The following is a 57,671-nucleotide window of genomic DNA, read 5'->3' as shown; positions in this document are numbered from 1 at the left end:
TGAATCAAATAATAAAAGTCAATGTGAAAATGATCCGCCAGTTCTTTTAACTTAATGGGTTGCCTGTAGTTGGTATCCAGATAGTCTTTAACCCTCTGCGCAAGGTTATTGCTTAGAACGATTTCGCTCGCTGTGCGTTGATGATGTGACATCCGATGAATAATGACCAATATGGCTTTTAGCACATGATGAGAGATATATTCGTACCCGTCTTCACAGATTGAAAACTCATTAAACATCGTCTGTATTAACGAACAGAGTTCCTCCGAATAGCGGTTCGAGCGAATGACAGGTTCGCTGCCGGGAGAAACCACCCAATCTCTATCAGGATGTATCCCATCATGGAAACGGAAGCCGCAATAATAGGTGGATAACGGGAACTCAGGATCGGATTTCTCTTCATGTAATGTTCCTTTGTTATAGACAAGCAGATCGCCTTGTTGAACTGAATGCTTCGTGCCGTTAATTGTGAACGAGCCTTTACCGTCTATTACATAGATGATCTCATGGAGATCGTCATGCTTGTGTGTAGGGAAGCTCCAATGGGGATGATCCGCTAGCTTACCTACGTAAATAATAATACATTCTTGATCATCATATTGTTGGGCAGATTCTAAGTGTGTATTCATGTAGCGTGTCTTCCCTTCAGTACATCTATCTGTAAAATGACAATATATATCATGTTTATAAATAAGACCACAACAACCTTAATTGTCGTCTAGCCTCATCTGACAGTACAATTTGACTATTCATATGTACTATATATCGAACTGAGGGGAAGGGAAAGTATATTGTATGACATAAAATAAATATAAGAGACATCAAAAGGTCGGCAACAATCGCAACAATAGAGAGGAATAGTGAGGGATAGTGAGGGCTTATTCATGACTAGAAATAGAGAAACTTTACTAATTTTAACGCTTACGCTAGTGAGCTTCGTATTAGGCACGACCGAATATGTCATCGTAGGTGTATTAAAGGAAATAGAGCATGCGATGAAAGTATCGCTGGCAGCGGCTGGTGCTCTCGTGTCTGGCTTCGCGATTGCCTACGCTATAGGGACACCGTTTGCGGTCGCATCTTTGTCCAAACTGTCACGCAGAAACTCCATTCTGATCGGTTTTGGCATCGTACTCGCGTTGAACCTACTGACGGTGTTCGCCACTACATTCTATTCATTAATGGCTATTCGTATTGTATCAGCGGTCGCTTGTGGGCTTACCGTTTCGCTATCGATCTCCATCGCTAGCGATGCAGTTCAGCAGGAGAGAAGGGGCGAAGCAATCGCTTGGATCTTAGGTGGGTTTTCTATCGCTAATGTATTTGGCGTACCACTAGGAACATTCATTGGACAGCATCTGAACTGGTGGATGACCTTTGTAGTTACCGCAGGGATCGGTGTAATACCGTTCATATTGATGTTCCGAATTCTTCCGCGGCAAACAACGACGATTACCAGTTCATTCAGTGATCAGATGGTTTTATTTATGAAACCTCGTATTCTGCTAGCCTGCTTAATTCCAGTGCTCGGCAATAGCTGTATCTTCGTGACATTTACGTACATTACTCCTTTATTGAGCCAGTCCATGGGGGTGCCTACAAGCTGGATCAGCGGTGTACTCCTAATCTATGGAGCCTGCAGTATTTTGAGCAACTGGATCGGAGCTAAAATAGCCAAAGGGGATTTCCTACCCAAGCTCAACTGGCTTTTTATTATTCAAGCCGTTATCTTCGTAGGGCTGAGTTTGACTGTATCGAATCTATGGCTGGGGCTAACGTTTCTATTCTTGATCGGTTGTCTGTCATCCTCGATGAGTGCCGCATCCCAACTGTATCTGTTTGATGTATCTGGCGTAGTCGTGCCAAAATCCAAAGCGTTTGCATCCACATTGCTGCCCGTATCGGCCAATGTTGGCATTGCGCTTGGCTCTGGGATCGGCGGGATTGCCGTTAATCTGGGTGGCGTGAATTGGGTGCCGCCGGTTGCCGTTGTGCTGGCTTTGTCAGCTTTTGTAATTACGAGAGTATGCCAGCGTTCGATTCACTTGAAGCCAGATGGAGAAATGGCAACGAATGCAGCCTAAGCTGACTGACCTAGATTGATCGAATGTGTTGCTGTAATGAATAATAGAATAAGGTTCGCGAGAACCCATACAAATTTGCTGTTATGCAGAGTTGTATGGGTTTTCAATATCAGCCTGTGCATCCAAGATAGAATGAAATGTAGTAGAAAAATGCAATCTTTTGGCGAGCTTGTATGGGGGTAGATTTGATAGAATGATAACAAGCTTTCTTGGTTACAGCAGTAAGTTCCATGACATAAGGAGGTAAAAAGAATGAAAAAGCCAATCATCGGTGTTCTGCCGTTGTATGATTCTGATAAAAAAAGTTATTGGATGCTCCCGGATTATATGTACGCTATAGAGAGCTCTGGCGGAATTCCAATGATGTTACCTCTGACAACTAACCTCGATATTATTGTAAGGCTGGCGCATGAGTTTGACGGATTTTTATTCACCGGCGGACATGATCTCAATCCAGAGCTTTATCATGAAAAGGTGGAGGAAGCGTGCGGGGAGCTATGTCATGAACGGGATCGAATGGAGGCACTTCTTTTTCAAAAGGTCGCCCAGCTAGATAAACCAGCCTTCGGGATTTGCCGTGGACTGCAACTATTTAATGTCATGTTGGGCGGGTCTTTGATTCAGGATATTCCGACAGGGCTTCAGGTACCGACACCTGTTCAGCACAAGCAAAGTCCGCCGTACACGAATCTTGTCCATGAGGTACATATTGCTAATCATAATTTACTACACGACATCCTTCAGACCCATACAATTAAAGTGAATAGTTATCACCATCAGGGGATCAAAGTTTTAGCTGATCAATTAACGGCAGTAGCTGTCGCTGAGGATGGATTAGTTGAAGCTGTGGTGATGCCAGATCGTACATTTATATTGGCTGTTCAGTGGCATCCAGAATATAGTTTCGCTGTAGATGAGTATAGTCAAAAGTTATTCTCAAGCTTTGTGTCCTCATGCCAGTCTCTTAGCTATGATCAGAATATCGAAGACATCATTGCCTAGATCAGTTGATTGGCGATTATGTAAAATAAAAAAAGACCTCCAATGATTGCATCAGAGGAGGTCTTCCAATTAGACAAATGATGGGCATAGCCCTTCATTCATTTATTTTTTTGATTCAGATGAGAAGGTGCTTGATCACTCGCATTCAGTGTTGCAATCAGCTTCTCACCCTCCACATCCAGATTCGGCAGGATACGATCCAACCACTTAGGAAGCGTCCAGGCTTTGTCACCGAAGATCGCCATAGTGGCAGGAACAAGTCCCATACGAATAATAAAGGCATCAATCAGGATACCTACGGCCAACGTAAAACCGATCTGTTTGATCATGACATCATCGGTGAAGATGAATCCTGCGAATACTGAAACCATGATCACCGCCGCCGCTACAACAACACGACTGACCTGATTGTATCCATGTACAACCGATTCGCGTCCTCTGTGACCATGTACATACGACTCACGCATCGAGCTGACGAGGAATACCTGATAATCCATAGCTAGACCATACAAAATACCTGTTACGATAATCGGCATGAAGCTCAGCAGCGGACCGCCCGTATCGAAGCCAAAGAGCGAATGCAGCCATCCCCATTGAAACACCGCAGTTGTAATACCGAATGTAGCTAGAATACTAAGCAGGAAGCCAATCGTTGCTTTGATCGGAACGATAATGGAACGGAATACAAGCAATAGTATGATAAGTGAGAGTAGAATAATAATACCTACATAAATAGGGAATACCTGTGCCAATTTGGCTGACATATCAATGTTGACCGCGGTCAGACCTGTAACTCCAATTTTTACGTCATTCTGCTGTGCAAAGCTTGCATCGGCAGAGCGTAGATCATTGACTAGGTCTTTGGTGGTCACATCGTTCGGACCTGTCTTCGGAATGAGACTAAATATCGCCAGATCTGCTGTCATGCCAAGCGGCGTGACCTGTGCAACATTGTCCTGACTTTGCAGACCCATCATCAGGCCGCCTACCAGTTCAGGTGTGACCTGAGCTGAAGAGCTGTTAGGTTCTGCGACCAAAATAAGCGGGCCGTTGAATCCTTCTCCGAACCCTTCAGAGATGGCATCATAACTCTGTCTTGCTGTTGTGTCCAGGTTCGCCGAGGATGCCCCGGGGATGCCCATTTCCATTTTGGTGATTGGTGTGGCCGCAAAGCCGAGAATAACGACGATAGCAATAATAGTAACCCAACGATTTTTGATAACAAATTTAACCCATCTGTCAGCAATTCCATGATTAGCCGCTTTTGATGGCTGCGCACCTTTCTCGCGCGCTTTAGTTGAACAGATGCGTTCCCCGACAAGCCCGAGCAGAGCCGGCAACAAGGTCAACGCAACAAATACGTTAATTAGCACAGTCGCAGCCGCAACAAGAGCCATTGTAGATAAGAAGGCAAGTCCGATCACGAGCATACCGCATAGTGCAATGATAACCGTTAATCCAGCAAAGAATACGGCGCTGCCTGATGTACCAATTGCTCTTGCTGTTGCTTCTTGTGCGCTCAAGCGCTGATCAATAATCATCCGGCGCTGGCGATTGACGATGAATAGAGCATAATCGATGCCGACTGCCAGACCAACCATAAGCGCCAGAACGGATGTTACACTAGGCATTTCGATAAATTTGGAGATTGAGAATGCTCCACCAACCCCAATCGCAACCCCAAGAAGAGCTGTAATCAGAGGTAACCCGGCTGCAACAACGGAACCGAGCGTGATTAATAGAACAATTATAGCGATAACCAATCCGACGATCTCAGCCGAACCAACACCAATGGATACGGCTTTAAGTGTTTCGCCCGGGAGTACGGTGATATTGGTTCCTTGCTCTACCGTCATAACGGATTGAATAACGGCATCGAATAAATCCTGTGTAATAGCAGATTGTTCAATTGTGAATTGGAACTGGAATAGAGCGGTGCTGCCGTCCGAAGAGATTAATACACCAGGGACGGGAACTCCTTCTACCATTAATGGTCCGTACGGAGGTGGTGTTGTATTCCCGGATTGTGCTGCTGCACCGGCAGTCTGAGACATTTGAGACATGTCTGCAGATGCACCGGCACTGCTAGCTTCTGCTGCATAATCTGCAGGATTAATGACCTGTTCTAACCCGTATACTTCACTGACACCCTTCATCATCGCACTAAGGCGTTCAGGTGTATCCAAACGTTCGTTATCGGGTGCTTTGAAAACGACACTTCCTTGGCCGCCTGAAGCGGCTGGCAGTTCTTTTGCTAACTGATCCAATACTTTCTGCGATTCTGTACCTTCAATCTTCATCTCAGAGCTGATATGTACACCATTGATGCTGATCATCGAAATGACAATGCCCAGAATCAGTACCCAGCCAATAATGAAGTATAACGGTTTGCGAAAAGCGGTCTTCCCCAATTTGTATAATAACGTAGACATTTCTCTCTTTTACACTCCTTTGAATAGATGCATATGAATGATGGGAGGCTAGAAGCCTTTTCGCAAATGATCAAATACGGTTTCTAAAAACTGGTCAAACGTGACTGCACCCTCTTTTGTATTATCTGTAACAACCTCACCTGGCAGTAACACATTGAGTCTTCCGTCAATTAATGGATTAATTGTTCCATAGATCGAGTTAAGTAGAAGATAAGTATAGATTTCATCGTATTTTCCATCAGACAGATCCAGCAGTGTTTCTTGAGCTTGTGTCTGCATTTGATGCATTGCCCCGAGGTAATGTGGCTCCAGCACAGGATAGGTCTTAGACAACAATAAGAGTTGATGCAATCTTCCGATTAGTTCTGTAGTGAGCTGCATTTTAATTAATTGGTAGAGAACATCGAGCAGGGAGGCGTGCTCGGGCAGTTCGGTGAGTAAATGCTCTAGTTCAGCCGTATTCTGAACAGATGTAGCTCCTCTTGCGACAGCTTCTTCCTTACAAGTGAAGTAATTGGCAAACGTTCGGCGAGAATAACCTGCTTTTTGCACAATATCTTCCACCGTAAAACCGTCGAGCCCATGTTTCAGGGTAAGTTCAAATGCAATGCTGGCAAGCGCCTTTTCGGTCGCTTCTTTTTTTAGATGTCGTAAATTTCGTTTAATCATGAGCGGTCGCTTATGCGTTCATCTCCATCTCCAGCGAAGCTGGCGGAATTGGTCAGTCGTTAGATTGTGAATAGAATTCCCCCCTTAGGTCTAATAACATTTAAGATCATGAGAATATAGGTGAGCAAATAATGCTGTGAAATTATCATAACAACAACTTGCACAATGTGCAAATTTACTCAATGGGCAAGTTTTTATGGTGTGAAATATGATATTAATATCCGCTATTTTGTAATATTTTCGTAATTCACATATGCATTTCATTTATGTCAGAGAAAATTGAAGTAACGATGATCACTCGATAGAGATGAATGAATATCCATCATTGCCTTATTAATATTCGCTTCATTTAATTACGGTTTTGATTTCAGTTGCTGTGTAGGTGGGAGATAAGGTTGGCTTAATATGAGAGTGAGAAGAGCGAACAATATGTTGTTGTTGACATTTAGACAATGAATCGAAATGTAGGGAGTTTCAATTTAACCCTTCGGATGTACTGATCTGGTTTGAATTTGCGGGGATTTTGTCATACCTGTATTAGTAATCATGATAGAATAGAGGTATTCGGCAGATGTTATCGAGTTAGATGCTACATAAGCTTAGGTGTTATAGGATTATTAATGTTCATGGAGGTTAGACAGATGAGAACAGATGAATATTATATGCATAAAGCCATTGAAATTGCACGGCAAGCGCGCCAAGAGGCTAACGAACCTTTTGGTGCAATTCTGGTTAAGAATGAAGAGGTCATGATGATTGGTGAAAATAAAATTAATACGTTTTGTGATCCGACTCATCACGCCGAAATTGGACTTATAAGAAAATTTTGTTCAGAGCATCACGTATTTGACTTGAGCGAATACACTTTGTATACGAGTTGTGAGCCATGCGTAATGTGCTCCGGAGCGATGGTGTGGTCCAATCTCGGCAGACTTGTGTATAGTGTATCCCATGATCAATTGGCGGGAATTGCTGGCAGTAACATCATGATCTCTTGTGAGGAAGTGTTTGCGAAAAGTCCGCAACAGCCTGAGGTTGTAAAGGAAATGCTCAATCAAGAAGGGCTGAAGGTATTCGAGGGTTACCAATTCCATGTATAGTTTAATGGGCTCTCAAAATTAATTTTAAAATATGGCTTGATTTTTTCGGAAACGTCTGATAGTGTAATACCTGTGATTTTGGAAAGTTGATTTATCAATATGAATTAGAGCTTTCCAGCAGATAAATTTGACCACTTCTACCAGGAAGTTAAGGCCATACGGACAGCCGGGTCAAACGCCGATTGGCAACTTATGTTGCCTTATTGATTGAGTTCAAAGCTCAAATTTTATAAGTTGGTTACTTTACAACCAGTGCATTTGCACATCAACTTGTGAAACGGTCAATAAGAGTGGTAAAGGCGAATTATTTGCTATATAGACTCTGATCCAATATTGATATACATGAAGGAGCTTTCCGCCAAAGGAGTTCTTGTGAATTTTTTTTGGTCAAGGAGTCTTCACGTCTTATTTATGATGTATATCAACAAGCAAGTGTGATGATGCGCAAATATGCGGCATTTTTCACCTTGCTTTTTTTATTGTATCAGTAGCGGGTGAACGTTGCATAATGAAACAATACAATCTGTGATGGCATGGAATCGTACAAAAAAAAACGAACCTACATATGGGGATAGGAGAATGAAAAATGGGAAAAGCACTAATCATCGGCGCCGGCGGCGTTGCTTCTGTGGCAGTACACAAATGCGTTCAAAATAGCGAAGTTTTTGAGGAGATCTGCATCGCGAGTCGTACAAAATCAAAATGTGACGAACTTAAAGCGAAGTTGGACGGCGGCAAAACAAAAATTACGACAGCACAAGTGGATGCTGACAATGTTGACGAGTTGATCGCGTTGATCAACGAAGTTAAACCGGATATCGTGATGAATCTGGCTTTGCCATATCAGGATCTGACGATCATGGATGCTTGTCTTGCAACGAAAACAAACTACATGGATACAGCGAACTATGAGCCAGAAGATACAGCAAAATTCGAATACAGCTGGCAGTGGGATTACAAAGAGCGCTTTGAAAAAGCAGGCATTACTGCATTGCTCGGAAGCGGATTTGATCCTGGCGTAACTGGCGTATTCTCTGCATATGCCCTGAAACACTATTTCGATGAAATCGAATATATCGATATCCTTGACTGCAATGGCGGTGACCACGGTTACCCGTTCGCAACAAACTTTAACCCTGAGATCAACATCCGTGAAGTTTCAGCTAACGGAAGATACTGGGAAAATGGTGAATGGATCGAAACGAAGCCAATGGAAATCAAACGTGTCTACGACTTCAAAGAAGTTGGCGAAAAAGATATGTACCTGTTGTACCATGAAGAATTGGAGTCCTTGGCGAAAAACATTCCTGGTCTGAAACGTATCCGTTTCTTCATGACATTTGGCCAAAGCTACCTGACTCACTTGAAAGCATTGGAAAACGTAGGCATGACTTCAATCGAACCGATTGAATATGAAGGCAAACAAATCATTCCATTGCAATTCTTGAAAGCAGTATTGCCAGATCCAGCATCCCTTGGACCACGTACAGTGGGTAAAACGAACATCGGTTGCATTTTCAAAGGTAAAAAAGATGGTCAAGACAAAACGTACTATGTATACAACATCTGTGATCACCAAGAGTGCTTCAAAGAAGTTGGTTCCCAAGCGATCTCTTACACAACAGGCGTTCCAGCAATGATCGGTGCAGCAATGGTTATGACAGGTAAATGGAATAAACCAGGTGTATTCAACGTCGAAGAGTTCAACCCAGATCCGTTCATGGAAGAACTGAACAAATGGGGTCTCCCATGGGTAGAAGACTTCAACCCGGTATTGGTTGATGAGCTGCCAGAAGAAGCAAAACAATCGGAGCTTGTTCGTTAAAATGCGGTTTGAGCAATTACCGACGCCTTGCTTTGTTGTTGACGAGAGCCTAATTGAGAAAAACCTGAAAATCCTGAACGGGGTTATGCAGCGTACAGGTGCCAAAATTGTGCTTGCACAAAAGGCATTTTCCATGACTGCGATGTATCCTCTCATTGGAGAATACCTGAGTGGTGCGACAGCAAGTGGACTGTATGAAGCACGTTTGGGTCACGAGGAAATGGGCAAGGAAAACCATGTTTTTGCGCCAGCTTACCGTGCAGAAGAGATCGACGAGATTATTTCGATCTGTGACCATATCATTTTCAACTCATTTTCGCAGCTTGCGAAATTTAAGGATAAGGCGCTTCAGGCTGGCCGCAAGGTTGGTTTGCGCATTAACCCGGAATGTTCAACCCAAGAAGGACACGAGATCTATGATCCGTGTTCTCCGGGTTCACGTTTTGGAGCTAAACAAGAGGATTTCCGAGCAGATCTGCTGGAAGGGGTCTCTGGACTGCATTTCCACACATTGTGTCAGCAAAACTCCGATGATCTGGAGACAACGCTGAACGCTGTAGTAGAGAAATTCGGTCAATGGCTGCCACAGATGGAATGGATTAACTTCGGTGGTGGACATCACATCACACGTGAAGACTATGACATTCCAAGATTGGAAGCTTGCATTAAGCGTATGCAGAACGACTATGGTCTAGAAGTATATCTGGAGCCGGGAGAAGCTGTTGCTCTAAATGCAGGATATCTGGTAACTTCCGTGCTGGACTTCCACAAAAACGGCATGGATATCGCTATTCTGGATACTTCAGCTACATGTCATATGCCAGATGTACTGGAAATGCCATATCGCCCGCCGCTAATCGGTTCGGGAGAAGTGGGCGAGAAAGCGCATCTGTATCGTCTGGGTGGACAAACTTGCCTATCTGGTGATGTCATTGGAGATTACTCATTCGATCAACCTTTGCAAGAAGGTGACCGTCTCGTATTCGAGGACATGGCGATCTACTCCATGGTGAAAACTAATACCTTCAACGGCATGCCGTTGCCAGCCATTGCAGTCAAACGAAAAGATGGCGATTGTGAAATCGTACGTGAATTCGGATACCAAGATTTCAAAACAAGATTGGCTTAATACGTTATTATATATCCTAAGTTATCACCGGTATTACTCTAGCGATGTATATTGTTATTATATAAGTAAAAAGAGCAGTTCCAAGTCACACACGAGTGTGATTTAGAAACTGCTCTTTTTTTGTGTTACTTGTTTGAGTCCACGGGTTTACTTGCTGCTCTGGTGGCATAAGGGAAGATTGGGTCTTTCAGTTCAAATTCATACGTTAGTCCATTCACGATCCCTACGACATATTCGCTGTCATACAGATCTAGTAAAAATCCGGCCATCTGCTCGGCTGTATGGAACTTAGGCACACGCCCTTCATACTGGAACTGATCTAGATCAAAGGCACGTTCAGCAAACTCGGTTTCTGTCGCAGCAGGTGCGAGCACTTTGGCTTGCATAGGAACATGTTTGCTTTTAAGCTCCTGGGCCAGACCTTCGGTAAAGGCACTGACATAAAACTTGGTCGCACAGTACGTTACCGCATCCGGTACAATCGTATAGCCGCCTCCTGAAGAGATGTTGATAATTTGTGTGCCCGGAGTTTCGGCATAATCCCGAACATAGAGAGTGGAGAGAATTGTAAGTGCTTCAATATTGAGATGAAGCATTTGTTCAATTTTAGGCAAGTGTTGCTCACCAACTGAGGCAAAATTGCCAAAGCCAGCATTGTTGATCCATGTTTCGATGGAATAACCGTTCAAGCTTTCATAGAAAGCATGTACATCCGCGGCAATGGATAGATCTACGGTGCGAATCACAACGTCTAACGTGTTATCTATTTCAGCAATTTTGGATTTTAACTGTTCCAACTCAGCGGTTCTGCGTGCAGCTAAAATCAGATGTTTACCGCGTGCGGCAAATGCCAAAGCTGCTTCATATCCAATGCCTGAACTTGCTCCAGTAATTACGGTGTATTTCATGAGAATTCCTCCGAATCTAATTTCAGTATTTAATATTGTGATGTGACTACGAGTTGATTATACTGATTAGAGCTTACTCTAAGTCAAGCAAGAAAATGGAAAGGAGTACAACCATGCATACGATTGGTGAAGTCGCTGAGTTGCTCGGGATTAGTGCGTATACGTTACGGTATTACGAGAAGGAGCAGATCATCATTCCGCTTCGTGATGCCGGTGGAGACAGGCGATACAATGAGTCTCATCTCAAATGGCTGCAGTTTGTCATCAAGTTAAAAGAAACACAAATGCCGATCGCTGTCATCAAAAAGTATGCTTCGTTATTTCAAGAAGGCGAGCATACAGCTCCAGAACGTTTGGAACTGCTGGAGAACCATAAGAGAGCCGTTGAAGATCAGATGAACAACCTTCATGCCGCGAACGAAATGCTGGAACTTAAAATTGTGGCATATCGATCATTTATCGGGAAATAATGTAATGAGCTTGGATTTCATAGATAGCGTAACATGCGTTTTTAAATGACCTTCTATTGCCAAAAGTGTGATTTTTGTTATAGACTATTTTTTATGTTTGCTAAAATTTACGTTGTGCATTGTTCATCAAGGGGGAAATGGAATGAATCAAAACAGAATACAAAAATCGAACAAGCTGAAGATCCTCTCCAAAGTATTGTTAATTATTATCGGGGGATTTATCACGGCATATGGTCTGGAAGCCATATTGATTCCGAACAATGTCTCGGACGGCGGCGTAACCGGTCTTAGTATCGTAGGATCACAATTGTTCGGACTACCACTCGGGATGTTGATCGGGCTTATTAACATTCCTTTTGTATGGCTTGGTTATAAGCAGATCGGTAAGAGTTTTGCTTTATATTCGGTCATTGGTATTGCTTCACTTGCGGTTAGCACCAGTCTGATGCACCATGTGCCAACGATTATTCAAGGCGATACTTTGCTGGTTACCGTTGTTGGCGGTATCATTATCGGTTTTGGTATGGGACTTGCATTGCGTAATGGCGGAGCATTAGATGGAATAGACATGTTGGCTGTGTTGTTATCCCGTAAAGTCCCATTTGGAACGAGTGACCTGATTCTGTTCCTCAACATGTTTGTGTTTATCGTTGTGTCTACGGTATTTGGTCTACAAGGTGCGATTCTGTCTGGGCTTGCGTACTTTATTGCTTCTAAAGTTATACATATCGTTGAAGAAGGCTTGAGCGGTTCCAAGACATTCAAAATTATTACGAATCAACCAGAGATTATGGTCGAAACCATTCGTGATCGTCTAGGACGTGGAGCAACATATACGGATGCGTATGGTGGATACTCTAACGAGCAATTCAAAGAAATTACGTGTGTCATCAACCGGATGGAAGAAAGTAAAATTAAAGATATCATTCATGAAATTGATCCTACGGCTTTTGTAGTCGTATACGATGTAGCCGAGGTTAAAGGCGGGAATTTCAAGAAGAAGGATATTCACTAGGATGAATCAAAAACGCGCTAGAGAGAAGAGTTCTCTCGGCGCGTTTTTTGATACAATTAGGTTTCGGTAAACACGGTTGCAAAACTGCTGTCCACACCTTCAATGTACAATGGGATCGCGTAAACCTGGCTAATATTAGACAGATCATGATTAAGATTCATGTCTTCAATGACTAGAATATACTTGCCGTCTACGCGGTCTTTCCCTAATATCGTTTGGTGAAAAGCAACGGCTTCATCTGGATGATTAGCCGCACCAGCTGAGATCGAGTCCAATCCAACCGCCCGCAATGAGTCAAAAACCATCAGATAACGGGCGGCAGATGCTGCAAGACCCGGGTTATGATTACTGTACCGTTCAGGGTCTGTTGAACGAATGTTCCCAAAACCAGTGCGAATCAAAACCAGATCCGAGCCAGCAATCTGATGTTCATAAGGTTCAAGATCTTCTTTGGTGATTAGCTCATCATCTTGTTTGGGAACATCGATAACGGTTGGATGGTTGAAGATAAAGTTGTCTAACGGGATCTCTGTTAACTTTTTCCCTTGAGGGTTAAAATGCCATGGTCCATCAATGTGGGTGCCGTTATGGTTAAGGGAAGTAATAATGAACTGATTATACAGATCACCTTGGTCGGTACTCGACTGCTGTAGAATCTGTACCGGGGGATTACCCTTATATATGGGCGTATGTGTGCTAAGAGGATAGGACAAGAGTATTCGTGTCATCTTCCAATCGCTCCTTTATTCATTACCTATTATGACCTAGAATGTAAAGACTGAAGAGAGGCAAGCAACCGAACCGTCTGAATAGTACACCATTTATCGTTTTATGCGATGAGGTTTTATTTCATGAATGATATTACACAATAAAGTTGCTTCGTTACATGTTTCATCGGTGTCATTTGTGCTTATTCTCATATTTGAACTCCTATAAAAAATAGTGATGATGAAACGAATTCATAAACCGTATCTTTTTTTTCTGCTCTGGAATGTGTTGATGGTCGGAGGTGTACATATTTCAACCATTCAGCATGAACCGGGTAGAGGAGTTTCTGGTAACGGGAATCTGGGTCTTCTAGTTCTGTTTCCATCTATACTGACATTTTTTATCCTGTGTATATGGACGATGACGTTAACCAGAAGGTGGCTTAATGATCATCGTGATCGCTCGGTTCGGATGTATGCTCTGATACCTATTGTAGCTATTTTGTTATGTGGTCTCTTTATCTTCATGGAAGTTCAATTCATTCACCAGTTGGGCGAGCAGCTGAACGGGTACACGAATGATCCCGATTCGGCAGTCTACCGCTTTGGCTTGCTGAACCAGTATACCAATACACTGTATTATAACTTTCCAATCCTAATGTTTGGACTTTCGTTCTCTATATTCATCGGCTGGCTACTGGAGCGTGTACTTCGAAACAGAACTTAAGCATGTTCTAAAATGAAATGGGGAAGAGAATAATGAAAACGGATACATTCATGATGCCTTACCGATGATAGAATAGAAGAACTGCGTGAAGAATATCCCCTTTTAGCAGGTAGTCCTGCATATGTACAAACGATAGATGTCTCCTTTGATCAAATTCTAGAGATATCCGATGCAGTAATTATAGCTGAAGTGTTGAAACAAAATGAGAATTCCCAAGCTACGTTTAGGTATGCTACGTATTGAGCGAAATTTATGACTCATTCATGTTTGGAAACTTCTCGAGCCATCCATTCCAATAGAAAGAGTACGGGGAATTGGGTGGTTATATTTGCTGATTCATAGTATTCCTCATTTACATAATAAGGAATATTGATATCAGAGATTTTGGCTATAGTGGATTGGCGATTATTCGTAATACTCACAATTTTATTTTTCTCCTGCTTAATTTGTGTTAGATGGGGTAAGATGAATGGATTTTCACCTGAGGTAGATAATGCAATCGTAACACTGTACTTATAAGCAAGCGATTGGGGCTGGCAGATCGACCCTCAAGGATTGCGATACATTATGCAAACGTTAAATGCAATCTTCATGCATAAGCTTTGTGTCCTTATGGAAAACTTATGTAGTGCGTTGAAATAAACATGATTTTATTTAGGGGAGGTAACCTCATGACTAATCAGGATCCACAACAGCTTCTGCAGCAAAAGCATGAACAGGATGAACATAAACGACAGTTCACCCAATTCTCCCGTAACATTTCAGGACATGGCGAGATGGAAGCAGGTCAAGAATTCAGTCATGACCGAGTGTCTGACGACCAGAACCGCATGAAATCTGTTGAGAACAGACGCACATAAGCCCAAAAAGCTAAAAAGCTAACAAATAAGCTGATCCTTCGGGATTGGCTTATTGGTTGTGTGATGGTTTGTGTTCAATTCAAGGGTAACCGTTCTTGATATAATACCAACAATGGTTGTTTTGCTTTTGCTGGAGTCGTATATTACATAGCCACATCGGCAATTGATCATCCATAATGATCATAGATTCTACATATAAGGACGGGGAGAATATGGACTTTAAACCGCTTGCTTCATTTATTGATCGTATCACAGCTTGGAGAGTACCGTGGGCAGAGGTGCTTGTCATGCATCAAAATGATACCGTTTTCCATTATCGGAACGGGTATGCCAATCTAGAGGAGCAAACGCCAATCGGGGATGGAGCGATCTTCAATCTGTATTCCATGACCAAAATCATGACCTGTGTTGCGGGTCTGCAGCTGGTGGAGAGAGGCGATATGCTGTTAAGTGATCCGCTATCAGAGTACTTGCCAGAGTATGCGGACATGAAAGTGAAGAAAACGATGGGGAACGGAGAAGTTCGGCTGGAACAAGCGACCAGAGCGATAACGGTACGCGACTTGTTTACGATGACGGCTGGATTCTCATATGATGTGGGTTGTCCAAGTATACAGGAGATCGTACAGAGTAGTAATGGAACGGTAAGCACTCGGGATTTTGCGAAAGCGCTTGCCAAAGAACCGTTGTTATTTGAGCCTGGCACACATTGGAATTACAGTATGTGCCACGACGTGCTGGGAGCTCTGGTGGAGGTTGTTAGTGGTAAGAAGTTTGGTACGTATTTGCGAGATGCGATTACCGAACCACTCGGCATGAAAGACACGGCATTTGACCTGAATGAAGAACAACAGCGTCGTCTGATTCCGCAATATGCTTACAATGATGAGCTTGGGCAAGCAGTAAGGATGGATGGCAATGGATTCCGTGTAGGTACAGAGCTAGAGAGCGGTGGAGCAGGGCTGATGTCCACAGTTAGCGACTATGCTCTGTTCTTGAATGCATTGACAGGTCGAGGCACGAGTCCAGAAGGTGTGCGAATTCTCTCCCAGGCTTCGGTAGAGCTTATGCGGACAGATCACCTGAATGAAATGACCCGAGGGGACTACTCCTGGGATCATATGGATGGGTATGGTTATGGACTAGGTGTACGTACGCACATCTCCAAAGCAGGCAGTGGATCACTCAGTGCCATTGGTGAATTCGGATGGAGTGGTGCTGCTGGCTGTATGGCGATTATTGATCCGGATTCCGAGTTGACAGTAATGTATGCACAGCATCTATTGAACAGTCAGGAGCCTTACGTTCAGCGGCGGTTACGGAATGTTGTATATTCTTGTTTATCATAAATGATGTAAGAGCCGCGAAATTAATATCGCGGCTCTTTGTAGTACTTATTCAGTTCACATATTAAGGTTTATAGTTGGTGACCAACCCTTTATCGCCCTTGGCAGAGACTACCCGATTGACCATGTATATTCCGAGTGATACAAACAGTAATGCAACCAGATTTTTCAGTTCCAGAACCGATTCTCCCAAGAACAGTGCGGATAGTAATGCACCAAATACAGGAATGAGGAAGTTGTACACAGATACTTTTCCAACTTTGTTGTATTTAAGAAGCAGATTCCATAGACAGAATGCCACGGAAGATAATAAGGCCAGATAAATTAGATTCGCTGTAGATGCTAGAGTAAAATGGGTGACACTGCCGCCAAGTGATAGACCAAGCAAAGTCAACACAACGCCTCCAACGAACAGACTAATTCCTGTAATGATCATAACATCAATAGTAGCTGTCAATCGTTTGGCGTAGATCGCGGTCACCGAGAAGACTAGAGCAGCTATAATCACGAAACCTTCGCCTGTAAGGGAGAAGGAGAATGTGAGCAGATCTGCATGGGAATTTACAATGATTACGCCGACGAAACCAAGCACACAGCCGACAATTTTATTTTGACTTAACTTATCATTTTTATAGATAAAGTGAGCCAGAACAACACTGAAGAATGTTGTTGTTGCATTCATAATGGAGCCTTTTACACCTGTTGTATTGGCTACCCCAACGTAGAAAAACATATATTGCAGACCGGTTTGCAATACGCCGAGTGCGCCAAGGCTAGCCCACTCACGCCGAGTCAGCTTCAATCTCTGTTTTCTCACCGTCCGAAAAAGGAGCAGAAGCAATAAACCGGCTAATGTAAATCGATATCCAGCGAATACATATTTGGAGGCGATGTCCTCCGGCAAGATGTTAAAAGCGACATATCCAAGTTTAATGGATGGGTAAGCACTTCCCCATAACAAGCAACATAGACTTGCTATGAGCATGACAAACAATGGGTCTTGAAATTTACTTCGTTTCTCTGTTATCTCTCTCTCGATCACGTTCCATCTTCTCCTCGCAATTTCATGCACATATGGTTGTACTAATCTCATATCCATCACTGACCATATCATAATTCGCACGACTTGTATCGCTAAATGTAAGTTAAGAACTATTTTCGAATCAGGAGATCAAGGTTTAATGGAGCCTGAAATGATCAATAACAGGTTAATATGTTAAGATAAGATGAATTCTATGAATTCTATGGAGTCTATGGTTATAGGGGGACGTATAGTGTCAGCAAGTATAATACAGGAATACTGGAAAAAGTTTGCCAAACAAAACGAGTTAAACATGGATGTTCCAAGTGCTTGGATGTTTGGAGACGGATCAAAAGCAATGGGAGATGAGTTAGGCGGATTAGTTGTTAGTGGCATGAAAACGGGAACGTGTTCTGCTCATTGTGCATATGAGCTAGAAAACGAGGAAATTCCAAAGGTAGGTCAGTACGATATTGTATTAGACGGAGATAACAATCCGTTAGCCATTATCCAAATGACTCAGATTGAAGTCGTGAAAATGAATGAAGTTACCCATGAATTTGCTCGATCTGAAGGAGAGGGTGATCTGAGCTATGCGTATTGGTATCAGGAGCATGTTGAATTTTTCACCTGGCAATTGAGCCAGTATGGTCTTACGTTTACCCCCGAATTGTTGCTGGTCTGTCAGACATTTAAGGTTGTGGACGTGTACAGGGCAGCGGTTTAGGTACGATGGGAGCACTGCGAATGATAATGTTGCTAGATGAATAGATTTGTACTTGTATACATATCAAGTGGCGAGGCGTGTAATAGTGTAATACTAGAGTTCTAGCATGTGTTTGCAATAATAGGGCTAGTCTATAATAAACGATAAAAAAGAACCTGATGGACTACATCAGGTTCTTTTTGGTTATTGTATGTAAATAAATCCGGTGATATAATCGGAATACAAATTTCTGAAATTTGTTAATCTTCATAATGAACCTATCTTCTATTATTAATTTACCATGCTGATTAACTCTTGTCAAATGTTTTTTTTCAAAATAGGCGGATTGGAGTGAAGCTGAATGAATTCATTCGTTCTCGATTTTCACGAAATGCATGCTACACAGCTTACGCTTGTTGGTGGCAAAGGGTTAAATTTAGGGAAGCTATCCACAGTAGAGGGGGTTCATGTTCCTGATGGATTTTGTGTGACTACTCGCGCATTCCAACTAGCGCTTGAACAAAACGATACGTATTCTACTCTGCTTAAGCAACTAACAATGTTAACTCTTCAGGATCGCACAGAGATCGGTGAAGTGAGTCTAAAGCTTCGTCAAACGATTATGGATACAGCAATACCTTCCGATGTAACCAAGGAAGTTATATGCCACTTGTCTAAGCAGGGCATGGAACATGCTTATGCGGTACGTTCGAGTGCTACTGCTGAGGATTTACCTCATGCTTCATTTGCTGGGCAACAAGATACGTACTTAAACATCATTGGACAAGACGCAATCCTTCATCACATTCGGAAATGCTGGGCGTCACTGTTTACTGAACGTGCAGTCTTTTATCGTATACAAAATGGATATGATCACAGGCATGTGTATTGCTCTGTTGTCGTACAGAGAATGATATTTCCCCAGGCTTCTGGAATCATGTTCACGGCTGATCCGGTCACATCCAATCGCAATCTAATATCCATCGACGCTAGTTTTGGGCTAGGAGAAGCGCTGGTCTCAGGTATAGTCTCCGCTGACAATTACAAAGTCCAAGGAGACCATATTGTCGATAAAATGATCAGCATGAAAAAGCTGGCGATCTATGGCTTAGAAGGTGGTGGAACGGAAACACGGCAGATCGAGCCTGATCAGCAGGGATACCAAACTCTTACGGACCAACAAATGATACAACTAGCACACATCGGCAGACAAATCGAGACTTATTTTGGTTGCCCACAAGATATTGAATGGTGTCTGGCTGAGGATACCTTCTATATTGTACAGAGTCGCCCCATCACGACGTTGTTCCCAATCCCCAAGGTGGAGGATGCGGACAATCACGTCTATCTATCTGTGGGTCATCAGCAGATGATGACCGATGCCATCAAACCATTAGGCCTATCTTTTTACCTGTTGATTACACCTGCGCTGATGCGGATAGCCGGAGGCCGATTATTTGTGGATATTGCACCGATGCTGTCTTCAACAGCTGGCAGGCAAGCTTTACTGAATAATTTAAGCTCCGATCCACTTATTGTAGGTGCACTTAAGACAATCATCGAGCGAGATTTTATAACCGTGCTACCCAAGGATCAGGCAGCAGCACCGCCTACTAGACGTAACACAGATACACTGCCGCCATTCGAGCCAGATTCCAATATCGTGTCTGAATTGATAGGGCGAAGTCAGACTTCAATCGATAATCTACAGCATAATATTCAAAATAAATCGGGAGCGGAGTTGTTTGATTTTATTTTGGAAGATGTGCAGGATCTGAAGAAGCATTTATTTGATCCGCAAAGTACGGCTGTCTTTATGGCTGCTATAAATGCGACAACATGGATTAATGAGAACATCAATGAATGGCTAGGTGAGAAGAACGTAGCGGATACGCTCACGCAATCGGTAGAGGGCAATATTACTTCTGAGATGGGTCTGGCGTTGTTGGATGTCGCGGATGTGATTCGTCCTTATCCAGATGTGATTCATTATTTGCAGCAAACGGAAGATAATAGCTTTCTAGAAGAACTCGTTAAGCTGGATGGAGGACAGGAAAGTCGGGACGCAATCGAGGAGTTTCTGAGCAAGTACGGCATGCGATGTGCTGGGGAAATTGATATAACAAGAACTCGTTGGAGTGAAAAGCCATTAACACTGATTCCCATGATCTTGGGTAACATCAAGAACTTTGAGCCGCAGGCGGGTAAGCATAAATTTGAGCAAGGGCTGAAGGAAGCTTTGGAGAAGGAACAAGAGTTAATAGATCGCTTAAAGCAATTACCTGACGGGGAGCAAAAAGCTCATGAAACGAAGCAAAAGATCAACCTCGTACGCAAGTTCATTGGTTACCGCGAATATCCCAAGTACGGCATCGTCAGTCGTTATTATATTTATAAGCAGGCTCTATTTAGAGATGCTGAACGACTCGTTCAAGCTGGGATTATTCAGAACGTAGAGGATATATATTATCTTGCTTATGAAGAGCTTCACGAAGTGGTTCGCACAAACCTATTGGATCAGCAGACGATTGATCAACGGAAAGAGGACTATCGATCATATGAAAAGCTTACGCCTCCGCGTGTGATGACATCTGATGGTGAGATCATTACAGGGGAATACAATCGTGAACATCTACCTGTGGGTTCGATTGCAGGTTTACCCGTTTCTTCAGGTGTAATTGAAGGAAGAGCACGAGTCATTTTGGACATGAATGATATCGATCTGGAGGCCGGGGATATCTTAGTGACATCGTTTACTGATCCTGGCTGGACGCCTTTATTTGTTTCTATACAAGGTCTAGTGACAGAAGTAGGCGGACTGATGACGCATGGTGCAGTCATTGCACGTGAATATGGGTTACCCGCAGTTGTTGGTGTAGAGAATGCAACTCAATTGATCAAAGACGGGCAACGAATTCGTGTGAATGGAACAGAAGGCTACATCGAAATACTTTCTTAACCACGAGCAGGAGCAGGTAATGAAGTGAGGCTAGTTGCTACGTAAGCTTTGAATTATTGTTAAGATACAAAGGGCGGATACGTATGTTCATACGTTGTTCGTCCTTTTATCTATTACGTTTCTATATGATTAGGCTAATTCATCTTTCTTGCATCGAATAAGCAGAAATGGGATCGAAGGTTTGTTTTTCATGATTTTATTAGGCTCTTCAATTTCAGAAACTTCAAGCTGTCCGTAAGATCCGAATTCTTCTTGAATGGATTTATTATCATAGAAAAACATCTGAAGCCCTTCCATGATCTCATAATAATTGTGGTCGAGTTGTTGTCCTTGACCATACATGGGGGCTTTTGGGGAAACGGTTGTAAAGACCATATATCCATTAGGCTTTAATTGCTTGTAACAATTTGCAATAAACTGTTCTCGTTCCTGTCTGTTCAATAGATGAATCAGCGCATAGCAAAATATACCTTCGTACAGATGCTCATCGAACGGCATGTCGGTTACAGAGCCATGAGCAATCGGAAAATCAAGCCCTTGTTGCCTTGCTAAGTGGATGGCGGTTTCGGAAATTTCAATTCCGGTGACCTTAATTCCAGCATCTATGAAGGTTTTGGCATTTCGGCCATAGCCGACGCCCGGGATAAGGATGTCCTTAATGTTCTTTTCAAGGAAAAACGCCTTAGTTAGAAGACTCGAATCTGTCGGTTCGAATCCCCACATTGTTTGTTTAGCTATAAAACTGGATTCCCAGAATTCCACGGTACAGCCAGCTCCTTTTCTATTATAAGTATATAAAAGACATTTGAAATCCTTAATAACTCTAATATATGTATCGTTTTTTGTAAATAGTAAATTCCTTTTTTATTCTGTGGTATTGTAGCACCGTAATGAGATGGCAAAATAACGAAGGGGTTAATCTTAGTTAATGCCTTAGTTTTGAGTAAACAGATATAATCTGATCGTTCGTTGTTGACATAAGTTTAAGAAACTTGTTCGACCCACTGGGATAAATTTCAAGTGATGAAATGCTTGTCAAATGAAATAGAATGTGATAATTTATGTATGTAACCGGTTACACATAAGGAGAACAAATGATGAAAACGATCAAAGACGTAGCGAATCTGGCTGGCGTATCAGTAGCCACCGTATCAAGAGTCATCAATGACAGGGGATATGTTCATGCGGATACCCGCAAGAAAGTAGAAGATGCCGTGAAGGCGCTTAACTTCTCCCCGAATGAAGTAGCTCGCTCATTATATAAACGCAAGTCCAAACTGATTGGCTTGTTGCTGCCCGATATTGCAAACCCTTACTTTCCACAGCTTGCTCGTGGTGTAGAGGATCGGATGCAGGAGCAGGATTACAGACTGATATTCGGAAATAGTGATGAGGATGAACGGAAGGAGCAAGATTACATCCAAACGTTCATTCAGAATAACGTAGTTGGTGTGATCTCTTCAACAAACTACCCTCATTCTTCAATATATGAAAACCTGAAGATTCCTGTGGTGTTTCTTGATAGAACCTCATTAGATCGACCTTCTGTGTATGCAGACGGTAGAGAAGGGGGAAGGCTAGCAGCCAAGGAGATCATCAGACGGGGTAGCAGCCGGATAACGGTTATGCAGGGACCAACACATATTCGCCCAGCCCAGGATCGCTTTGAAGGAGCAATTGAAACCATTCGGGCGGCAGGGCTTGATTACCGGGTTATCCAGACAACCTCATTTTCGTTTAACGAGGCAGGGGTGTGGGCAGAAGAATTATTTAAGAAATATGCCGACACGGATGGAGTAATCGCCAGTAATGACATTGCTGCGATGGCCGTGCTGCATGAGGCGGCGCGAATTGGAAGGAAAGTCCCTGAGGATGTACAAGTCATTGGGTTTGACGATATTCCGATGAGTGGTCTATTGTCGCCAGCGTTGTCCACCATTCGGCAACCGGCATATGAGATGGGTAGAGAAGCGGCGGGATTACTTATCAAGCTTGTGGAACAAAATGCGATTGAGGATAAAAACATACAGTTGCCCGTCGGATTTATTGAGCGGGGAACAACGAGAAAGGTGAGAACAGATGGCTAAAATTTGCGTGATTGGTAGCAGTTCTATGGATTTAGTCGTTACTTCTTCAAGAAGACCAGGAGCGGGTGAAACCGTTCTTGGCGAAAGCTTCAAAACAGTCCCTGGCGGCAAAGGCGCGAATCAAGCTGTTGCTGCTGCCCGATTGGGAGCAGAGGTGTATATGATCGGACGGGTAGGTGAAGATACCTTCGGTACAGACATTTTGAACAACTTCGAAGCAAATGGTGTAAATACGCAAAATGTGAAACCGGTTACACATTTAGAGAGCGGAACGGCTCATATCATTCTTGCGGAAGGTGATAATAGTATTGTAGTTGTTGAGGCGGCCAACCGTGAAGTCACTCCCGCATATGTTGATGAGGCGGTAGATGTTATCCGTAATGCTGATATCGTATTGATCCAACAAGAAATACCTGAGGAAACAGTGGTTCACGTTAGTGCACTGTGCGCGAAGTTTGGAACTCCGCTGTTATTGAATCCAGCACCCGCAAGAATGATATCGCAAGAGGTCATTGACAATGCCTCCTACATTACGCCGAACGAACATGAGGCAGAAATATTGTTCCAAGGTGTAAGCCCGGCAGAGTCGCTGCGGCAGTATCCCAATAAATTGTTTATAACAGAAGGCAGCAAGGGTGTACGTTATTTTGATGGTGAACAGGAAGTCCTTGTGCCAACGTACCAAGTGAAAGCCGTTGATACAACAGGCGCTGGAGATACATTCAATGCCGCGTTTGCAGTCGCTTTGGCTGAAGGCAAGCCGCTACAAGATAGCATCCGCTTCGCTAATCGAGCTGCCTCATTGTCTGTGACCAAGTTCGGAGCCCAAGGCGGAATGCCAACGCGAGCGGAAGTGGAGGAGAGCCTGTAATGAAAAGACATGGCATACTCAATAGTCACATTTCCAAAATACTCTCGGATCTCGGTCACACGGATCTGATTGCGATTGCGGATGCCGGGCTTCCCGTACCGGAAGGAGTACGTAAGATTGATCTGGCTCTGAAGCTAGGAACACCGAGTTTTCGTGAAGTCGTAGAAACCATTGCAGATGATATGGTCATTGAAAAGGTCATAGTGGCAGAAGAAATCCGAGAGGCAAACCCCGCGGCGCTGCAATTTATGATAGACAGATTCGGAGAGGACAACGTGGCTGTTTCCGTCAGTCATGAGCAATTTAAAGTATTAACAAGGCAGGTAAAGGCGGTTATCCGCACAGGTGAGGCGACGCCTTATGCTAATTGCATTTTACAAGCAGGAGTCCATTTTGGTTAAAAAGGAGGTTGCGTGATGCATATTCAGATGCACAACATTCACAAAGCGTTTGGCACCAATCAGGTGCTAAGCGGAGTGGATTTTGAACTGCAAGAAGGTGAGGTTCACGCCCTAATGGGGGAGAACGGAGCAGGTAAATCTACACTCATGAATATTCTGATTGGTCTTCATCAGCGGGATCAAGGCACAATTAAGATCGACGGAAAGGAAACGTATTTCACCAGTCCGAAGGAGGCAGAGAAACTAGGCATCACCTTTATTCATCAGGAGTTAAACGTCTGGCCTGAAATGACGGTGCTCGATAACCTTTTTATCGGTAAGGAGGTGACTTCCTCGTTTGGGTTGCTAAATACGAGACAAATGAAAGCGCTTGCCAAGGAGCAGTTTAGCAAGTTATCTGTGGACATTCCACTCGAACGTCCTGCGGGTGAATGCTCTGTAGGACAACAACAGATGATCGAAATTGCGAAGGCGCTCATGACAGATGCAAAGGTCATCATTATGGACGAACCAACAGCGGCGCTCACAGAGCGGGAGATCCAAAAGCTGTTCGGAGTCATAACGTCACTGAAGAAAAATGGCGTATCCATCGTCTATATCTCGCACCGCATGGAGGAAATATTCACCATCTGCGACCGAATTACGATTATGCGTGATGGTAGAACCGTAGATACCCAATCGATTCCGCAGACTAGTTTTGACGAAGTCGTTCGAAAAATGGTCGGCCGAGAATTAACGGAACGTTATCCATCTCGGAATCCCTCGTATGGCGACGTTGTGCTAGAGGTCAGAAACGCGAGCAGCAAAGGATTATTTCACGATGTGAGCTTTCATGTTAGAGCAGGTGAAATTCTAGGCTTCTCAGGACTTATGGGCTCTGGGCGAACGGAGATTATGAGAACGATCTTTGGTCTCGACACGATGGATCGCGGTGAAGTAATCATTCGCGGCAAAAAAGTGAACATTCGTAAACCTGTAGATGCGGTCAGACATGGTATTGGTTTTATTACGGAAGATCGCAAGGACGAGGGTCTCGTGCTCGACTTCTCTATTCGTGAGAATATGGCACTGCCGAACCTGTTCAGCTTCTCCAGTAAAGGCTTCATCTCGACTGCAAAAGAACAGGAATTCGTGGATACACTGATCAAACGATTGCAGATCAAAACACAATCTTCGGAAACTGCCGCTCGCAACCTATCTGGTGGTAATCAGCAAAAAGTGGTTATTGCTAAATGGGTCGGCATCGGTCCAAGTGTGCTCATTCTGGATGAACCTACACGAGGTGTCGATGTTGGAGCGAAGCGCGAGATCTATCAGCTCATGAATGAACTGACTGACCGAGGCGTCGCCATCATCATGGTGTCGTCAGAGCTACCCGAAGTGCTCGGGATGAGTGATCGAATTGCAGTTGTGCATGAAGGGCACATTAGTGGCGTGCTGTCTAAAGAAGAAGCCACGCAGGAAAATATTATGACATTGGCTACAGGGGGACAGTGATATGACAACAATGGACAACAACACTGCCAAAAGCGGCTTCCGTTTCTCGAACGTAACACAAAAATTAGGACCGTTACTCGGCTTAATCATTCTCATTCTTATCGTTTCAATCTTAAATCCTAGCTTCTTGGAACCGCTTAATATCTTGAATCTTCTGCGCCAGGTTTCGATTAATGCGCTGATTGCTTTTGGGATGACATTTGTTATTCTCACCGGCGGAATTGATCTATCGGTTGGCTCAATCCTCGCATTATCCAGTGCATTTGTTGCTAATATGATGTTATCTGGTTTAGATCCGATCTTGTCCATCATTATTGGGATAGCACTAGGCGGTGTCATGGGGATGGTCAATGGTCTCATGATAACCAAAGGCAAGATGGCACCGTTTATCGCGACATTGGCAACGATGACGATATTCAGAGGATTAACACTGGTCTACACGAATGGTAACCCAATTACCGGTCTTGGTGACAGCTTGCTGTTCCAATTGTTTGGACGTGGTTACTTGTTGGGGATTCCAGTACCAGCCATCACCATGATGATTACGTTTATGATTCTATGGATTATTTTGCATAAAACAGCTTTTGGTCGCAAAACGTATGCGATTGGCGGTAATGAGAAAGCTTCCATTATCTCGGGTATTAAAGTTACACGTGTTAAAGTGATGATCTATTCCTTGGCCGGTATGCTTGCAGCACTGGCAGGGGCAATTCTGACATCACGCTTGAATTCAGCACAACCAACAGCAGGTACATCCTATGAGTTGGATGCGATTGCAGCCGTTGTACTCGGAGGTACGAGTCTTTCTGGTGGTAGAGGGCGCATTGTTGGCACGTTAATCGGTGTTCTGATTATCGGTGTACTGAATAATGGATTGAACTTGCTCGGGGTGAACTCCTTCTACCAAATGGTCGTGAAGGGCGTTGTCATTGCCATTGCAGTCCTGCTGGACCGCAAGAAAACAGCATAAGGAGAGAAGCGACTATGAAAAAAATAACGATGACACTCATAAGCATGCTATTGATTATTGTTCTGGCAGGTTGCTCCTTGGAGCCTCCGGGTTGGGCGAAGCCTGACGCAGCCGGAAATAAAGAACAGAAGAAAATTGGGTTATCCATTTCCACATTAAATAATCCATTCTTTGTATCCCTGAAGGATGGGGTCGTAGCCGAAGCTCAAAAACAGGGGATCCAAGTGATCGTCGTTGATGCACAGAACGATTCGGCGAAACAAACGAACGATGTGGACGATCTGCTTCAACAAGGCGTAGACGCCTTGCTCATTAACCCTGCGGATTCTGCGGCAATCTCTACAGCGGTTCAGTCCGCGAACAATGTAGGTATTCCGGTGATTACACTTGACCGTTCCGCAGATAAAGGTGAAGTGGCAGCCTTGGTGGCATCGGATAATGTCAAGGGTGGACGCATGGCAGCGGAATACTTCGTTGAACAGCTTGGTGAGGGCGCGAAAGTCATTGAGCTTGAGGGTGTACCAGGTGCTTCCGCAACACGAGAGCGGGGCAAAGGTTTCCATGAACTGGCTGACGAGAAACTCGATGTGGTGGCGAAGCAATCAGCGGACTTTGACCGTTCCAAAGGGTTGAATGTTATGGAGAATCTGCTGCAAGGTAATCCAGATGTACAAGCGGTGTTTGCCCATAACGATGAGATGGCACTTGGAGCGATTGAAGCTATTCAAAGTTCAGGTAAAGACATCCCGGTTATTGGATTTGACGGTAATGATGATGCGATCAAATCCATTCAGGACGGTAAATTGACAGCAACAGTTGCTCAGCAGCCTGTGTTGATTGGTAGTCTGGCGGTGCAAGCGGCGCTAGATGTATTGGACGGCAAGCAGGTAGAGCAATCCATCCCTGCTGAACTGAAGCTGGTAACGAAAGAAAATGTAAATGAATAAACAGTTCTATTCTCTATATTGAAATTGAAATAATAATTGGTATGGAGATGTAGATAGATTCACCCATCTATTAAAAGTCGCATAATTGCGACTTTTTTTCTTTATTTAGATTACTTCGTCGTACTTCAAGTTGAACAAACCAACAGACTCTCCATCAAGTCATATCTTAAAATACTCTAAGCGAACAACATGAAGTCGTTGCAACAGTGCCTATGTACAGAATTTATTCATGTTCAGTTCATATCGCCGTCACGACTAGTACATCTTCTCCCATTACACTTTATTCAGTAGCAACACAATGATCCTTAGACACAGAAAAACAGGAGATGATGAGATTGTCACGAAAGAAACGAACCTCGATAATGGCAATTACTTTAGTACTTGCCATGTTGTCTCCCACGTATGCCTTGGCTAGTTCGGATACGGGGAATAGCGCTAATCTTACTAACAAATCGACGGAAAGAGCTGTTATTGAGAAAGCTAACCTTCTAACCCAATCATATGGCACAACAAGTGTGCAGTATGCGCTTATGGATGAGGGAAAGATCGTACTCTCTGGACAAGTAGGGATAAACGACCCCAAGGGAGAGATTCCTCTTACGGCAGATACGATGTATGGAATTGGGTCAACGAGTAAAATGATGCTTACGACTGCTGTAATGAAGCTCGTCGATGAAGGCAAGGTGAATCTGGATACACCTGTCGTTAACTATATCCCGGATTTCAAAATGAAGGACAAGCGTTATCAGCAAATTACACCACGGATGTTATTGAATCATTCTTCCGGGCTTCTTGGAACGTCGAGCAATAGTGCAATCCTATTTGGAGATAACGATACGTATGCACATGACACTTTACTGGAACAACTGGCTAACCAAAACCTGAAGGCAGATCCTGATGCCTATTCCGTGTATAGTAACGATGGTTTTACATTAGCTGAAATTCTGGTGGAGAGGGTTAGCGGTATGAGTTTTACTACTTTCATGCATCGTTATATCACCGAGCCGCTGGATATGAATAATACTCAGACGCCTCAAGATCAGGTGAATCTGAAGCAAATGGCAGCAACCTATTCTGCCACGAATTCGAAACAACAACTTCCATTAGAGACCACGAATATGATCGCTTCAGGAGGCATCTACTCGACTGCGGAGGATCTAGTGAAATTTTCGAGAATTTTCACAGGACAAGGAGAAGGTATTCTCTCTCGTGAATCTGTACAAGCGATGGAACAAGAAGAATACAAGAAGGGCATATGGCCAGCAGACAACGATTCGTCCATTGCCTATGGACTAGGTTGGGATAGTGTTAATCTGTTCCCGTTCAACGATTATGGTATCAAAGCAGTTACCAAAGGAGGTAATACAATAACATACCATTCATCGTTAATTGTGCTCCCCGAATTCAATATGGCTGCAGCTGTAACGTCCTCGGGGGGCACGAGCACAACAGATCAACTACTTGCGACTGAACTGTTACTGGGCGCGCTGGAAGAGAAGAATATTATTCCTGAGCAAAAGCCGGAGAAATCGTTCTCCACACCTGTAACAGCAGGGATGCCGAAGGAGTTGTTGAGTTATACAGGTATATATGGCGGCGGAGCCAATTTGTTAATGAAGTTGGATGTGAAGGATAACGGACAATTAACCGTGTCCACACTATCTGCTCCAACCAATCCAGATCAGAAATATACGTACACTGCGGATGGTTCATTTGTTAGTGACGAGGGAACGGAGAAGCTGCAATTCGTTAATGAGGACAATGGAAAAATCTATCTATGGTCACGCTCATATAAGTCCGTACCTGGTCTTGGTCAGATTGCTTCTTCCGAATACAAGGCTGAAAAGTTAGAAACAAATGAATTAGCTAATGATGTGGCAGCAGCTTGGCAGAAGCGAGAAGGAAACACATATTACTTGGTAAATGAGAAGTATACATCAACACTGTATAACATTGCTCTTCCGATGATCCCCATTCAAACCTTTAACGAATGGCCAGGATATATCTATACAAACAAAATTATTGGAGCAAACGAAGCAATGAACCAACTCCAAATTCCAGGCTTAGCCGGTCGTGACACGATGAATTTTGAATTCTATCAGGAAGATGGGGTTGAATACGTTACGGCAGGAGGAAACGTCTATGCCAGTCAAGAGGTTGTGACACCGATCTATTCGGGACATCAATCGAAGACAACCATTCAAGCCAATGGACATGCCACTTGGTTTACGGTTCCAGCCTCAGCAGCTGGTAAAACGATGACGGTTCAAATGCCTTCAAGTGGTGCATTTGCTGTATACAATCAGGCAGGTATAGGTGTGAATCACACGGTGGTTAGCGGCCAGAATGAAGTTGTGTTGCCTGACAACGGTAGCATTGTGTTTGCTGGTGAGCCGGGTTCGACGTTTGAAATCTCATTAAAAAAATAACACCTGGTTTCAGATAGGATGATGAATCAATACTGAACCTACAAAAAGTCGCGGAAACGCGGCTTTTATTTGTTCTTCTTTTGCTTAACGCATCTCATTTTATAAAATAGGGCTTGAAAGATTATGAAATATTATTGAATGTTTAAAATTTGAATTGTATTTGCTCCATTCAGTGCACTACAATGTGTAGTATGAATGTATTTAAAATGTTATATATCAGGAGGTTCATATATGTTACTTTCCATACTAAGCATCATTATCATTGTTTGTCTTACCGGATATATTATACTGAACACGTATAAGCGAAAAGAGAACCTGACAGGTATGCCTGGCATGATGATTGCCATGAGTATAGGTATGATGGCTAGCCTATCTCTCGGGTTTCAGCTAGGTGTATTGTTTAATCACGATCTGGCAGTACCTTCAATGATCGCTATTTTATTGGGGCTCGGGACGGGTTATTTTGCAGGAAAGCCCATCAGTGTACTCGCTTCGTTGGATGGTATGTTAGCAGGTATTATGGGTGGAATGATGGGAGCGATGTTGGGCTCTATGCTTGGTTTTAGTTATATCATGGTATTGTTCGTTGATATCTTGTTTATTCTTATCTTCTGCGTTGTTCTGCAAATTATAGGGTCAGGTGTAGCTGAAACGAAAGCGCCCAAAAAGGACGGAATAAGTGTATCGTTTATTGCAGGTGTAGTCACTGTTGCCTTCGGCATCGTCTCGATTGGCGTCCTCCTGTTAAACCAATATCAAGATAGCCGGAACCCTACTGTTCATGCAGCGACGAAAGAACAAACCTCTGTTCAAGAAAATGTAAGCTATGACATTATTCCAATTGATATTCAATCCAATGGTTTTAGTCAAAACAACATCGTAGTACAAGCAGGCGTGCCAACAAAAATTAATTTTATTAAACAATCCGGCTACACTTGTATAAAGAGTATTGAGTCCGCGGATCTAGGGTTCGATGTATATCTTGAGAAGGGTTACAATTATATTACGTTAAAGGATTTGAAACCTGGCACCTATCATTTTAATTGTGGCATGTATATGTACTATGGAACAATAACCGTTGTATAAAACGACCTAACATAAAACCTACAAAAAGTTGCGGAAACGCGGCTTTTTTTGTTGCATACATTTCTAATTCGGTACCTAATCACATCCATATTTCATTTTCTCAAGTGAGGTTAGCGTCATCTCAGGTATTGCTTGCGAAATTGCAGAAGAGAGATTCCCATTTTACGTTTGAAACACGCGGAGAAGTAAGGGGAGTAGCGGAAACCTACTTCTTCGGCAACACGGTCAATGGACCAATCGGTGGTCACCAGCAAACGTCTAGCACGATCGAGCCGTATCTCCCTTCTGCGAGCATCTCATTGGTAACTTTGTTCTGATAATGAGACTGAATATAGGCAGCCGCGCGTTCTGCCAGACGGGTTGCGACCGATTCGTTTTCTCTAGAGCCACTTTGAATACAACAAATGTACGTATTGAGGACAACTTCTGGGAAAATTATTCTGCATTAGTACGCGATACGGTCATCCCGTATCAGTGGCAAGCATTAAACGACCGTGTAGAAGGAGCGGAACCCAGTTATGCTATTCGCAATTTCCGCATTGCTGCTGGACTTGAAGAGGGAGAATTCGGAGGATGGATATGTGAATACGTATTTTACGATTAAGGAACCGGGCAGAGAATGGACGAATCTATATGAAGCCCACGAACTGTATTGTGCAGGACACCTGATCGAAGCCGCTGTAGCCTATGCTGAGGCAACGGGCAAACGTCGATTGCTGGATATTGCATGCCGCTTCGCTGATCTGATTGATCGTTTGTTTGGGCTGGATGCTGGTCAGAAGCAGGGATATTGCGGACATCAGGAAATTGAACTTGCGCTGGTCAAGTTGTATCATGCAACGGGAGAGCAACGGTATTTGAAACTCAGTCGCTATTTCATTGATCAACGTGGCAGTCTTCCAATTTATTTTGAGGAGGAATGGGAGCAGCGCGGCAGAACAGGTCACTGGTCAGATGGTAAACCTAATCTGGAAATGTACCAATCCCATCTGCCTGTGCGCAAGCAGTCAACCGCAGTTGGACATTTCGTGCGTGCAGTTTATATGTACACAGCAATGGCTGATCTTGCTCGATTGACTCAAGACGCTAGCTTGAAAGCAGCTTGTGAGCGGCTATGGGAGAATACAACGCGCAAGCAGATGTACATTACGGGTGGAGTCGGTTCAACCCATCGGGGAGAAGCTTTTACCTTTGACTATGACTTGCCGAATGAATTGTACAAGCCGCTGGCAGCTGAGCCAGCGCAGGTTCGATTTATTGCGATTTCTTATTATTTGTGGGGTAACCGCGAGGCTGGGGAAATGAGTGTTTGGTTGCGTACTTGATAGATGGATGATATAGGAGTTAATGATTATGCATAGAACAAATGGCCTTATGAATAAATAAGACATAGAGATCCTTAGTCTTAGTGACTAAGGGTCTCTATTTGTTGTTGTTCATATGATAAGATAATTAGATGCATAGAATAACTAGAGGAATCTGATTGGCGATAAATGCATGACTGCCATGTTAGATAACCATGATTAACATACCAGTAGACAGGGAAGGTGTATACAGGATGCGTATAGAGAACATATCTAGTGAAGAGCGGAATGGAGCGATCAGAGCCTTTGAATCCACCATTCATAAATCAGAAAATGCATTAATAAATATGACGGAGAAGGGCACAAACACAACCTTAGTACAGAAACGGCTCACAGCGCTACGTATCGGATTAGCTATGCTTGAACATACGTGGCACGGCGAATCACATTCATACACTGATGAGGAAATACGAGAAGCTCAACATGTAATAACTGGTTTATTCCCGTCTCTTGAGAGCCAGTACGCTAAAGCCAAAGTGGGCGGTGCCCAAAAAACATTGTTAGAGAGAAGAATAAGAGCCTTTGAGCTAGCTATTCAAATCATGTCAACGAAAAAGGCAGCAGACGTCTAACCTCTGCCACCCTCGAATTCTCAAGCGATATGTGTTGTTATCAAGGCTTACTATACTTCTATTTTTCGGTATATTCCAGTAGGTTTGTTTATTGCTAACGCAACTTAGGTATACGTGCATGTAAAGTTAGTGAACACAGCAACAGATCCTACCTTAGAAGCGTAGAGACCAATAAGCACACCTGTAAATCCTCCAGCCACCTCGGATGATAGATATCTGGTCTGTGCCGTTCCAAGTGAAATATCTTTACCATCATAGTTCAAAAGGAAAGTATAACGATCAGGAGTGGATTGAATCGTGAGCGTAGCCTGATTGCTTACCCCCACATACTCTTCCTGTTCAATCGACTTGATATCACCAACATTCAGACGTTTAACAACACTATATCCGTTATCGACTTGGCGAAGAGCCAGATCATAATGATGATTTTCATCCATATAGAGCGTAATACCCGCTTCACCTTCAGTTAATGTGACGTCACAAGAGATAACTGCATTGAAATCTCTCTGACGTATGCCGATAAAGGTAGGGGACAATGGAGTGTCTAATGTGATATCCGTACCTCTTAGAATCACCTTGTTCGGAGCTAATTCATACTGCTGATTAGCAGGGTGACGTAAAAAACACCAGTCTAGATTCCAATCGGTATTCTCAAACGTATAGACGTTGCGCTCCTGTTGAACGGTTGCCTCAGAGATTCGATCGGTTTCAAAACTCGTAAGCACGGTGCCCTTATACCCCGCGGTAAACCAACCATCTTCATTAAATGTCACCGGTGTTAGAAACACTTCACGTCCAAGGTGGTGGTACGTTTGCCATCTTCCGATCTGACGGAAACCAAGATGAAGCATCCACCAATTGCCGCCCTCATCCTCAACAAGGTCTCCATGCCCAGCGCCTTGAAGCTCATAACCACCCAAATTACGATTGGTCAGAACAGGGTTATGTGGGTAAGGCTCAAACGGACCTGATGGCGAACCCCCGCTCGCATAAGTAACCATATGGCCATACTCGGTTCCACCTTCGGAAGCCATGAGGTAGTATGTTCCATTTATTTTATACAGATGGGGACTCTCCAAATAGCGCCCGCCTGTACCATTCCAGATCATACGCCCAGGTGTTAGTTTACGTCCAGTTTCGATATCAATCTCACATTGAATGATGCCTCCAACGCCGTTATCGTCGGTACCATTACTCATAAATAATGCTTTGCCATCCTCAAAGTATAGATCTGGATCGATGCCACCTTGATCGACATAGATCGGATCAGACCACTCACCATAGATATCGTCCGTCCATACGTAGAAATTCTGATGCGTAGTGTCATTCGTTGTGGTCATGTAGAATCGGCCATTGTGATGACGGATGGTTGGCGCGAATACGCCACCGGAGCTGTTAACCGTCTCTAATTGAATCTGGCTTGGTCGTGTTAAGCAATGTCCGATCTGCGTCCAATTGATCAAATCTTTACTTTCGAAAAGCGGAACGCCAGGGAAATATTGAAAAGAGCTACATACGAGATAATACGTGTCGGCAACTTTGCAAACGCTAGGATCAGGATAGAAACCTTTGATGACTGGATTGGTATATTTCATTTTTAGTGCACCTCATTATAAATTCATATTTATAAGAATTCAACTCAAAACAGGTAATGCTCTCAGGCATAATTTTTAGTATAAAAAGAATATTTTAATAGCTCCACATCAAAAATTAAACACTATAGCAATTATATTTACAATGATCTTGGTCTTGATGGTACAATGAAAATCCGTTAAATTAACATTAATAGCATTTCAATAATTGGAGCTGGGAGAAATTCTGAATGATTAGAGCTAATGGAGATTCCAAATACATGCCACTGTATGAAGCACTGGCTAGCGAAGTACGCTGGAAAATAATGACCCTTCTCTCTGAAGGAGAGATGAATGTAAAAGATCTAGCCGATGTGCTGGAGCTAAGTCCTTCCATTGTTACGATGCATGTTCGTAAATTAGAGCAAGCGGAATTGATCGGCAGTCGTAGAGTGCGACTGAACGGAGGCACACACAAAATGTGTTTTCTCAAACAAGATGCAATTGAAATTGAATTGCCTTCGGTGGGTTCATTTGCAAACATCAAAGAACAAAGCATTTCAGTGGGTCACTATACAGCGTTCGAAGTACATCCGACCTGTGGGCTGGGAACGCATGAGAAAGAAATTGGCGTATGGGATGATCCACGCTATTTCCTTGATCCTGAGCGTGTTCACGCAGCAATCCTATGGTTTGGTCGGGGGTATGTCGAATATAAAACACCTAATTACCTTCTTCCAGAGGATGCACCCAGTGCAATTGAAATCTCAATGGAAATTGCTTCGGAGGCGCCTGGCTTAAGGGATGACTGGCCCTCGGATATCACATTTTCATTTAACGGTGTGCGGCTCGGCACATGGACCAGTCCTGCTGATTTCGGGAGAGCTGCTCGTGGAAAATACACCCCGTCATGGTGGCATAGAAACGTTAACCAATATGGCCTACTGAAGACGATCCGAGTGGATGCTCAAGGCACATCAATAGATGGAGAATGGCTGTCGGATGTAAGTATCGATGGGATCAAGCTGGAGGAGTTATTCTGGACGCTGCGATTTTCCGTGGAGGAGCATGCCACAAATGTGGGCGGTCTGACGCTGTATGGAGCTGGCTTTGGTAACCACAATCAAGACATCATCATTCGTACCATACAGCCTAAAGCAGATATGGGTTGATATATCCTTCTGAAACCACGCTATATATTTAACGTATCCGTTATTCAGGAGAAGTATGGTTAACTCGGTTAGATGAGTTGGGGCATTCTGATCCTAATGTTGGCTTGCATGATCCAAACACATACATCTGTCGAATGGAGAATGATACCATGGGCGAAGATACGAGCCGTATTAAAGTATCCAGCAAGCGAGTACCAGACCTAATGAAAGCATTAGTCTATGACACGTACGGTACACCGGAAGTTTTGCGCTTGGAAGATGTGACCGTTCCGACCCCGAAGGAACATGAAGTGTTAATTGAGGTTCATGCAACATCGATCAATTCTTGGGACTGGGATCTCCTTCTGGGGCAACCATTCGTTACACGCATCGGCGCAGTCCGCAAACCCCGTTATCGAATTCTTGGCGCCGATGTAGCAGGGATAGTCGTAGCAGTTGGGGCTAATGCGGGACGATTTCGAGTTGGTGATCGAGTGTTTGGCGATCTCTCAGCCTGCAACTGGGGTGGATTTGCGGAGTATGTGTGTGCCAGTGAAACGGCATTGACGCTTATACCTGCCGGTATCACGTATGTACAGGCAGCAGCTGTCCCTCAAGCGGCAGTTCTTGCATTACAGGGTTTGCGTAATCGCGGAACTTTGCAACAGGGGCAACGAATTCTCATTAATGGGGCTGGGGGTGGAGTGGGAACATTTGCTCTCCAATATGCCAAGTTACACGGTGCAGAAGTGACCTGTGTTGATCACGGTGAGAAGCTGGAGATGTTACAGGCTTTGGGTTCGGATCATATCATAGATTACCGGAATGAAGACTATACTGCGAAGGGAATAACGTATGACGTCATTCTTGATGTGGTAGGGAATCGTAAGGTGACAGCTTTGAAACGAGCACTGCGTAGCGGCGGCCGGTATGTAATGATTGGAGGCCCGATGGGGCGAATTGTAATGAATCTATTGTGGGCACCAATCGTTTCGAAGCTTGAAAACAAGAAAATATCAGTGCTTGTACACAAACTGAGCGCCGAAGATCAGAGTGAATGGATAGAGCTGGTTGAATCAGGGCAAGTCATACCGATCATTGATCAACAGTATCCATTACGTGAAGCAGTTCAGGCATTTCGTGATATGGGAGCAGGTCGTGTGAAAGGAAAAACGATCGTTATCATGAAAGAATAGCCTGCCCTCACTTCGATGGAAGGGAAGCTATATTGAGTTTAAATACATCCATTGATCTGCGCATAGCTCGTCATAACAGAAGTACCGATCTTCTCCTGCGTGAGATTTTTTTGGAGGTGTGTCGGTGATACGTGAAATAATAGATGTACTCGTAGTCGCTATGTTAGCGGCTTTTTTGTTTCTCAATGAATGGGAATGAAAATTTCCAATGACCATATATTTACAAAAAATGATGCACATGCTATGTTTGCTTTGAAAGCGCCATCATGAATGGGTTTATTGACAAATTTCATTATCATATCTCAAACGGAAGGGAAGATGAAAATGGAAAATTGGCTTAGAAAGGCAACCGCAATGATGCTGGCATTTGCTCTACTACTAGGATTAATGACAGCGCCCGTTCATGCAAACAATGTACTTTTCCCCATCGAAGCAGAAGACGCCCAGCTCACTTCGGATCTTCAAGTAGTCACCGAGATTTACGGACAACCCAAGCCTGGATATTCAGGTAGCGGTTTCGTCTGGATGCAGAATTCAGGGACGTTAACTTTTACAGTGAATGCTCCCGAAACCGGCATGTACGCGATCTCTACTCGATACATGCAGGAGCTTAGTGCGGATGGCAGAGTTCAATACTTAAACGTGAATGGTGTGACTAAGGGTTCTTATATGTTGCCGTACACGACAACATGGTCGGACTTTGATTTTGGTTTTCACAAACTGAATAAAGGCAGCAACACAATCCAGATCAAGTCTGGATGGGGATTTTCATATTTTGACACCTTCACTGTGGATCATGCGGATCTTGATCCATTGAATGTGCAGCCGATTCTTACCGATCCTGAGGCAACACCAGAAACACAAATTTTAATGAATTATTTAACGGAGGTATACGGAAACCAGATTATTTCAGGTCAACAGGAGATTTATGGAGGAGGGAATGACGGAGACACAGAGCTAGAGTTCGAATGGATTTATGATCTTACTGGCAAATATCCAGCGATTCGCGGCTTCGATCTGATGAATTATAATCCGCTCTATGGTTGGGAAGATGGCACAACAGATCGGATGATTGATTGGGTTAATAACCGAGGCGGAATTGCAACAGCTTCCTGGCATATCAATGTACCACGTAATTTCAATACGTATCAGCTTGGGGATTTTGTGGACTGGAAGGAAGCCACTTATAAGCCAACAGAAACTAATTTTAATACAGCCAATGCTGTTATTCCAGGGACGAAAGAATATCAATACGTAATGATGACAATCGAAGATCTGGCAGAACAATTGTTGATCCTTCAAGATAACAATGTGCCTGTTATATTCCGTCCTTATCATGAGGCTGAGGGTAACGGTGGTCTGAATGGGGAAGGTGCATGGTTCTGGTGGGCTTCCGCAGGAGCAGAGGTATACAAAGACCTGTGGGATCTAATTTACACAGAGCTTACGGAGACGTACGATCTTCATAACTTGATTTGGACCTATAACAGCTATGTGTATAGCACATCTCCAGCGTGGTATCCTGGCGATCATCAAGTGGATCTGGTTGGATACGATAAATATAATACGATCTATAATCGGTATGACGGCTTGTCTGGAGTCCCGAATGAGGACGCTATTACGTCGATTTTCTATCAGCTTGTGGATCTGACGAATGGTAGCAAAATGGTTGCCATGACAGAGAACGACACGATTCCAAGTGTGCAAAATCTGAAAGAGGAGAGAGCGGGATGGCTGTACTTCTGCCCTTGGTATGGCGAGCACCTTATGAGCGCCGCATTTAATTATCCAGCGACCTTAACCACACTTTATCAGAGCGATTATGTTATCACTTTGGATGAGTTGCCGGATCTAAAGGCCACCAATCCTAACCCGAGCGCATCGATCTCTCCGGGAACCGTCGAGTTTGACAAATACGCGTCTAATCCAAACGACAAATCCGTGACAGTGACTGCCAATGGGAATACGCTTACTGCTGTCCGTGCAGGCAATACTGTGCTTAACGCAACAACGGATTATACATTTAATGGAAACACCTTGTTGCTAAATAAAGCTTACCTTGCTACACTTCCAGTAGGAGAGCATTCGATTGTACTGGATTTTAATCAAGGGCAAGATCCGGTGTTAAAGGTTAAAATTGTGGATTCAACGCCAAGTTCTAATGCTACTATTACACCGGTAAATGCCTCATTTGATAAAGCAACGAACGCAGCACAGGATGTTTCCGTTACCCTTGACTTAAATGGTCGTCAGCTTACAAGCATAGCCAAGGGAAATACTACCCTCGAATCGGGTCAGCATTATACAGCTTCCGGTTCGACGGTTGTGTTGAAACAATCCTATCTCACTACACTGCCCTTGGGTCAAAATACGTTGATCTTCCAATTTAATGGCGGAAATAGCGCTGTGTTAACCGTTAACGTTGTAGACAGTACGGTTACTGTACCGCCTACGGGAGACTTGACCATTCAAGCTTTTAACGGCAATACCAGTTCTTCGACCAACGGAATTTCGCCTAAATTCAAATTAATCAACTCAGGTAATTCGGCAATAGAGTTAAGTGATGTGAAACTTCGGTATTACTATACGATTGATGGGGAAGAGGCACAGACCTTCTGGTCCGATTGGGCAAGTGTTGGCAGTGCGAATGTAACAAGCAAATTCGTCCAATTGGCAACTCCGGTTGCCGGAGCCGATCATTATCTGGAAGTTGGCTTCACAAGTGCAGCCGGAACGTTGAACGCAGGTCAGAGTGCAGAGATTCAAGCGCGTTTCTCCAAAAATAACTGGTCGAATTACAATCAGTCTAATGATTACTCGTTCAAGGCATCAGGCACGCAGTTTGCCAACCATGAACAGGTTACTGGTTATGTAGGCGATGAGCTTGTATGGGGACTTGAACCATAACAAGGTAGAACGGAGAGGTAGAACGAATGGGTAGAGAAGGAGCATGTCCTTCTCTGCTCTTTTTTTGAATTGAAGTGAAGAGGTGAGATGTTATAGTAGCAGTTCACTCCGCAGGCGGCAATGATCATCACAGATCAGAGCTTCTTGACATCTATATGATGATTCGTTACTATTCCTATATGACAGTAAGTACTGACATTCTATAGAAGAGAGGACAGAGAAATGTCTAGTCGTACAAACTATAGCAGCAAAGAACGATTAATGATGACTGCGATTGATTTGATCTCGAAAAAAGGTTATAAAAGCGTTACAACGATGGAAATCGCGACTACGGCTGGCTTAAGTGAGAAAACGCTGTTTCGTCAATTTGGAACCAAGCAGAACCTTTTGGAATCGGCATTCGATCAATATTATTACTCCGAAGAGATGACGAAGATCTTCAATGAAAAGCTAGTCTGGGATTTGCACACCGATTTGCTTTTGATTAGCAGAACATATCACGAGATTATGAACCGCAACCGGAAGCTGTTTCTGATCGGGTTTAAGGAAGATGAACATCTACCGGGGCTTCGGGATCGCACGATTAAACATCCAAGACAGCTCTTAGAGATTATAACCGAGTATTTTAGCATCATGCATGACAAAGGCAAGCTGGTTCAAACGAATTTTGAGCATCAAGCCTTTTCATTTATGGCTTTGAATTACGGTGTGTTTATTAACAATTTGAATGAAGATGCTCGTTTTCCATCGCTCTCTTTGGATCGCATTATTACAGAAAGTGTATGGACGTTTACTAGGGCTTTAACCCCCTAGTTTTTTTAGCTCTTATATGTCAGTAAGCACTGACGGTCATTTTTGCTTGAGTATAACGAATTGTTTAGCAACAGCTCCGAGCTGAGTGACCCATCTAGATTATAGAAATGAGGAACATAAATGGCTATCAATCATTCCGCTTCACAGAGCAAGGAGACGTTATTACTCCGAGTGCTTGTCTTCACCCTGATTATTTCTGTCATGAATGGCATGATGTTTAATGTGGTATTGCCGGTAATTAGCAAGCAATTTCAGCTTACGGCTTCTCAATCGAGCTGGATTGTGACAGGTTATTTGATTGTATATGCAATTGGAACAGTTACTTATGGCAAGCTCACCGATAGGTACAGCATGAAGCATTTAATTACGTTTGGTTTATTATTGCTCGCGGCAGGTTCTGTGATCGGCATCGTAGCTACTCAATATTGGATGATTATTGTTGCACGGATTGTGCAAGCGGCAGGAGCTGCTGTCATTCCTGCACTTGCTATGATCATTCCGGTTCGTTACTTCTCAGCTAAGAAGCGTGGTCAAGCCCTGGGAACCTCTGCAATTGGTATTGCTCTTGGATCTGCGCTAGGCCCTATTGTAGCCGGATTGATATCAAGTGTCTTAAGCTGGCAATTTCTATTTGCTATTCCGTTGCTTTCGCTTGCGACACTACCCTTTTATCGAAAGTATCTGGATGACGACAGAGGAGTCAGTGAAAAAATGGATTATATCGGGGGATTAACATTAGCGGGGACAGTTGCTGCATTGTTACTCGCGTTAACTCAATCCAACCTATGGTTCTTAATGACAGGCATCGTGCTCTTGATCTTGTTCACCATACGAATCCGTTACGCTGAAGCACCATTCGTCAAGCCAGCTGTATTCCACAACAAACCTTATGCCATTGGAATGGTCATTGCTTTCGTGCTGGTCGCCATTGGTTTTGGCATTCCATTTATAACGCCACAATTACTAGCACAAATACATGGCTTCTCACCAGCTCTAACTGGAATGATCATGCTCCCATCTGCGCTCGTTGCTGCTCTTCTAGGACGTAAAGGCGGGAAGCTCGCCGATGAGAAAGGCAATCCTTTTCTGTTATATACGGCTTCTGTACTACTCATCGTCGGTTTCATTTGTTTATCCTTTGTTGTAAGTGCGTCACCGATTTGGATTGCTGTATTTCTGATCTTGGGAGTGTTAGGTCAATCCTACATGCAGATTGCGATGTCTAATACGATTGCACATACACTTCCCAAGGAGCACATCGGCATCGGAATGGGATTGTTATCTATGTTCAATTTCATCGCAGCATCTGTATCTACTGCAGCTCTTGGCAAGGTACTTGATCGGGGTGCAACTTCTGTTCATTTGAATCCTTGGATAGAAGTGAAGAGTGCTTTCGTCTATAGTAACATTTTTGTCGTGCTCGCCTTGTGTGTCGCTGTGATGCTGCTGTTTTATGTGCTGCAATATGGACGTAAACCCGTTGTAGACCTCCAGGTCAGACAGAACCGTTAACAGAATGGGGGGACAGTCTGGAATTATTCGGACTGAAACCCCCATGTTTCACTGCTCGCAAGGTCGATGGGGTGTCCATTCACGATAACCGTATGGTTGTTGTACCATTGTAGCTCTACTTGATCAACCTTACTCTCCCCATACACCGCTTTTCTGAACCACAGTGCTCCTTGTAACTCTCCAACAATACCGAAGCTTCCCATGGCTCCAGCATCCGTTTTATAAAAGTTAATCGTATAGTGCTGGTCAGGTGAGTGCGTGTTAGTGAGTAGTACCTTGGCTCCTGAGAAGATAGATGTAAGTGTCACGACAAAAAGCAGGGTGGCGACTAATATGAATGAGAGGGTCGTTGAGATCCAGCTTCTGATCTTGGCAAATAAACTTGATGTGTCCATAAAACTTATGATGGAAAGGATGAATGTCAGAATAGAGAGAATCACTATGACATATCCAGGTGGAGCGATCATCCACATATGATGGATGCTTGAATATAAGGTATACAACGAAATAGAGTACAACATAAGGACAAGGAATAATGCAATCCAGCTTATTTTTTTGACGATGATGAAGTCTCCTTTCGCACATGCTAGATTTAAATTTCTATCTCTTTCTAATACACTTTGTATTATAAGGGTTGCTTGGGAAAAATGTCCACGATATCACCTTTTAATAAGTTTCATTATTCCTAGTTAGAGTAGTATAGTTCTATCGGCATCATCAAAGATGTATTCATATTCCAGCAGGAACTCCTCATGCTCCAATCTGTAAATAACAAAAAGATGATCCCCGTGTAGTACATTGCGTACGGAGATCATCTTAGGTAATTCATTTGATCGTTTTTAGAAATGAAGAGATTAATATTAATTAAAACCGATAGAGGCGTACACCATGCACAGGAATGGTTGTGCGTAATGTGTTCCCGTTTAACTCAGCTGGAGTTCCACTCCATAGCTCAGTACCTTCTGTAATACCGGAGAGATCAATCTCTTCAAGGTGCAAATCTAATGAAAGAGACTGCTCACCAACATTAAAAAATGCAGCATAGGAGGAACCATCAGCATTCTGTGCAGTCCAGACAATCAGATCATCACGGTGTAGGGCTTCTCTTGCACCATAGCTGTCGCGATGCATACGCAGAACTTCACGATTGGTTAGTAGCGATAACGTCCATTCATCGTTGTCTCGAAGTTCACCACCAAAGATGAGTGGGGAGCGGAAAATACTCCATAACGACATCATTGTCAACTGTTCATCCGGTGTGAATCGAGTCCAACGGTCGGCTCCGCCACCGTCAACAGAACGGATGCCGATGTGACCCAGTGGCAGCATATCACAGTCTGGCCAGCAGCCTTCCTTAGGTATACCCTGCCAAGTTCGACAACGGTCAAACATATCTAGCAACAACGGCCATAGATCCCAGAAGTCATCCGTGACTCGCCACATATTAGCATGTTTAGCGAAATGTTCAGCGTACTCTACCGGAGCAGGCCCAGGAGAGAGGCTGAGAACCATAGGGCGTCCAGAGCGTTCAATCGCTTTGGCAATCATCTCAATCTCTGGTTGATGTGTATCGTAAAGTCTAGAAGCGGCAATATCATCTACTTTTACCAGATCAACACCCCATTGCGCATACAATTCAAAGAGCGAGTCGTAATACGCCTGTGCACCTTCCTTAGAGGAATCTACACCGTACATATCAGTATTCCACGGACAAATGGAGTTCGGATGCGCAATATCACGCGCAGTCGCAGTTGTGCCAAGGATCGGTGTAGCCGCATGTGTAGCTTGTCTTGGAATGCCGCGCATGATATGGATGCCAAATTGGAGCCCTAGGCTATGTACATAATCGGCTAATGGTTTGAATCCTTGCCCATTCGCAGCAGAGGGAAACCGATTCTCAGCAGGCATCAGGCGGGAGTAATCGTCCATAACTAATGGAACGAAAGCGCGGTATTGAGACGAGTTAGCGAAAGGTTCGTACCACTGAATATCGACCGTTATATAGCTCCAGCCGAAGTCTTTGAGATGCTCTGCCATGTATTCAGCGTTGCCGCGAATTTCGGCTTCTGTTACGGCTGCGCCATAACAATCCCAGCTATTCCAGCCGAGAGGTGGGGTAGGGGCTACAAGTTTATGATTCATCATCATGCTCCTTTACTGATTCTTTATTGCTCTCTTACAATTATCATAGTATAAGAGAATATCAATAATCTACAGTAATCTAGATGAACGAATAGCATTATATTGCGGTCAGTCGAAGAACAATTTACGATAAACCAGACTTTCTCCTCCACTGCGAAAATCGCCGGGTGTAATGCCGGTTAAACTCCGAAATGCTTTGATAAAGTAGCTTCCACTGGAATATCCAACACGCTCTGCGATCGTTTCAACACTTAAGTTTGTGCCACGAAGCAACTCCATCGCCTTCTCGGTACGAATGCGAGTCAAATAAGCTCCAGGAGTTAAACCTGTGGTGGAGGAAAAGCGGCGAATGAAATGATATTTGGAGAGAGAAACATACTCGGACAGATGATCCATACTGATCATCCTGGAATAGTTGTTTTCAATAAAATCAACGGCTTGTTGGATAGGTTTTGACCAGGTTTCTCTGTTCTGTAGGGTTGTTTTCTGTAATCTAACCAATTCAGTCATGAATTGATATACGCACGAGGACGCCATTAGCGGATCAGTAATTCTGCCTGCTGCGGCATCGGTAACCATCATTCGCAACAAGCGAATCGGAGCACATTCATAAGGAAGATCGGGGATCTCTCCTGATTCACGAAGGAATTTTCGCCAGTGGGGCAGTACAAGCTGAGGTCTGAACAACAAAAAAATGAATTCCCACGGTTCTTGCGAATCCGGAGGATAATAATAGCGATGTGAACTCGGAATTTCGGCCAAAAATGCTTGTCCTGCGGTGACACGATGAACGCGACCTTGTGACTCAAATACACCTTCGCCGGAGAGTGTATACTGGAATAATAGCAATGGTCCATCTGTACGTTCCAATCCGTCCCAGTGATAAGAAGTATCGGTTATTGAATCAGACCCTACTGCAAATAGAACGCAAAGTTGTAGATCGGTGTCCTCAGCGAACCGAAAGCCATAGGTACCTCTGGGTATGTTCATAAATACTTCCTCCTAGTTTAGCTGTCATGATTGAGTTTACTGAATAGTGGTTCATTGATCGTTCTATTGTATCGTATCAAGTTTAAGGAACAACCAAACGAAACCCTCATATCCCACAAATCTTGTTCTATTCAAATTAATTGCATCTCCTGTGAAGTGTCAATCAGATCCAGGGCCATACCGTAAAACTCATCAAAATGCATGAATGAATATTTTTAATGACCACTTTACATACTACACAGGTAATAAAAACGACATTTAGGAGGTTTTACCTTGAATCAATTTTCACAAACTCAACAAATCACGCAGTTAGCTCAACAGCTTACTCAACAGACGCAACAAGCATCCATGCAATATCAACAGCTTTTGAGACAAGAGCAGAGCAATGCTGAGCAATTGAACCAAATCGCACAGCGGGAGCAGCAAGCAGCTCATATCATTCAAACAGCTCTTCAAGGGCATCAAACGGCAATCCAACAATTACAACAAATTGCAAACATTGCTGGGCAAATTGCGCATACAGCAACTCAGAATGTATCTCACATAGAACAACCGTATAACAATCCACTGATTGGTTCCCCTGCTTCAACTTATGGAAACTTCAGCAACCAAAATCGTCAGTAGGATATTGGCATTAGCCAAAAGTAATGAAGCAAAAAAAGGAACCCATAACGTGGGTTCCTTTTTAGTGTGTTACATGCTCGATAAGTCAGTATTTACTTGACCATCTTAAGCATTTAAATCATACAAACCAGGACTATGCTCGTTAGGAAGCTCTGGCATATAGGGCAACGGAAATCCCTGTGGTGGCTCCGTGACTTGCAGCTCACCGCCATTACGACTTGGGGATTGTCCGCTATATATTTCAGCAATCCGTGTCTGGTCTAAGCGGAAGTTAAATTGTGCATTATGGTAACCGAGATCAACGTACTTCTGGCATTCCGGATACTTGTTAATATCGTAGTTGGGAACAGGGAACAATTTTCCCCAATTGACGCCAAGTGTTTCCAGAGCCTTCGCAAATGCATTTTGATGAGCGTTATCACGAACAATCAGGAAACCTAACGTTTCACGGAACGCTTTGTTAGTGCTCATTTCGTAGATTCTTGTTTTTTGCAGTACACCTGTTGACTCCAATACAACGTTATCCAGCAAATTACTAACGAGGTTGCCGTGATCGTATACATAATTGCCAAGCCACGGATTCCCTCCAGCATCTACGGGCAGTGAGCTCTGTGCTCCCATAATGTAATGATGAGGGTTGGCATGTTTGATTGCTTCGTCCAGCGGAGCACCGTCGATACCGGCTTGACCAGCACCTTCAGCACCTGCACCAGTCAACAATTGATTAATCGTTTGTTGCACCAATTCAATATGACTTAATTCCTCCAGAAATACACCCCGAAGGAGGTCTCTATACTGTGTCGCTTGGCCACGGAAATTACTGCTCTGGAAAAAAAACTGCATCATCGTCCGCATTTCGCCGAACTGACCCCCAAGTGTTTCTTGCAGCACTTTTGCTGCAGCTGGGTCGGGTTTGTCTGGAACGATCATATTAATTAGGTCTTCTTTATAGAAAAACATAGTTGTCCTCCAATCAAGTAAGTTACAGGGTTAGTCTTTTCCTTCCTTCTCAATTTATGTGAATGGATCCACTAACAAAGTTTGGTTACTTGATTATGAATATTATTTTACTTTAAGGGAGACGATATGTCGGGTAAAAAACGATCACAAGATCTGGAGGGGAAATAAAAAATGGGTATTTTGAGTGGTAATCCGAAAAAAGAGCCGATGCACTACGGAGAAATTTTCAGTGTGTGGGAATGTTCGATGATGGCAAAAGGAGCAGTGTCTTGTTATCAGGCTTATTTGAATCATGCGGGTGACAAGGATCTGAAAAAAATACTGGATGATTTATTGGATCAAGCCAAACTTGAAATTAAAGAATGCGATACGTTACTTACGGAGAATGGTATTGCACCTGCACCAACATTGCCGGAAAGACCGCCCGTTAAGTTGGAAGATATTCCGGCTGGAGCTAGATTTACAGACCCTGAAATTGCCGCTAAAGTGGCAGCAGATACGTCTTTGGGGTTAGTTGCAGCGAGTCAAGTGATAGGTCAATCCATTCGGGAAGATATCGGAGCTTTGTTTGCCAAATATCATGTAACCAAGACAGCACTAGGTGTGCGGATTTTGCAAATGAACAAAGAGAAGGGCTGGCTCATTCCGCCACCACTTCAGGTGAAAAGACCTGATTCTGACGAGGCTTAAGTAAACCCTTCGAAAAGTCGCTGTGAAGCGGCTTTTTGTTTTTTATGGTATGCATGTGCATCTGCTCATCATTTGCATTAGCTTGATTTTATTTTGTCCAACATACTACTCTGTTGAAGAATCTGCACTTTTGATATTGGACGGAACATGCTGTTCGCCCCATTCCACAATCGATTCAATCAAAGGCACCAAATGCTGCCCAGAAGATGTTAGTGAATACTCCACTCTAGGTGGAACTTCATTATATTGCTCTCTGTGAACAATGCCATAATCGATCAGGTCTTTCAAACAATTCGTGAGCATCGTACCGGTTATGCCGTAAAGTCTTCTTTTTAATTCATTGTACCGGATCGTTTTACTTTCACTAAGAATCGCTAAGATTGGCAAATTCCACTTGCCACCAATTACCTGAAATGCATAGGTTGCTGGACATAATTGATCCAGATTGAAGTTATATTTCACTTGATAACCTCCATTAGTATACTTTTTTATACTTAGTAAGAAAAATAATAGTACTTGTTGTTAGGATTGCAACTATTATAATCATACTAGAAAGAGCAATCAAATCATTTTTGAAGCTCCGAGAATTCGAAAGGTGTGATTACGAATGGCAAATGGACCTATGATGTGTGACTTAGCGACAGGCGTATGTGGCCCTGGTGATGAAGATATGATACAAGAGGTGGACCTTAATCCATCGGAGAAGAAGATTACTTTATACTACGCGACAGATCCAATCTGTTCGCACTGTTGGGCACTTGAGCCAGTACTGAATCGTTTTATAGAGCAGTATGGTCGGTACGTTGATGTGAGAATCATGATGGGAGGGTTGCTGGCAAGCTGGCAAGGTTTCTCAGATGGAGCTAACGGAATTCAGAAGCCTTCTGATGTTGCAGGTCACTGGAGAGAAGTGGGTGAACATTCTCGGATGCCGATTGATGGCTCAGTGTGGCACACCGATCCGATCCTTTCATCCTATCCTCCATCACGTGTATTCAAGATCATTCAACATACACATAAGGGTATGGAAGAGGAATTCTTAAGACGAGCGCGTGAAGCGGTGTTTGTATTCAATCGGAATATTGGCGATGATCAAGTGCTTGTGGATATAGTGAACCAACTCGGCTTAGATGGTAAACAAATTGTGGAAGAGGCCAGTCAGCAGTCTGCACAGGATCTGTTGGAAGAAGACTTTGAGATGGTTGCTCGCCTAGGTGTTAGAGGTTTTCCATCCGTTGTGATGGTGAATGAAGAGAACAAAGGCATCAAAGTAGTCGGAGCACGCTCTCTAGACACGTATGTACAAGCGCTTCAGCAGATCACAGAGCGTGAAGTTACGCCTAGAGCCATTCCAAGCTTATCGAACAAGTTGAAAGAGACACACATGCTCTTCTCCAAAGAGATCGAAGTGATGTATGACCTGGAGCAACATGCGGTAGAGGCATTTATCACATCTGAATTGGCTCCGAATACCTATGAAACTCAACAGATTCTGGGTGAACTCTACGTGGTGCAGCGATAACATAGAAGGAATCTACTTCTGCATATGAAAACGACTATTAATAAATCGACGTCTAGTTGTCGGTTTATTTTTTTGTCTACGAATGAAATGCATCGTCAAAATATGTTTGATTTTATAAATTGACTAGACTTGAATAGATTTGATTTATCGTACATAACTGAGTAACATTAGACTCATTGTCAATACCGACAGAATGCAAGATTACCCAAAGGAGAAATGAACATGTTTTTTAGAAAAATCGGTTATACGTTGTTAATTATCCTGGCTGCACTGGTGTTCTCAGGTTGTACGCCGCAGTCGCTTCTGGATCAGACTACGGCTTCACAGGATATGGGATTTGATGAGGTCGCCAAGTATATATCGGAGCACAATGCACTCCCGCCGAACTACATTACGAAGAAAGAAGCCAGAGCATTGGGCTGGGTACCAAGCGAAGGGAATTTACAAGAAGTTGCTCCAGGCAAAAGCATCGGCGGGGATGTGTTTAGAAATCGAGAAGGCCTGTTACCGAGTAAGAAAGGTCGAACGTGGTATGAAGCTGACATCCATTATTCAGGTGGAAGACGTGGAAGTGATCGAATCTTATATTCAAACGACGGATTAATCTATAAGACAACAGACCATTATGAATCATTTGAGCAGTTAAAATAACGGAGGGCATTATGAATATCATTCAGATTGATGGAGAGCAATTACTTGCGAGAGATGAACTGCATGCCATGCTTCAGGCGAAGCTTGAATTGGGGGAACACTACGGACGTAACTTAGACGCGCTGTGGGACTACTTAACAGGGGAAGTGAGCATGCCGCTCACCATTCAGTGGGTTCATTTCGAGAAGAGTAGACAAGTGCTAGGAGGATACGCTGACCAAGTCATTGATTTGATGCGCGAGGTAGAAGATGAGATCGAAGGATTCACATTGGAATTGAAGTAGTGTATCATTTCACAGCAACGCGGGAGCAGTAGCGATGGAGCAGCAATATACGGGGTGGATTAAAGACCGCGTACGATTGTGGACGGGAAATTCAATAGTAAAAATTAAATCGCTTTGTTCCCCATCTAATGATGATTGATGAGTGGTATTAATGGATTAAATCTTCCCAAAACATCGAGTCCAGATCCTTGACTCGATGTTTTGGGCTATTCTTCATACACTTCGCAAACCTCGCAGGCATCAGCTTCTTTCGTACAAGATTGCAGCCATTTACATATTGGATGAAGAACTCCCAGCAGACTTGAACGTATCTCGTCGTTTCTTAATATATCTGCCTGGAGAGGTGCCAACTAATTTGGTAAAACTCCGAATAAAATTGGCGTAATCACTAAAGCCCGATTGAAAGCACGTATCTGTAATGCTCATCCCTTCAGAAAGGTGGAATTTGGCAAGCTCAATTCGCCGACCCAGGATGTAGGAGCGGAGAGTTAGTCCGGTGTGCTTTTTAAACTGGCGACTGATGGAAGTGCTGTTCATATAGAACTCTTCGGCAAGTTTACCTAGCGTAATATCTTGCGTGATATGCTCTTCAATATACTCCATAGTGTTACGTACCAGTTCTGGCATGATGTCGTGAGGCACAAAAGAATTGTTGTGAAACCATACATTCAGCATAATCAGCAATTGGGCAGTTGCTGCATTCAGTTTGATATCTGTACCATAAGCATCGGAAGCACGTAATTCTTCAATTTGTTCGGTCCATTGTAACAACTGCTGCAGACGATCTTCGTCCAGATGAATCATGTTGTCTTTTCCCTTGGGTCGATAATCGAAGCAGGATGATAAATTAGTTGAAGGTGTAGATAGTTGATGTAGATACGTTTTCTTAAGATTAATCGTAATTCGTTCATACTCCGTTTCATCTAAAATAAATGCACGGTGCATCTCCTGAGGTGACATAACGAGCAGATCACCCCGCTCCATATGGTAACAGCGATTTTCTACATAAAAATGAACATTGCCACGAAGGAAGAGATAAATTTCATAGGCATTATGTCGATGATAGATCGTTTCCAGTTTATAGGTCGTCACTCGGTGCTGATACAGAAGCTCAGGTTGAATGGGATCGTAAAAATATTCAGAGGATCCGTTCATAGCGCACCTCCCGTCATTTCACGCAATAAATAGAGCAGATTAAGCAATGAAATTGTACTCAGCTTACCTTAAAATGTAATCATCCTATCACGAAGCTGTTTTCATTGCAAACGCTTACTAATATACGATTCAAACCTGATGTATATCGAATGACTTAGAGCTGCCATGATCAAACCATCCGAGGGGGAATGAATGAAATGAATCATCATGTTACTCCACAAGCTGGCAAGCAGAAGGAAGGCACGGTTGAACCTGCCCAACCTGAATTGCAACCAAAGGAAATCGGCAAGCTTCGTCCGAATGCTAATCCGTTGATGGCGCATAAATTTGGAGCTGATCCTTATGCACTGGTGTTCAATAATCGAGTGTATATATATATGACCAGTGACAAACTCGAGTATGACTCGGACGGGATACCCCAGAAAAACAGTTATAGTTCAATTAACCGGATTACAGTGATCTCGTCAGAGGATCTGATCAACTGGACTGATCATGGTGAGATCAGAGTTGCAGGCTCTCAAGGCGCAGCAACATGGGCTTCACAGTCTTGGGCTCCGGCGGCCGCCCATCGGAAGCTAGACGGACAGGATTGCTTCTTTCTTTATTTCGCTAATAACGCCAGCGGTATAGGTGTATTGTCTGCACCAACACCTGTTGGGCCTTGGACAGATCCTATAGGGAAAGCACTCGTGACAAGAGAAACCCCAGGGGTAGAAGATGTCACCTGGCTCTTCGATCCGGCTGTGCTTGTTGAAGATCATCAAGCGTATCTATATTTTGGAGGCGGAGTGCCTGAAGGGAAATCAGAAAGACCTGATACAGCCCGTGTAATGCGATTGGGAGATGACATGATCAGCGTGACTGGTAAAGCTAAGGTCATTCCAGCTCCTTTTATGTTCGAGGATTCAGGGATACATAAGCATCAACATATCTACTACTATACGTATTGCTCTAATTTTCATGAAGTTGATCGTGCAGAGAGTGATCCACCACCGGGTGAGATTGCCTATATGACGAGTACTCAGCCCATGGGGCCTTGGACGTATCAAAGCACAATTCTTCAAAATCCAGGTCATTTCTTCGGGATTGGCGGCAATAATCATCATGCCATTATTCAATTAGCGGATCAATGGTACATCGCCTACCATGCTCAGACGCTCTGCCAAGCGATGGATATTCCAGAAGGTTATCGCTCTACGCATATCAATCGTATTGAATATGAAGAAACGACGGGCAGATTGAAGGCAATCCAGGCGGATTATCAAGGTGTAAGTCAGCTTCACTCCTTCGATCCATATCAAGCCATTAGTGGGGCAACCATTGGCTGGAGCGCAGGGGTGAACACGTTGCAATTAACTAGCGCCGATCATGGGCTAACATCAGCATCTGATGTGGTTGTAAGTAAACTGCATGGGGGGAGCTGGATTGCGATCTCGAATGTAAATTTTGGGGAAGATGGTGCGTCTGGTTTTACAGCGTTGCTCTCTAACCAAGGAGAAGCAGCTACGCTCGAACTACGACTTGATCGTGAAGACGGGCCAATTGTGGGTAAGGTTGCTATTCCCTCAACGAGTGAAGCCTATCAATGGAATGTGCAGTCAACTGCAATTGCTGGTTCGCAAGGGACTCATGATCTGTATATCGTCCTTCGAGCATCTTCGGATCATTCGAGTGCAGTCCTCTTGCAGGAATGGAAGTTCGAGAGAGTTAAATAGAAATAGAACGTAACCTGTGTGTGATTATATACGCTGGAATCAAAATGAGGTGAACACAAAGCATGTATTCAAATCCAATTATCTGGGCTGATTACCCAGATATTGATATCATCCGGGTAGAGGATACGTACTATATGGTCAGCACAACGATGCATATGATGCCAGGTTGCGTTATCCTGCGGTCGTATGATCTGATTCATTGGGAAGTAGCCACGCATGTGTACGACAAGCTGGATAACACGCCTGCCCAGCGATTAGAGATTGGTCAACAGATTTATGGTAAAGGCATGTGGGCAGCGTCTCTACGGCATCATCAAGGTATGTTTTATGTTATCTTTGTCGCTAATGATACGCGTAAGACGTATTTGTACACATCACGTACGATAGCAGGTCCTTGGAAGAAGCAAATTGTGCAAGGATTTTATCATGATTGCTCCCTATTCTTTGATGAGGATGAACGAGTCTATCTGGTGCATGGGAATGCCGAGATTCATTTGACCGAGTTAAGCGTAGACCTCTCTGGGCCAAAGCCCGGCGGTATACAGCGGATTATTGTAAAAGACAATCAACCGCACTACCTTGGTTATGAAGGTGCCCATTTCTACAAAATCCAGGGCAAGTATTACGTTTTCCTCATTCATATGACCAAGGCAGCAGGACGGAGGACACAGGCATTTTATATGGCCGACGCCTTGGATAGTGAGTTTGTAGGCGGGGAAGTGTTTAACGATGACATGGGATATTTCAATTCAGGTGTAGCTCAAGGAGGTATTGTCGATACGCCGAACGGAGATTGGTATGCCATGTTGTTTCAGGATCATGGAGCGGTAGGGCGAATTCCTGTGCTGGTGCCACTACAATTCAAGCAAGGTACTCCGGTATTTGCGAATGAAGCCCCCAAATCCATCGATATTGCGAGCACAAGGCCGGGGTATGCGTATAGACCACTTGTTGGGAGTGACCGCTTTGAGTACACCGCACAGGAAGACGGCAAGGTGCGTCTTCAGGACATTTGGCAGTGGAATCACACACCGCATGACGAGCTCTGGTCAGTCACAGAAGTGCCGGGAGTTTATCGAATCCGCACGGGTCAGCTTAGTCCGAATCTGATCTTTGCCGTAAATACACTAACTCAGCGTTCCATGGGGCCTGCTTGTGAAGCAACGGTTACGCTGGATGGCAGTGGTTTGAATGATGGAGATTATGCTGGTTTATGCTTCCTGATCGGCACGTATAGTCTGATTGCACTCACCAAAAAGGAAGGTCAGTATTACCTTGTTATGCAGGCGAGAGAGAGCGAAGATTCGAGCATATTTGGTAATTTGATTGATGAGGAGCCAGCAACAGAGCATGCGCGGATTCCCATAGATGGATCGACGGTTACATTACTAGCGACAGGGAATTTTGTAGATAACCAGGATGAGTGTTCTTTTGGCTATTGGGACGGTACAGCGTGGAAGAGTCTCGGCATCACTCACCGAATGTTCTATAAGCTAGATCATTTCATGGGTTGCCGTATCGGTCTGTTTCTGTACTCCACGGAAATGATCGGAGGCACAGCTGACTTTTCAAATTTCAATTATCATATCAAGTAATCAAACAATGTACGACGCATACGGATAAAAGTCGCCCAATGGCGGCTTTTTCGTTACTCCTGCCATGACAGAAGTTGTACAATGATGGAGATTCCAGATAATAGAAAAATGAATGTGTTCATTCCAATCGAACTGGGGGCATGTCGTCGTGAATAATAGATGGCTGTACAGATCTAGGTGGACCTTGATCATCGTTCTTGCTGTGTGCATTCCCGCTGGCCATACACAAGGGAATTCTGGGCAATTTCATTCCTCGTCTGACGGACAACAGCAACGATCTTCAACGGTGTTAGGGAAGTATGAACCACCCATTAAAGTCTCTTTTGTAAGGGAAAGCGGAGAAGACTTGCAGCGAATGATTGATCAGTTGCCTGATGAAACCCTTACGAACAATCGTTGGACTCGTTTATATGAACAAGAACTTGGCATTCAAATTCACTATGATTGGATTGCTACTGGTGATGTATATCATCAAAAAATGGGGGTATCCCTTGCGGCAGGTCGTTTCCCGGATGTAGTCAAAGTGAATCCATATCAGCTCAGGCAGTTAAGCAACGCTGGATTGATTGAAGATCTGACCGAAGTATACCGGACACACGCTTCTCCTTTAACGAAAAAAATATTAGAAGCGGAGGGAAGGGGAGCGTTCGATGCTGCCACGATTGACGGTAACCTAATGGCTATTCCGGAATCCTCCTCTTCCATTGAAACAGCGCAATATCTATGGATCAGAACGGATTGGTTGGAAAGGCTAGGTCTTCAGCCGCCTGAAACGATAGAAGATCTGCTTCACATATCGAAAGCGTTTACAGAACAAGATCCTAACGGAAATGGCAGACAGGATACGTATGGATTAGCATTAACTAGCTATTTATGGGATCCCGTAATGGGCGCTACAGGATTCATGGCGGGTTACGGAGCTTACCCCAGTATATGGATCATAGATAAGAATGGCGATCTTACGTATGGAGGCATACAACCTGAAGTGAGAACAGCGCTGGAGGTATTGCAGAAGTTGTATCTCGAAGGCCAGATTGATCCAGATTTTTCTTACAAAAACGGAAGTAAGGCGTACCGCTTAGTTCAGGACGGGCAGATTGGCATGCTCTATGGTGAACAGTGGGCACCATTTATGCTACAGACGACTCGTGATACAGATCCTGATGCGCAGTGGCAGGCTTATCCTATTGTGGCTGAGTCTAACCGTGCCCTTTTGGTACCACTTCGTTCCAACACAGGACAGTACTTTGCAGTAAAAAAAGGCTTTGCTTATCCAGAGATTGTCGTAAAGCTTATGAACATGCATCTGGACAAAAATTGGGGTGAGGAAGCCGAATATGAAACGTACTACAATGACGATTCACGGGCTGTATGGATGCTATCCCCAGTAACGCCTTTTCCCGGCACCAAAAATATGGATGCCTATCTTCAGATTCGCGACGCCAGAGTGACTGGAGATTTCTCGAGCTTGGAGAACGAAGCGCTTGCGATCCATAAACGAATTGTTGCTTATGAATCAGAAGGCTTGAAGAGCGGATGGGGTTGGAAACAAACGTATGGTCCGACAGGTGCCTTTAGCATTGCGGATACCTATGATCAGAATGGACAGCTGTTAAATGACGAATTTACCGGCGGAATAACCGACACAATGATTGATCGGCAAACCATTCTTCGTGATCTGCAACTTGAGGCTTATATGAATATTATTCTCGGCTCCCCCATAGATGAGTTCGATCAATTCGTTCAGAATTGGCGCAAGCTGGGTGGGGATGAAATCACATCAGAGGTGAATGCATGGTTCAAAAAGAGGTGATTTCTTCAACCTTCATATCAGGAGGTGAACGTATTGTTGAAGATACCTGCCAAGTCGTGGCTCAACAGTATTTTTGTACGATTAATTATGACGTATCTGATCTTTGTATTGCCGTTGATTCTTCTGGGTGTGTATTTGTACCACTGGAGCTACGATACAGCAAGCCAGGAAATCTCCTTGTCCACGGATAGGCGATTGAGTCAATATGCAACCGAGCTGAGCAGGGAGATTGAATGGTTGGAATTGCAGCAGTTTGATATCGCAGAGGATCGTAAATTGAATCGTCTTGCGATCCTCTGGGACATGATGGAGCAGGTCGATCGACGCGAAACATTAGGTTATTTAACCGAACGTCTGGCTGCCTTCAAAAACAGCAGTTCGTATATTAAGAATGTTTATGTACATATCCCATTAGTCAACAAGAGCATTTCGGCTACACAAGGCATTGATGAATTGGATAAGGACTCCTTTGATTACTTTAGCTTGGCATTACCTGAAGAGGACTCTCGATTTACTGTAAAAGACGATACCTTGAACCTAAGTGCTGTAAGACTAACGGGAAAAAGAGGTGAGCTTCCTCTATTCGTGATCCAGGTGGAGCTCGATACATCACAAATTCAACATGAATTAACAGCGCTTAATCTATACCCAGAGAGTGCCACACTGCTGATCGAGGATAGAACAGGACACGCCATCTCGGATCCACAGCAGCGAGACGTCATTCTTGCCAGTTACCGTGATTATAGTCAGAAGAAGCTGCAGGGTAACTATCGCAAAAAGGTGGACGGCATTATGTACCATGTGAATCAGCTTCACATCGATCAGTTGGGATTATCCGTGGCGACGTATCTGCCTGAGAAAATCGTAACCAAACCACTCAGCAGGTTCAATCAGTGGGCCTGGATTTTTGCGATAACATCCTTTATTGCGGTCGCAGCTTTTCTCTACTCCAGCTATCGGTTGATACACATCCCTTTACTGTTATTGGTCAAGAGGTTCAAGAAAATGGAGGGAGGCGTGCTCGATATTCCGATCATCCATCATCGCACAGATGAATTTGGATTTTTGTATGCCCGCTTCAACCACATGATTGAAAATCTACAGCAACTGATTGACCGTGACTTCAAAAAAACAATGATGATGCAGCGTGCTGAATTGAAGCAACTCCAATCTCAGATTAATCCTCATTTTCTGTA

At 43.7% G+C, this 57,671-nt stretch carries 51 protein-coding genes and 1 pseudogene (2 of these 52 running past the window's edge); 36 read left to right on the top strand and 16 right to left on the bottom strand.

Annotated features, from left to right (window positions below):
- Window positions 1–629 carry the 5' portion of a helix-turn-helix transcriptional regulator gene (locus tag J2T19_RS04850; RefSeq protein WP_307213716.1) on the bottom strand. Its footprint begins 238 nt before the window's first position, so the window shows 629 of its 867 coding nt (coding positions 1–629); it begins with the start codon at window positions 627–629; the stop codon falls past the left edge of the window.
- 255 nt (window positions 630–884) lie between these two features.
- Here J2T19_RS04850 and J2T19_RS04845 point away from each other — a divergent pair, with 255 nt between their 5' ends.
- Window positions 885–2,084 (top strand): MFS transporter, encoded by a 1,200-nt coding sequence (locus tag J2T19_RS04845; RefSeq protein WP_307213714.1) that lies wholly within the window; start codon window positions 885–887, stop codon window positions 2,082–2,084.
- Between the two features lie 252 nt (window positions 2,085–2,336).
- Complete coding sequence (locus J2T19_RS04840; RefSeq protein WP_307213712.1) at window positions 2,337–3,086, top strand: gamma-glutamyl-gamma-aminobutyrate hydrolase family protein; 750 nt, start codon at window positions 2,337–2,339, stop codon at window positions 3,084–3,086.
- 98 nt (window positions 3,087–3,184) lie between these two features.
- On the opposite strand, the gene J2T19_RS04835 is transcribed toward J2T19_RS04840, so the two are convergent.
- Together J2T19_RS04835 and J2T19_RS04830 are read right to left on the bottom strand one after the other, a co-directional pair.
- Window positions 3,185–5,518 (bottom strand): MMPL family transporter, encoded by a 2,334-nt coding sequence (locus tag J2T19_RS04835; RefSeq protein WP_307213710.1) that lies wholly within the window; start codon window positions 5,516–5,518, stop codon window positions 3,185–3,187.
- 48 nt (window positions 5,519–5,566) lie between these two features.
- Complete coding sequence (locus J2T19_RS04830) at window positions 5,567–6,187, bottom strand: TetR/AcrR family transcriptional regulator (protein ID WP_307213708.1); 621 nt, start codon at window positions 6,185–6,187, stop codon at window positions 5,567–5,569.
- Window positions 6,188–6,828: 641 nt separating this feature from the next.
- On the opposite strand from J2T19_RS04830, the gene J2T19_RS04825 reads away from it, so the two are divergent.
- The 3 genes from J2T19_RS04825 (at window position 6,829) to nspC (ending at window position 10,241) form a co-directional block, all read left to right on the top strand.
- Window positions 6,829–7,287 carry a nucleoside deaminase gene (locus J2T19_RS04825; protein ID WP_307213706.1) on the top strand — a complete coding sequence of 153 codons (459 nt, stop codon included), beginning with the start codon at window positions 6,829–6,831 and terminating at the stop codon, window positions 7,285–7,287.
- A gap of 586 nt (window positions 7,288–7,873) precedes the next feature.
- On the top strand, window positions 7,874–9,112 hold the full coding sequence (locus J2T19_RS04820; RefSeq protein ID WP_307213705.1) for a saccharopine dehydrogenase family protein: 1,239 nt from the start codon (window positions 7,874–7,876) through the stop codon (window positions 9,110–9,112).
- Between the two features lies 1 nt (window position 9,113).
- Entirely contained in the window at window positions 9,114–10,241 is a 1,128-nt protein-coding gene (gene nspC, locus J2T19_RS04815; protein WP_239291451.1) for a carboxynorspermidine decarboxylase, read from the top strand.
- 125 nt (window positions 10,242–10,366) lie between these two features.
- Here the strand turns inward: nspC and J2T19_RS04810 are convergent, their stop codons facing one another.
- Window positions 10,367–11,149 carry an SDR family NAD(P)-dependent oxidoreductase gene (locus J2T19_RS04810; protein ID WP_307213703.1) on the bottom strand — a complete coding sequence of 261 codons (783 nt, stop codon included), beginning with the start codon at window positions 11,147–11,149 and terminating at the stop codon, window positions 10,367–10,369.
- A 113-nt stretch (window positions 11,150–11,262) separates the two neighbouring features.
- Between J2T19_RS04810 and J2T19_RS04805 the strand changes: the two genes are divergently transcribed.
- The gene (locus tag J2T19_RS04805; protein WP_307213700.1) at window positions 11,263–11,619 is read left to right on the top strand and encodes a MerR family transcriptional regulator; all 357 of its coding nucleotides are present in this window, start codon (window positions 11,263–11,265) and stop codon (window positions 11,617–11,619) included.
- A 142-nt stretch (window positions 11,620–11,761) separates the two neighbouring features.
- Window positions 11,762–12,634 carry a YitT family protein gene (locus tag J2T19_RS04800; protein WP_128101793.1) on the top strand — a complete coding sequence of 291 codons (873 nt, stop codon included), beginning with the start codon at window positions 11,762–11,764 and terminating at the stop codon, window positions 12,632–12,634.
- Between the two features lie 56 nt (window positions 12,635–12,690).
- Here the strand turns inward: J2T19_RS04800 and J2T19_RS04795 are convergent, their stop codons facing one another.
- Window positions 12,691–13,362, bottom strand: a complete 672-nt coding sequence (locus J2T19_RS04795; RefSeq protein WP_307213698.1) for a cyclase family protein — start codon at window positions 13,360–13,362, stop codon at window positions 12,691–12,693.
- A 220-nt stretch (window positions 13,363–13,582) separates the two neighbouring features.
- Here J2T19_RS04795 and J2T19_RS04790 point away from each other — a divergent pair, with 220 nt between their 5' ends.
- Window positions 13,583–14,068 (top strand): hypothetical protein, encoded by a 486-nt coding sequence (locus tag J2T19_RS04790; RefSeq protein ID WP_307213696.1) that lies wholly within the window; start codon window positions 13,583–13,585, stop codon window positions 14,066–14,068.
- Between the two features lie 257 nt (window positions 14,069–14,325).
- Here the strand turns inward: J2T19_RS04790 and J2T19_RS04785 are convergent, their stop codons facing one another.
- Window positions 14,326–14,568: an SIS domain-containing protein gene (locus J2T19_RS04785; protein ID WP_307214031.1), complete on the bottom strand. Its 243-nt coding sequence runs from the start codon at window positions 14,566–14,568 to the stop codon at window positions 14,326–14,328.
- Between the two features lie 171 nt (window positions 14,569–14,739).
- Here J2T19_RS04785 and J2T19_RS04780 point away from each other — a divergent pair, with 171 nt between their 5' ends.
- Both J2T19_RS04780 and J2T19_RS04775 read left to right on the top strand, forming a co-directional pair.
- Window positions 14,740–14,928 (top strand): hypothetical protein, encoded by a 189-nt coding sequence (locus J2T19_RS04780; protein WP_056690227.1) that lies wholly within the window; start codon window positions 14,740–14,742, stop codon window positions 14,926–14,928.
- Between the two features lie 212 nt (window positions 14,929–15,140).
- A complete protein-coding gene (locus J2T19_RS04775) occupies window positions 15,141–16,277 on the top strand; it encodes a serine hydrolase domain-containing protein (protein WP_307213695.1) in 1,137 nt (378 codons plus the stop codon).
- Window positions 16,278–16,338: 61 nt separating this feature from the next.
- Here the strand turns inward: J2T19_RS04775 and J2T19_RS04770 are convergent, their stop codons facing one another.
- Window positions 16,339–17,316, bottom strand: a complete 978-nt coding sequence (locus J2T19_RS04770) for a DMT family transporter (protein ID WP_307213693.1) — start codon at window positions 17,314–17,316, stop codon at window positions 16,339–16,341.
- 292 nt (window positions 17,317–17,608) lie between these two features.
- Between J2T19_RS04770 and J2T19_RS04765 the strand changes: the two genes are divergently transcribed.
- Window positions 17,609–18,022, top strand: a complete 414-nt coding sequence (locus J2T19_RS04765; protein ID WP_370874814.1) for an ASCH domain-containing protein — start codon at window positions 17,609–17,611, stop codon at window positions 18,020–18,022.
- A gap of 340 nt (window positions 18,023–18,362) precedes the next feature.
- Window positions 18,363–20,960, top strand: a complete 2,598-nt coding sequence (gene ppsA, locus J2T19_RS04760; RefSeq protein WP_307213690.1) for a phosphoenolpyruvate synthase — start codon at window positions 18,363–18,365, stop codon at window positions 20,958–20,960.
- Between the two features lie 129 nt (window positions 20,961–21,089).
- On the opposite strand, the gene J2T19_RS04755 is transcribed toward ppsA, so the two are convergent.
- Window positions 21,090–21,722 (bottom strand): class I SAM-dependent methyltransferase, encoded by a 633-nt coding sequence (locus J2T19_RS04755; protein WP_307213688.1) that lies wholly within the window; start codon window positions 21,720–21,722, stop codon window positions 21,090–21,092.
- A gap of 335 nt (window positions 21,723–22,057) precedes the next feature.
- Here J2T19_RS04755 and J2T19_RS04750 point away from each other — a divergent pair, with 335 nt between their 5' ends.
- From J2T19_RS04750 to J2T19_RS04715, 8 genes are all read left to right on the top strand, one after another.
- Complete coding sequence (locus J2T19_RS04750) at window positions 22,058–23,047, top strand: LacI family DNA-binding transcriptional regulator (protein WP_307213686.1); 990 nt, start codon at window positions 22,058–22,060, stop codon at window positions 23,045–23,047.
- The gene (rbsK, locus tag J2T19_RS04745; protein WP_307213683.1) at window positions 23,040–23,918 is read left to right on the top strand and encodes a ribokinase; all 879 of its coding nucleotides are present in this window, start codon (window positions 23,040–23,042) and stop codon (window positions 23,916–23,918) included. The genes J2T19_RS04750 and rbsK overlap by 8 nt, the downstream gene beginning before the upstream one ends.
- Window positions 23,918–24,319, top strand: a complete 402-nt coding sequence (gene rbsD, locus J2T19_RS04740; protein WP_307213681.1) for a D-ribose pyranase — start codon at window positions 23,918–23,920, stop codon at window positions 24,317–24,319. The genes rbsK and rbsD overlap by 1 nt, the downstream gene beginning before the upstream one ends.
- A 15-nt stretch (window positions 24,320–24,334) precedes the next feature.
- The gene (locus J2T19_RS04735) at window positions 24,335–25,816 is read left to right on the top strand and encodes a sugar ABC transporter ATP-binding protein (protein WP_307213679.1); all 1,482 of its coding nucleotides are present in this window, start codon (window positions 24,335–24,337) and stop codon (window positions 25,814–25,816) included.
- A 10-nt stretch (window positions 25,817–25,826) separates the two neighbouring features.
- Complete coding sequence (rbsC, locus tag J2T19_RS04730) at window positions 25,827–26,786, top strand: ribose ABC transporter permease RbsC (protein WP_370874813.1); 960 nt, start codon at window positions 25,827–25,829, stop codon at window positions 26,784–26,786.
- A gap of 14 nt (window positions 26,787–26,800) precedes the next feature.
- Entirely contained in the window at window positions 26,801–27,733 is a 933-nt protein-coding gene (gene rbsB, locus J2T19_RS04725; protein ID WP_307213674.1) for a ribose ABC transporter substrate-binding protein RbsB, read from the top strand.
- A gap of 329 nt (window positions 27,734–28,062) precedes the next feature.
- On the top strand, window positions 28,063–30,162 hold the full coding sequence (locus J2T19_RS04720; protein ID WP_307213672.1) for a serine hydrolase domain-containing protein: 2,100 nt from the start codon (window positions 28,063–28,065) through the stop codon (window positions 30,160–30,162).
- Between the two features lie 231 nt (window positions 30,163–30,393).
- Entirely contained in the window at window positions 30,394–31,248 is an 855-nt protein-coding gene (locus J2T19_RS04715; protein ID WP_307213671.1) for a cupredoxin domain-containing protein, read from the top strand.
- 116 nt (window positions 31,249–31,364) lie between these two features.
- On the opposite strand, the gene J2T19_RS04710 is transcribed toward J2T19_RS04715, so the two are convergent.
- The gene (locus J2T19_RS04710; RefSeq protein WP_307213669.1) at window positions 31,365–31,496 is read right to left on the bottom strand and encodes an AraC family transcriptional regulator; all 132 of its coding nucleotides are present in this window, start codon (window positions 31,494–31,496) and stop codon (window positions 31,365–31,367) included.
- 71 nt (window positions 31,497–31,567) lie between these two features.
- On the opposite strand from J2T19_RS04710, the pseudogene J2T19_RS04705 reads away from it, so the two are divergent.
- Window positions 31,568–32,537: pseudogene (locus tag J2T19_RS04705) on the top strand (glycoside hydrolase family 127 protein); the annotation flags it as partial.
- 275 nt (window positions 32,538–32,812) lie between these two features.
- Window positions 32,813–33,184, top strand: coding sequence for a hypothetical protein (locus J2T19_RS04700; RefSeq protein ID WP_307214030.1), 372 nt, complete (start codon window positions 32,813–32,815; stop codon window positions 33,182–33,184).
- Between the two features lie 104 nt (window positions 33,185–33,288).
- Here J2T19_RS04700 and J2T19_RS04695 read toward each other — a convergent pair whose 3' ends face one another.
- Entirely contained in the window at window positions 33,289–34,779 is a 1,491-nt protein-coding gene (locus J2T19_RS04695) for a glycoside hydrolase family 43 protein (RefSeq protein ID WP_307213667.1), read from the bottom strand.
- A 227-nt stretch (window positions 34,780–35,006) separates the two neighbouring features.
- On the opposite strand from J2T19_RS04695, the gene J2T19_RS04690 reads away from it, so the two are divergent.
- From J2T19_RS04690 to J2T19_RS04670, 5 genes are all read left to right on the top strand, one after another.
- Complete coding sequence (locus tag J2T19_RS04690) at window positions 35,007–35,927, top strand: ArsR/SmtB family transcription factor (protein WP_307213664.1); 921 nt, start codon at window positions 35,007–35,009, stop codon at window positions 35,925–35,927.
- A gap of 134 nt (window positions 35,928–36,061) precedes the next feature.
- Window positions 36,062–37,102 (top strand): NAD(P)-dependent alcohol dehydrogenase, encoded by a 1,041-nt coding sequence (locus J2T19_RS04685; protein ID WP_307213663.1) that lies wholly within the window; start codon window positions 36,062–36,064, stop codon window positions 37,100–37,102.
- A gap of 324 nt (window positions 37,103–37,426) precedes the next feature.
- A complete protein-coding gene (locus J2T19_RS04680; protein ID WP_307213662.1) occupies window positions 37,427–40,009 on the top strand; it encodes a glycosyl hydrolase in 2,583 nt (860 codons plus the stop codon).
- A gap of 222 nt (window positions 40,010–40,231) precedes the next feature.
- A complete protein-coding gene (locus tag J2T19_RS04675; RefSeq protein ID WP_307213660.1) occupies window positions 40,232–40,822 on the top strand; it encodes a TetR/AcrR family transcriptional regulator in 591 nt (196 codons plus the stop codon).
- Window positions 40,823–40,942: 120 nt separating this feature from the next.
- Window positions 40,943–42,334 (top strand): MFS transporter, encoded by a 1,392-nt coding sequence (locus J2T19_RS04670; RefSeq protein WP_307213658.1) that lies wholly within the window; start codon window positions 40,943–40,945, stop codon window positions 42,332–42,334.
- Window positions 42,335–42,357: 23 nt separating this feature from the next.
- Here J2T19_RS04670 and J2T19_RS04665 read toward each other — a convergent pair whose 3' ends face one another.
- The 3 genes from J2T19_RS04665 to J2T19_RS04655 all read right to left on the bottom strand — a co-directional run bounded on the left by J2T19_RS04665 (window position 42,358) and on the right by J2T19_RS04655 (window position 45,466).
- Window positions 42,358–42,729: a DUF5412 family protein gene (locus tag J2T19_RS04665; protein WP_307213656.1), complete on the bottom strand. Its 372-nt coding sequence runs from the start codon at window positions 42,727–42,729 to the stop codon at window positions 42,358–42,360.
- 469 nt (window positions 42,730–43,198) lie between these two features.
- The gene (locus J2T19_RS04660; RefSeq protein ID WP_307213653.1) at window positions 43,199–44,476 is read right to left on the bottom strand and encodes a glycoside hydrolase family 27 protein; all 1,278 of its coding nucleotides are present in this window, start codon (window positions 44,474–44,476) and stop codon (window positions 43,199–43,201) included.
- Window positions 44,477–44,584: 108 nt separating this feature from the next.
- Complete coding sequence (locus J2T19_RS04655) at window positions 44,585–45,466, bottom strand: AraC family transcriptional regulator (protein ID WP_307213651.1); 882 nt, start codon at window positions 45,464–45,466, stop codon at window positions 44,585–44,587.
- 273 nt (window positions 45,467–45,739) lie between these two features.
- Between J2T19_RS04655 and J2T19_RS04650 the strand changes: the two genes are divergently transcribed.
- Window positions 45,740–46,090 (top strand): AMP-dependent synthetase and ligase, encoded by a 351-nt coding sequence (locus J2T19_RS04650; protein ID WP_307213649.1) that lies wholly within the window; start codon window positions 45,740–45,742, stop codon window positions 46,088–46,090.
- Window positions 46,091–46,195: 105 nt separating this feature from the next.
- Here J2T19_RS04650 and J2T19_RS04645 read toward each other — a convergent pair whose 3' ends face one another.
- Window positions 46,196–47,050, bottom strand: coding sequence for a manganese catalase family protein (locus J2T19_RS04645; protein ID WP_307213647.1), 855 nt, complete (start codon window positions 47,048–47,050; stop codon window positions 46,196–46,198).
- Between the two features lie 171 nt (window positions 47,051–47,221).
- Between J2T19_RS04645 and J2T19_RS04640 the strand changes: the two genes are divergently transcribed.
- Window positions 47,222–47,740, top strand: coding sequence for a DUF3231 family protein (locus J2T19_RS04640; protein WP_307213645.1), 519 nt, complete (start codon window positions 47,222–47,224; stop codon window positions 47,738–47,740).
- 105 nt (window positions 47,741–47,845) lie between these two features.
- Here the strand turns inward: J2T19_RS04640 and J2T19_RS04635 are convergent, their stop codons facing one another.
- Window positions 47,846–48,202, bottom strand: a complete 357-nt coding sequence (locus J2T19_RS04635; protein ID WP_307213643.1) for a winged helix-turn-helix transcriptional regulator — start codon at window positions 48,200–48,202, stop codon at window positions 47,846–47,848.
- Between the two features lie 145 nt (window positions 48,203–48,347).
- Here J2T19_RS04635 and J2T19_RS04630 point away from each other — a divergent pair, with 145 nt between their 5' ends.
- From J2T19_RS04630 to J2T19_RS04620, 3 genes are all read left to right on the top strand, one after another.
- Window positions 48,348–49,262 carry a DsbA family protein gene (locus J2T19_RS04630; protein WP_307213642.1) on the top strand — a complete coding sequence of 305 codons (915 nt, stop codon included), beginning with the start codon at window positions 48,348–48,350 and terminating at the stop codon, window positions 49,260–49,262.
- A 222-nt stretch (window positions 49,263–49,484) separates the two neighbouring features.
- A complete protein-coding gene (locus tag J2T19_RS04625; protein WP_307213641.1) occupies window positions 49,485–49,913 on the top strand; it encodes a ribonuclease domain-containing protein in 429 nt (142 codons plus the stop codon).
- Between the two features lie 11 nt (window positions 49,914–49,924).
- Window positions 49,925–50,197, top strand: coding sequence for a barstar family protein (locus J2T19_RS04620; RefSeq protein ID WP_307213638.1), 273 nt, complete (start codon window positions 49,925–49,927; stop codon window positions 50,195–50,197).
- Between the two features lie 270 nt (window positions 50,198–50,467).
- Here the strand turns inward: J2T19_RS04620 and J2T19_RS04615 are convergent, their stop codons facing one another.
- The gene (locus tag J2T19_RS04615) at window positions 50,468–51,352 is read right to left on the bottom strand and encodes an AraC family transcriptional regulator (protein WP_307213637.1); all 885 of its coding nucleotides are present in this window, start codon (window positions 51,350–51,352) and stop codon (window positions 50,468–50,470) included.
- Window positions 51,353–51,549: 197 nt separating this feature from the next.
- On the opposite strand from J2T19_RS04615, the gene J2T19_RS04610 reads away from it, so the two are divergent.
- The 4 genes from J2T19_RS04610 to J2T19_RS04595 all read left to right on the top strand — a co-directional run.
- A complete protein-coding gene (locus tag J2T19_RS04610; RefSeq protein WP_307213635.1) occupies window positions 51,550–53,067 on the top strand; it encodes a glycoside hydrolase family 43 protein in 1,518 nt (505 codons plus the stop codon).
- Between the two features lie 62 nt (window positions 53,068–53,129).
- Window positions 53,130–54,662, top strand: coding sequence for a glycoside hydrolase family 43 protein (locus tag J2T19_RS04605; protein ID WP_307213633.1), 1,533 nt, complete (start codon window positions 53,130–53,132; stop codon window positions 54,660–54,662).
- A 148-nt stretch (window positions 54,663–54,810) separates the two neighbouring features.
- Window positions 54,811–56,475: an extracellular solute-binding protein gene (locus tag J2T19_RS04600; RefSeq protein WP_307213631.1), complete on the top strand. Its 1,665-nt coding sequence runs from the start codon at window positions 54,811–54,813 to the stop codon at window positions 56,473–56,475.
- A 24-nt stretch (window positions 56,476–56,499) separates the two neighbouring features.
- On the top strand, window positions 56,500–57,671 hold the 5' portion of the coding sequence (locus J2T19_RS04595; protein WP_307213629.1) for a sensor histidine kinase. It continues 595 nt past the right edge of the window; 1,172 of the gene's 1,767 nt are visible here — the first part of the coding sequence; its start codon is at window positions 56,500–56,502; its stop codon lies beyond the right edge, outside the window.

The sequence above is a fragment of the Paenibacillus tundrae genome (assembly GCF_030812775.1).
Taxonomy (GTDB): domain Bacteria; phylum Bacillota; class Bacilli; order Paenibacillales; family Paenibacillaceae; genus Paenibacillus; species Paenibacillus tundrae_A.
This window is presented reverse-complemented; position numbering and strand designations above follow the sequence as displayed.

Coding starts and splice junctions, on each gene's coding strand:
- J2T19_RS04845 (WP_307213714.1), top strand. CDS start 885: ATGACTAGAAATAGAGAAACTTTACTAATTTTAACGCTTACGCTAGTG.
- J2T19_RS04840 (WP_307213712.1), top strand. CDS start 2,337: ATGAAAAAGCCAATCATCGGTGTTCTGCCGTTGTATGATTCTGATAAA.
- J2T19_RS04835 (WP_307213710.1), bottom strand. CDS start 5,518: ATGTCTACGTTATTATACAAATTGGGGAAGACCGCTTTTCGCAAACCG.
- J2T19_RS04830 (WP_307213708.1), bottom strand. CDS start 6,187: ATGATTAAACGAAATTTACGACATCTAAAAAAAGAAGCGACCGAAAAG.
- J2T19_RS04825 (WP_307213706.1), top strand. CDS start 6,829: ATGAGAACAGATGAATATTATATGCATAAAGCCATTGAAATTGCACGG.
- J2T19_RS04820 (WP_307213705.1), top strand. CDS start 7,874: ATGGGAAAAGCACTAATCATCGGCGCCGGCGGCGTTGCTTCTGTGGCA.
- nspC (WP_239291451.1), top strand. CDS start 9,114: ATGCGGTTTGAGCAATTACCGACGCCTTGCTTTGTTGTTGACGAGAGC.
- J2T19_RS04810 (WP_307213703.1), bottom strand. CDS start 11,149: ATGAAATACACCGTAATTACTGGAGCAAGTTCAGGCATTGGATATGAA.
- J2T19_RS04805 (WP_307213700.1), top strand. CDS start 11,263: ATGCATACGATTGGTGAAGTCGCTGAGTTGCTCGGGATTAGTGCGTAT.
- J2T19_RS04800 (WP_128101793.1), top strand. CDS start 11,762: ATGAATCAAAACAGAATACAAAAATCGAACAAGCTGAAGATCCTCTCC.
- J2T19_RS04795 (WP_307213698.1), bottom strand. CDS start 13,362: ATGACACGAATACTCTTGTCCTATCCTCTTAGCACACATACGCCCATA.
- J2T19_RS04790 (WP_307213696.1), top strand. CDS start 13,583: ATGAAACGAATTCATAAACCGTATCTTTTTTTTCTGCTCTGGAATGTG.
- J2T19_RS04780 (WP_056690227.1), top strand. CDS start 14,740: ATGACTAATCAGGATCCACAACAGCTTCTGCAGCAAAAGCATGAACAG.
- J2T19_RS04775 (WP_307213695.1), top strand. CDS start 15,141: ATGGACTTTAAACCGCTTGCTTCATTTATTGATCGTATCACAGCTTGG.
- J2T19_RS04765 (WP_370874814.1), top strand. CDS start 17,609: ATGGATGTTCCAAGTGCTTGGATGTTTGGAGACGGATCAAAAGCAATG.
- ppsA (WP_307213690.1), top strand. CDS start 18,363: ATGAATTCATTCGTTCTCGATTTTCACGAAATGCATGCTACACAGCTT.
- J2T19_RS04750 (WP_307213686.1), top strand. CDS start 22,058: ATGAAAACGATCAAAGACGTAGCGAATCTGGCTGGCGTATCAGTAGCC.
- rbsK (WP_307213683.1), top strand. CDS start 23,040: ATGGCTAAAATTTGCGTGATTGGTAGCAGTTCTATGGATTTAGTCGTT.
- rbsD (WP_307213681.1), top strand. CDS start 23,918: ATGAAAAGACATGGCATACTCAATAGTCACATTTCCAAAATACTCTCG.
- J2T19_RS04735 (WP_307213679.1), top strand. CDS start 24,335: ATGCATATTCAGATGCACAACATTCACAAAGCGTTTGGCACCAATCAG.
- rbsC (WP_370874813.1), top strand. CDS start 25,827: ATGGACAACAACACTGCCAAAAGCGGCTTCCGTTTCTCGAACGTAACA.
- rbsB (WP_307213674.1), top strand. CDS start 26,801: ATGAAAAAAATAACGATGACACTCATAAGCATGCTATTGATTATTGTT.
- J2T19_RS04720 (WP_307213672.1), top strand. CDS start 28,063: ATGAGATTGTCACGAAAGAAACGAACCTCGATAATGGCAATTACTTTA.
- J2T19_RS04715 (WP_307213671.1), top strand. CDS start 30,394: ATGTTACTTTCCATACTAAGCATCATTATCATTGTTTGTCTTACCGGA.
- J2T19_RS04695 (WP_307213667.1), bottom strand. CDS start 34,779: ATGAAATATACCAATCCAGTCATCAAAGGTTTCTATCCTGATCCTAGC.
- J2T19_RS04690 (WP_307213664.1), top strand. CDS start 35,007: ATGATTAGAGCTAATGGAGATTCCAAATACATGCCACTGTATGAAGCA.
- J2T19_RS04685 (WP_307213663.1), top strand. CDS start 36,062: ATGGAGAATGATACCATGGGCGAAGATACGAGCCGTATTAAAGTATCC.
- J2T19_RS04680 (WP_307213662.1), top strand. CDS start 37,427: ATGGAAAATTGGCTTAGAAAGGCAACCGCAATGATGCTGGCATTTGCT.
- J2T19_RS04675 (WP_307213660.1), top strand. CDS start 40,232: ATGTCTAGTCGTACAAACTATAGCAGCAAAGAACGATTAATGATGACT.
- J2T19_RS04670 (WP_307213658.1), top strand. CDS start 40,943: ATGGCTATCAATCATTCCGCTTCACAGAGCAAGGAGACGTTATTACTC.
- J2T19_RS04665 (WP_307213656.1), bottom strand. CDS start 42,729: ATGGACACATCAAGTTTATTTGCCAAGATCAGAAGCTGGATCTCAACG.
- J2T19_RS04660 (WP_307213653.1), bottom strand. CDS start 44,476: ATGAATCATAAACTTGTAGCCCCTACCCCACCTCTCGGCTGGAATAGC.
- J2T19_RS04655 (WP_307213651.1), bottom strand. CDS start 45,466: ATGAACATACCCAGAGGTACCTATGGCTTTCGGTTCGCTGAGGACACC.
- J2T19_RS04645 (WP_307213647.1), bottom strand. CDS start 47,050: ATGTTTTTCTATAAAGAAGACCTAATTAATATGATCGTTCCAGACAAA.
- J2T19_RS04640 (WP_307213645.1), top strand. CDS start 47,222: ATGGGTATTTTGAGTGGTAATCCGAAAAAAGAGCCGATGCACTACGGA.
- J2T19_RS04630 (WP_307213642.1), top strand. CDS start 48,348: ATGGCAAATGGACCTATGATGTGTGACTTAGCGACAGGCGTATGTGGC.
- J2T19_RS04625 (WP_307213641.1), top strand. CDS start 49,485: ATGTTTTTTAGAAAAATCGGTTATACGTTGTTAATTATCCTGGCTGCA.
- J2T19_RS04620 (WP_307213638.1), top strand. CDS start 49,925: ATGAATATCATTCAGATTGATGGAGAGCAATTACTTGCGAGAGATGAA.
- J2T19_RS04615 (WP_307213637.1), bottom strand. CDS start 51,352: ATGAACGGATCCTCTGAATATTTTTACGATCCCATTCAACCTGAGCTT.
- J2T19_RS04610 (WP_307213635.1), top strand. CDS start 51,550: ATGAATCATCATGTTACTCCACAAGCTGGCAAGCAGAAGGAAGGCACG.
- J2T19_RS04605 (WP_307213633.1), top strand. CDS start 53,130: ATGTATTCAAATCCAATTATCTGGGCTGATTACCCAGATATTGATATC.